This window comes from Polaribacter sp. Hel_I_88 (assembly GCF_000687935.1).
In the GTDB taxonomy this organism is placed as follows: Bacteria; Bacteroidota; Bacteroidia; order Flavobacteriales; family Flavobacteriaceae; genus Polaribacter.
Map to the genome: position 1 here is coordinate 807,400 of NZ_JHZZ01000001.1, position 57,671 is coordinate 865,070.

Below are 57,671 nucleotides of genomic sequence, written 5' to 3' on the forward strand. Positions count from 1 at the left end.
CCCAGCAACAGAAACACCTACAAAAACTGCAAAACCCCAAGCTGTAGTTATTACCATCCAGCCTAAATCGTTTGATTTTGTTTTTTCTAAAACTACATTAGCCACAACACCTGCACCTAAAAGAATTAATAAAAAAGTTCCTATAATTTCTGCTATAAATGGTGTCATTGGTTTTTAGTTGGTTTTATTTCTCGCAAAAACGCGAAGGCGTAAAGTTTTTTACAAGATGTGAGTTATTAAATGTATTTTTTTGATCCTTATTCTCTATGATTTTATTTCTTGTAAAACATAAAAGCACAACGTTTATTTCTCTTTTTTTTATGTATTCCTTAATTGTAAGGTTCTTATAGATAAACTTCTTTAAAACGTTTTTATCTTGTCTCTTGTTTCCTTTTCATCCACAAGTCGTAAGTTATTTAGTCTTTTCTCTTTCACCTTTTCTCACTTATCTATAAAGAAAACTTACACTAAAGTTATTCAGTCCAAAACTCCAAAGCCTTTACAGCTTTATACCAACCTTTTATATTTCTGTTAATTTTTTCTCTTTCTTGTGTTGGTTCAAATTCTTGATCTATTTGCCATATTTCTTGAATTTCTTCTTCGCTCTTCCAAAATCCAACAGCTAAACCAGCTAAAAAAGCAGCACCCATTGCTGTAGTTTCTACAACTTTTGGTCTAATGGTTTTTGTGTTTAAAACATCTGCTTGAAACTGCATTAAGGTATTATTTACAGTGGCTCCACCATCAACTCTTAATTCTTTAATTTTAATTTCAGCATCAGCTTCCATCGCTTTTAAAATATCCATAGATTGGTAAGCAATTGCATCTAAAGTTGCTCTGGCAATATGTGCATCTGTAGAGCCTCTTGTGATTCCAAAAATTGTTCCTTGCGCTTTTTGATTCCAATAAGGAGCACCTAAACCTGCAAATGATGGCACAAAATATACTCCATCTGCATCTTTTACCGAATTTGCTAAAGTTTCTACTTCAGATGAATTTCTGATAATTTTTAAGCCATCTCTTAACCACTGAACTGCTGCACCTGCAATAAAAACACTTCCTTCAAAAGCATACGTTGTTTTATTGTTGATTTTCCAAGCAACCGTAGTTAAAAGATTATTTTTAGATTGTATAGGTTTATCTCCAATATTCATCAACATAAAACAACCTGTTCCATAGGTGTTTTTTACCATGCCTTTTTTGGTACACATTTGCCCAAAAAGAGCAGCTTGTTGGTCTCCAGCAATTCCTGCAATTGGAATATTACAGTCAAAAAAAGTGGATTTTGTGTGTCCGTAAATTTCGCTCGATTGTTTTACTTCTGGCAACATCGATTTTGGAATTGTTAACAAGTCTAACAATTCATCATCCCAAGTCATGGTATTAATATTGAACAATAATGTTCTAGAGGCGTTTGTAACATCTGTAATGTGTTTTTTCTTTTTAGAGAAATTCCAAACTAACCAAGAATCGATGGTTCCTAATAGCAAATCTCCTTTTTCTGCACGTTCTCTTGCGCCATCAACATTGTCTAAAATCCATTTTACTTTGGTTCCCGAAAAATAAGAATCGACAACTAAACCTGTTTTTTTAGTAATCATTTCAGCTTTTCCTGCTGCTTTTAATTCATCACAATACTCAGAAGTTCTTTTATCTTGCCAAACAATAGCATTGTAAACAGGTTTGCCTGTATTTTTATCCCAAACTACCACAGTTTCTCGCTGATTTGTAATCCCGATTGCAGCAATATCTTCCATTTCTAAACCTTTGCTTGCAATGGCTTCTGCAGCAACTCCTGCTTGTGTAGACCAAATTTCTACAGCATCATGCTCTACCCAACCTGGCTGAGGAAAAATTTGTGTAAATTCTTTTTGTGCAACCGATCTTATAGTTCCTTTTTTATCAAAAACGATGGCTCTAGAACTTGTTGTTCCTTGGTCTAATGCTAAAATATATTTGCTCATAATTGTATAGTTTCAAAGTTTTTGGTTTAAAATTTAAAAAATCTTCCTCGTAATTATTTTTTTTGATGAAAAGATGAATACTTAAAAAAATGCCACGAATTCACGAATTAAAAAATCTATTTTACTGAATAAATTGAGAAAAATTACACCAATTTTAAAAAATTCCAAAGGAATTTTACATTTGTGAAATAATTTTTGTTTTCAACAATTAAAATTCGTGAATTCGTGGCTAATTGATTCAAAATGCGAATACAAGTATCGAACATAAAATATTAATATTTCCCATAATTAGTTTCATACCAATTATTGTAAGCAAGTTCTAATTCTTTTACAATTTTTGGATGTTCTTTTGAAACATCAAAACGCTCTCCTGCATCTTTATTAATATTGAATAATTTTAATTCCTTGTTGTCTACAATTGGAGCAATATAATAAGCTGTTGGTTCACTTTTCCAGTGATTTTCTTTGGCATTTGTCAATTTCCAATCTCCTTTTCTAACAGCCCAGTTTTTTTGCCATTTCCAAACTAACAAACGTTCTGAATCAGTTTCAGCAAGTAAATCTTGTCCATCTAAAGTAGCATCATTTAAAGTAATTCCAGCTGCATTTACCAATGTTGGCAAAATATCAGTAGCAGAAACATACGCATCTTGTGTGGAATTTGCTGCTACTTTTCCATCCCAAACCAAAGCCATTGGAACTCGAATTCCACCTTCCCAAAGCGAATATTTACCACCTGTTAATGGGCTATTGTTTGAACCTGTTAAAGGCGAACCTCCATTATCAGAAATAAAAACAATAATAGTTTCTTTGTCTATTTTTTCTTCGGATAAAACATCTAAAACTCGACCAATATTATCATCTAAACAATTTAAATTTGCTAGATAATATTTTCTCAAATCGTCTGAATTTATAGCACCAACTCTAGAATATTTATCATAATAAGCAGCATAAGTTCCTGCTTCTTTTGTTCCATAAGCAATTAAACTATCTGGGTGATAATTAGGAATTTCCTTGACGCCATATTTGTCTAAATATTTCTTTGGTACTTCATGTATTAAATGATGTACAGCACTATAAGAAAGCATTAAAAAAAATGGTTTTTCTTGATTTCTTTTTTTGATGTAATCAATAGCTTCATCAGAAAAAATATCTGTTAGATAGCCTTCTTCGTAGCTTTTTTCTTTGTCATTATGCATTAAAGGCCCTAACAAAGCACTTGTACCAAAAGGATCTGGAGTTATATCTTTAATTTTTTGAGAGTTTAACCAATAGTCATGTGCATGTGCACTGAAACCTAAAAACTCATCAAAACCATGATTTGTTGGGTATTCTCTCACATTATTTTTATGAAAATTTCTACCCAAATCATTCTTCCCAATTTTTGCAGTTGCATAGCCTGCTTGCTTTAAATATTCTGGAAGTGTTTTTACAGAATCTGGCAATCCTGGACCCCAACTTGCAGGTTTATCCCATCTAAATTGATTCTTACCCGTTAAAAAACCCGCTCTTGAAGGACTACAAACTGGTGCAGTAACATAAGCTTGTGTATATACTTTTCCACTTTTGCCCAATCTTGTAATATTGGGTGTAGATACATTTGATTCATTGATATTAAAAGGTGTAAAATCGGAATATCCTTGATCATCAACAACTATAAAAAGAATGTTTGGTTTTTTTGAAGTTTCTACTTTTTGATCTTTTGTACAAGAAACAAAAAAAAGTACTGCAACAATATATAGTAGTTTTTTCATAAAGTAGTTTTTAATCGATTTTCAAATCTATAAATAAAATTGATAAAAACAAGAAATCTGCAAATTATAAATCCTTTTTTTACAGATATATCAATAAAAAGACCATTTGTTTTCTGCCAATTTGTCATTATTTTTTCATTTTTGGTTGTATATTTGCAGTTCATTTTTTTACTATGGAGCAAATCGAAAAAGTAATCGACGAAAAAATTCAAGGAAAAGCGTTGATTACTGAAAATAAAAAGGAAAACACTAAAAAACTATTTATTGAAAGCTATGGCTGTCAAATGAATATGAATGATAGTGAAATAGTTGCTGCAATTTTAGATAAAGAAGGGTATAACACCACAAATATCTTAGAAGAAGCAGATTTAGTATTGGTAAATACGTGTTCAATCAGAGAAAAAGCTGAAACTTCCGTTAGAAAAAGATTACAGAAATACAATGCTGTAAAACAAGTAAACAAAAACATGAAAGTTGGTGTTTTAGGTTGTATGGCTGAACGTTTAAAAGAAAAGTTTTTAGAGGAAGAAAAAATTGTGGATTTGGTTGTTGGTCCAGATGCCTATAAAGATTTACCAAACTTATTAGAAGAAGTTTACGAAGGTAGAGATGCAGTAAATGTAATTTTATCGAAAGAAGAAACGTATGGAGATATTTCTCCAGTTCGTTTAAATAGTAATGGTGTTACTGCGTTTGTATCGATTACAAGAGGTTGTGATAATATGTGTACTTTTTGCGTGGTTCCTTTTACAAGAGGAAGAGAAAGAAGTAGAGATCCAAAAAGTATTTTAGAGGAAATTCAACAAATGGTTGATAAAAACTTTAAAGAAATTACATTGCTTGGCCAAAATGTAGATAGCTTTTTATGGTATGGAGGAGGTTTAAAGAAAGACTTTAAAAAGGCTTCTGAAATGCAACAAGCAACTGCTGTTGGTTTTGCAGAATTGTTAGACATGTGTGCTACAAAATTCCCAAAAACACGTTTTAGGTTTTCAACATCCAATCCTCAAGACATGAGTTTAGATGTAATTCATGTAATGGCGAAACACAAAAATATTTGTAAATATTTACATTTACCTGTTCAAAGTGGCTCTAATGCTATGTTAAAGGCGATGAACAGACAACATACTCGTGAAGAATACATGGAATTGGTGGATAATATTTTTAAGATTATTCCAGAAATGTCTTTATCTCAAGATATGATTGTTGGTTTTTGTGGCGAAACTGAACAAGATCATCAAGATACTTTAGAGTTGATGAAATATGTAAAATACGACTTTGGTTTTATGTTTGCGTATTCTGAAAGACCAGGAACTTTAGCTGGTAATAAAATGGAAGATGATGTACCTTTTGCTACTAAAAAAAGACGTTTACAGGAAATTATCGACTTACAACAAGAACACGCTTTATTTAGAACACAACAACATTTAGGAAAAACTGAAGAGTTTTTAATTGAAGGTACTTCAAAGAAAAATCCTAACGAATGGAAAGGAAGAAACACGCAAAATACAGTGGCTGTTTTTGACAAAGGTGATTATAAATTAGGTGACTTTGTAATGGTAAAAGTTGAAGACTGCACCTCTGCAACTTTAAAAGGAACTGTTGTTGGGTATTCTGATAATAATTAAATCCCATCCTTAATCCTTCCCAAAGGGAAGGAAACTGTTGTGGAAAACATAAAAAGAAGAACAAAATTGAGAACAGAAGAGTGTTTTTCCCCTTTGGGGAATTAAAGGGGATAAAATCCCATCCCTAATCCTTCCCAAAGGGAAGGGAATTCCAATATTATGGATAAAAAAGATAAGGTAATATAATTTAGAAAAAGAAATAACACAAGAGTGTTTTCCCCTTTGGGGAAATTAAAAGGGGCCTTTTTATGGAAAACATACAAGCATTAAAACAACGTTTTGGAATTATTGGAAACGATATTCACTTAAACAGAGCATTAGAAAAAGCAGTAAGAGTTGCTCCTACTGATATTTCTGTTTTGGTAACTGGAGAAAGTGGTGTTGGTAAAGAAAATATTCCGAAAATAGTACATTCACTATCACATAGAAAACATGCAAAATATATTGCTGTAAATTGTGGTGCAATTCCTGAAGGAACAATTGACAGTGAACTTTTTGGTCATGAAAAAGGCGCTTTTACAGGAGCAACTCAAGACAGAAAAGGTTATTTTGAAGTTGCTGATGGTGGAACAATTTTTTTAGATGAAGTTGGTGAATTACCCTTAACAACCCAAGTACGCTTGTTACGTGTTTTAGAAAATGGCGAATTCATAAAAGTAGGTTCCTCTAAAGTACTAAAAACGAATGTTAGAATTGTTGCTGCTACCAATGTAAATATGCAAGAAGCCATTCAAAAGGAAAAATTTAGAGAAGATTTATATTACAGATTAAGTACTGTAGAAATCCATTTGCCAGCTTTAAGAAATAGAAATGAAGATATTCATTTACTGTTTAGAAAATTTGCAGCAGATTTTGCTCAAAAATACAGAATGCCTTCCATTCGTTTAGATGATAATGCTATCACAGTTTTACTAAATTATCGTTTTCCAGGGAACATTCGTCAGCTTAAAAATTTAGCAGAACAAATTTCCGTAATTGAAGAAGAAAGAGTGGTTTCTGCTCAAAAATTACAGCAATATTTACCTAATAACAAAGGTAACTTTCCTGCAGTTGTTGGTGGTAAAAAAGAGAACGATTTTTCTACAGAGCGTGACATTATGTATAAAATTTTGTTTGATATGCGTAATGATATCAACGATTTAAAGAAATTGACGTTAGATTTGATGCGAAATGGAAATATTGAAGAAGTTCAAGAAGAGAATCATCATTTATTAGAAAAAATTTACAGCAATAAAGAATTAAAAGATAGTGATATTGAAGTGATGAATATTCCTCAAAATTCTACTGCTGATAAAGAGTATGATTTTATAGAGACTATTGAAGAAGATGAATCTTTATCTTTACAAGACAAGGAGATTGAAATGATTAAAAAGTCTTTAGAAAAAAACAACAATAAACGTAAATTAGCAGCGAAAGAATTAGGTATTTCAGAAAGAACACTTTACAGAAAAATTAAACAATACGATTTATAGAATTCAATATTTAAAATTTAAAATTCCGAGTTTTCGTTAATACTCGAAACTTTGAACCTTGAACATTGAATCTTAAATCTTGAACCTTGAAGAATTAATTATGAAAAAAATAATTTTATCACTCATTATAGTAGCAACTTTTATAGGTTGTGGTGTGTACGGATTTTCTGGTGTAAACACAGATGCAGAATCAATTCAAATTGATTTTTTCCCAAATCAAGCACAATTAGTAGAACCTGTTTTAACACAGCGTTTTACAAATGATCTGCAAGATTTATACACGCGCCAAACAAATTTAACACTTACAAATAGTAAAGCAGATTTGTATTTAAGTGGCGAAATAACAGGCTATAGAGTAACACCCATGAGTGGAACTGCAGACCAAACTGCTGCTCAAAACCGATTAACAGTAACAGTAAATGTTCGTTTTGCAAACAGATTAAAAGAAAAGGAAGACTTTGAAAAAAGCTTTTCTTTTTATGCTGATTTTCCAGCAAATGCACAGTTAGTTGGTGGGGTTTTAGAAACTGCGTTAGATGAAATTATAGAAAGAATTACACAAGATATTTTTAACGCTACTGTTGCAAAGTGGTAGAGGAAGTTGGAAGTTGGAATAAAAAAGTAAAAAACAAAGTTGAAAAAAGATAGTTTCATCAATATATTAGATAAAAAACAAACTATTCAGCAAGTAGAAACTGCCGAGTTAAAAACTGTTGTAGATGAATTTCCTTATTTTCAAACTGCAAGAGCTCTATATTTAAAAGGTTTACAAAATCAAGATAGTTTTAAATATAATAACGAACTAAAAACAACTGCAGCTCACACTACTGATAGAACTGTTTTGTTCGATTTTATTGTATCGAATAAATTTAATACTCCTAAAAAAGAAATTCATCAACAATTAATCGAAAAGATTGCTGAAGAAAACAAGCCTAAAAGTAGCATCAACATTAAAAGTATTGCTAAAAAAACATCCGTAGAAAAAGTTGAAAAACAATTAAAAGTTGGCAAACCAATTTCTTTTACAAATGATGAAAATTATTCTTTTAATCAATGGTTGCAATTATCTACAAAAAAACCAATTATTAGAGAGGCTTCCGAAGAAAAAAACAGTGATGAAAATCAGGAAATTATAGAAAAATTTATTCAAAATAATCCTAAAATAACACCTCTTTCTAAAGACAAAAGTGTCTCTATTGCTATAGCAAAAAACAAACAAGATTCCTCTTTAATGACGGAAACTTTAGCAAAAGTTTATTTGGAGCAAAAAAAATACGAAAATGCAATACAAGCATATAGAATTTTAATTTTGAAATATCCAGAAAAAAGTGGTTTCTTTGCAGACCAAATTAAAAGAATACAAATTTTACAAAAAAATAAATCATGAATTATACAGTGTTTATAGTATTAATTTTATTTGTAGCCATAGCCTTAATATTAATTGTTATGGTACAAAATCCTAAAGGTGGAGGATTATCTTCTTCTTTTGGAGGTGGAGGAGCACAATCTTTAGGGGGTGTGCAAAACACAAATAATTTTTTAGACAGAACAACTTGGACGTTAGCAATTGCAATGTTTGCTTTAATTTTATTATCGAACATCGCTATTCCTAGAGGTGGAGAAAATGATGTTAATTTAGACAGAACTCTAGAAGGAACAGCTCCTATAGAAAACACAACTTCTGCTCCAGCTACAAACGATACTATCAACTAGTTTTTTAGTGATACAACATAGAAATGCCAACGTAAATGACACGTTGGCATTTTTTTTTGCCTTGATTTTCCTATTAAAAATCATTCAAAGAAAAATTGTCAGTTTTTAGCTGATGGCATAATTTCTGACTATTTATACAATATAAAAAATAATTTTATTAATCAAAATTTATAAAACAATGGGATTAAACATTAAACCTTTAGCAGATAGAGTTCTTGTAGAACCTGCACCAGCAGAAACAAAAACAGCATCTGGATTAATTATACCAGACAACGCAAAAGAAAAGCCTCAAAAAGGAACTGTAGTTGCAGTTGGAAATGGTAAAGTTGATGAGCCTTTAACTGTAAAAGTTGGCGATACTGTTTTATATGGTAAATATGGTGGAACTGATTTAAAATTAGAGGGAACTGATTATTTAATGATGCGTGAATCTGATATTTTGGCGATCATCTAAAAAAGTGTTCAGTTCGCAGTTGCAGTTTTCAGTAGCAACTTTTGAATGAATAAAACTTACATAAACTATTAATTCTGAGTGGAAAACTTTAAACTTTAAACTCGGAACTTTAAACAATTTAAACAATGGCAAAAGATATAAAATTTGATATAGAAGCTAGAGATGGCTTAAAACGTGGAGTTGATGCACTTGCAAACGCAGTAAAAGTAACTTTAGGACCAAAAGGAAGAAATGTAATTATTTCTAAATCTTTTGGAGCACCAACAGTTACTAAAGATGGTGTTTCTGTAGCAAAAGAAATTGAGTTAGAGAATCCTTTAGAAAATATGGGAGCTCAAATGGTAAAAGAAGTAGCTTCTAAAACAAACGATTTAGCTGGTGATGGAACTACAACAGCAACTGTATTAGCTCAGGCAATTGTAAAAGAAGGATTGAAAAACGTTGCTGCAGGCGCAAATCCAATGGATTTAAAACGTGGAATTGATAAAGCTGTTACTGCAATTATTGAAGATTTAGAAAAGCAAGCTCAAAAAGTTGGTAATTCATCAGAAAAAATTAAACAAGTTGCTGCAATTTCTGCAAATAATGATGATGTTATTGGAGATTTAATTGCAACTGCTTTTGCAAAAGTTGGTAAAGAAGGTGTAATTACTGTAGAGGAAGCAAAAGGTATGGAAACATACGTAGATGTTGTGGAAGGTATGCAGTTTGATAGAGGTTATTTATCTCCTTATTTTGTAACTGATGCAGATAAAATGATTGCAGATTTAGAAAATCCATATGTTTTATTGTTTGATAAAAAGATTTCTAACTTACAAGAAATTTTACCAATTTTAGAACCAGTTTCTCAATCAGGAAGACCTTTATTAATTATTGCTGAAGATGTAGATGGACAAGCATTAGCAACTTTAGTAGTAAACAAATTAAGAGGTGGATTAAAAATTGCGGCTGTAAAAGCGCCTGGTTTTGGAGACAGAAGAAAGGCAATGTTAGAGGATATTGCAATTTTAACTGGTGGAACTGTAATTTCTGAAGAAAGAGGATTCTCTTTAGAAAACGCAACCTTAGATTTATTAGGTACTGCAGAAGGTATTACCATTGATAAAGATAATACTACCATTGTAAACGGTTCTGGAGATCCCGAAGCAATTAAAACAAGAGTTGGTCAGATCAAATCTCAAATAGAAACAACTACTTCTGATTATGATAAAGAAAAACTACAAGAACGTTTGGCTAAATTAGCTGGTGGTGTTGCAGTTTTATATGTTGGTGCTGCTTCTGAAGTAGAAATGAAAGAGAAAAAAGACAGAGTTGATGATGCCTTACATGCTACAAGAGCTGCAGTTGAAGAAGGTATTGTTGCTGGTGGTGGAGTTGCATTTGTGCGTGCTAAAAAAGTTTTAGAAAAATTAGCAACCGAAAATTTAGACGAAACTACAGGTGTACAAATTGTAAACAAAGCAATTGAATCGCCTTTAAGAACGATTGTAGAAAATGCTGGTGGTGAAGGTTCTGTGGTAATCAACAAAGTTTTAGAGGGCAAAAAGAACTTTGGTTACGATGCAAAATCTGAACAATATGTAGATATGTTAGAGGCTGGAATTATAGATCCTAAAAAAGTAACTAGAGTTGCTTTAGAAAACGCAGCTTCTGTTGCAGGTATGATCTTAACTACAGAATGTGCTTTAATCGATATTAAAGAAGAAAACGCTGGTGGTGGAATGCCTCCAATGGGTGGTGGAATGCCAGGAATGATGTAGTGGCGAATCGCCAAAGATAATTAATTTACTCTTGCTTAGCGTAAATTAACTTATTTTTATAAATTAAAAATCCGTTAGAATTATTTTTCTAACGGATTTTTTATCCTGCAAGGTTTCAAAAACCTAGTAGGTATAAATTCTAGGTATGAGCGTTTAAAATAAAATTGAAGTTATTTTACAAAAACTCAATAAGCATAAAAACAGCCATTAAAATCATTATAGTGTTTTCTATAAACGTAGCTTTCGTCATTGGTAGGTTTAAAACTGAGCCCAAACACGCACATTTAATTGTTTGTTTAGACATCAAAGATTTCGTTACTCCAATTGTTGTAATTCCTAAAATAATGAAAGTGATAATGATTGCTGCTAATATTTGAAATCGCATTAAAAAGAAAACTCCTAAGGCTAATTCTATAAACGGATACACCAATCCATAATTCGGAATTTTTTTCGCTAAAGGATCATACATTGCAAAACTACCTGCAAAACCTTTTAAATCTAACAACTTAAAAAAGCTAAAAACCACATAAAATAAACCCATAAATGTTAACATAAATTCTGATGTGTTCCAAGGATTTATATTGATTAAAATGGATGCAGTGGTTATAAAACCAAATATTAAAAATAAAGGAAATAATTGCTGCAATTCAGATTTTTCATCTTCCTTAAAATCTACAGCTGGAATTTCTTTTTTAGACTCTTTTTTTTCCGAAATCGTAAATTTTTCTGATAATGCATTTTGTAATTCATCCACAGATAAATGAGATTTCATTTTAATTTCTGCGGATTTGTTTTCTAAATCAACTGAAATATTTTCTACGTTTTCTAGTGCTGAAATAGATTTTTCTACGGAAGACTTACAACCATTGCAAGTCATTCCAGAAATGTTGTAAGTATGTGTCATTTTACTTTTGTTTCTTTACTTTTTTCAATTCTCCTTCATGATCTTTTACAATTTCCTCATCTCTGTATTTGCAACAAGGATGCACAGATTCGTACGCTTCATTTTTAGCGACAATTTTTTTATCATCTTCTAATAAAATATCATGCCCAACTTCTAATATATGATCTTGAATGGTTTTAACATCAGTTTTACGCTCGTCCATTATTACATTTAGTTGATGTGTTGTTGGACTCCAAATTGCAAACTTTACACCTTTTGTTTTTAAAGCTGCAGTTTCTATACGCTTTTTGCACATACCACAAATGCCATCTACTTTCATAGATATTTTTGCGTTTTTATCTTTTTTTACTTCTTGCGCTTGTACTGTAAAACCTGCTAAGATTATTGCTAATGTTATAAATACTTTTTTCATTTTATTGATTTTTATTTAGTTTTAATCCTCAAAGGTTTTGAAACCCTTTGAGGAGTTTGTAATTAATTTTTATTTTTTTTAACTATTTAATTTTAAATCGTAATCCTGCATAGATTGATCTTCCAAAAATTGGCTGATACACAATAGTTGTATCAAAATTTGCACCAAAAGGATCATCACTTCCTAAAATAGGATTTGGTTGTTGCACATTGGTTAAGTTTTCTCCTCCAACATACACTTCAAATTTACTAGAAAATACTTTTGTAATCTGCGAATTTAATAACTGGTAAGATGCAGCATTTTCTGGTAATTGATATTGCACAGGATTTGAACGTGTATTTGGCAAACGCTGTTCTCCAATAGTATTGAAAGTAACATCAAATCGCCATTGAGATTCTTTTGCTGTTAATTCGGTTTCATAAGATAAATTTGCAAAGAAACGTGTTTGTGGCTGGATTGGTTTTTGCAAGTTTCCACTTTTATAATCTGTAGAAATATCAAAATACTTGTAAGCCGTTCTAAAATTGAGGTTTTTAGCCAGCTCATAATTTACTTCTACTTGAAAACTATTAGCAATACTACTTCCATTTAAATCGTAAAATGAAATTTCTTGCGGATTTTCCCAATCTACAATTACTTGGTTTTGAAAGTTGGTTTGATACAAATCAAATGTAATATCGCCATTTTTTTCAAAAATATTGAATCTCTGCATAAAGGAAACTCCATAATTCCATGCAATTTCGGGGTTTAATCCGTAAATATTTCCACCAACATCATCGATGTTAATTTGCCTAGAACTTGCAAACAACTGTTGGTTTTCTGCAAAAATATTTGCGCTTCTTTTTCCTCTTCCAACAGATGCTCTTAAAACTCCTCTATCCCAAGGAACATATCTTAGATGCAAACGTGGCGTAACAAAAGTACCTAGCAAATTGTGTGTATCAACTCGTAAACCCGCAGTTAAACTAAAATCTTCTAAATTATCAAAAGCATATTCAAAAAATGCGCCTAAAGAATTTTCGTTTCTGCTAAAATTTGTAGTATTAACCAATTCATCAAATCGATCATATGTATATGACAATCCTGTTTTAAATTTGTTTCTTGTATCACCAATAATGGAATTGAATATTAAATTAGAATACACACTTTCATGCTGAATATCATACACATTCAATCCAAAATATGAGTCTTGTTGATGGTTGCTATACGCTGTTTGAAACCCAATACTTTGAAAAGGCATTTCTGGAAAAACATACCCAAGTTTTAAAGAAGTATCAAAACGTTTGGTATCTATTTCACTTCCCCATTTATTGGTAGTTCCTCTGTCTAATTCAGGATTAAAATCCAGTTCTCCTGTCTGTTTTTCATCATTTAAAAAACGAACATTTATAAAACTAACCCAACCTTTTTCGGCGTCTGTAAATTGCCATCTGTTCATTACATTGAGTTGATTGGCTAAGGGCATGTCTAAAAAATTATCACCATTATTATCAAATTTCTGACCTGTATAATTTCCATGGATGTATACACCTGTTTGCCATTTATCTGAAATTAGCTCATTAAAATGCGTATTCAATTCAAAACGACCCATTTGAGAACCATAGGCATTTAAGAAAAATTTATTATCAGAAAATGGTTTTACCAATTCTGCATTAATTTGTCCAGAAATACTTTCAAATCCATTCACTACAGAACCTGCACCTTTTGTAATTTGAATACTTTCTACCCAAGTTCCTGGTGTAAATGTGAGTCCAAAAACTTGACTTGCACCTCTAACAGTCGGAATATTTTCTTGTGTAATTAGCAAATACGGACTTTTTAAACCAATCATTTCAATTTGACGAGTTCCTGTTAACGCATCAGAAAAACTTAAATCGATTGATGGATTTGTTTCAAAACTTTCAGCCAAATTACAGCAAGCAGCTTTTAACAATTCTTCTGCATTTACTGTAAACATATTAGTGGTTGATAAAAATGATTTTTGAACCGGATTTCTTTTTGTATTAATCGTGATTTCTTCCAGCTCACCCTCTGGCTTTAAAAAGTAGTGAATTGGTTCTAAATTATTAATAGTGATGGTATCTGTTTTATACCCCAAATAACTAACAACCAGTTTTTTATATTCAAGTTTATAAGCAATTGTAAACCAACCCTTACTATTGGTAATTGCACTTACATTTGTGTTTAGCCAATGTACAGAAACGCCTTCTATCCCTAAATTATCTTTAGGATTGTTTCGTTCCATAATCATGCCTTTATAGGTTGTTTGAGAAAACAGCATGAAAGGCATCAATAGCAAAAAGCTATTTAAAATATATTTTTTCATTTAATATTGATTTTAATTTTATAACAAGACTGTTAATCATCTAAAAAGATGACATTTGAGTGTTAAAAATTAAATCAAATTAAAAAAAGATTGGTAAGAAACCTGATAATCGAAAGCAATATCAGGTGGAGAAAAATCTTTGTAAGATTTTTTTTCAGTAGAAATTTCTACAAATATGTCTTTATAAGAAATAAAAAAAGCTGCTAAAAACTGCTGATTTTCAAAAGTGATGTTCTCAATTTTGTTGTTTTGCAATTCATCTTGTCCTTCAATTTGATGAACCTCATCTTTACAGCAATTTTTCTTTTTTGATACTTTTTCCATATCCATTCCACAAGCATCAGTTTCGCCTGTAAAAGAAATATCAACTAAAAAATCTCCACAATAATGTGTATCAACCGTAAAAGAAAAGGTTGAAAACAACACTAAAAACGCTAGTGTTAAAGACGATATTTTAGTTAAAAAATGTTTCATTATTGTTTTGCAAATTTACAATAAGATTTTGTAAAAATTTGTTAAAAAAGGCTAACTTAAAGTTATCAAGCCAAGAATTCACTAATTATCATTTTTTACAAAAAATCTTATACTTTTTTAAAGATTTTTAAATAATGAAATTTTATAAACTTCCGAAATTCATATGATGGATTGAAATATTTAAGATATCGCTCCTCTGGAGCTTAATTTAGTTGTACCAAGTATATTTATTAATAGTTCATCCCTCTGGGATTTTTAGCTCCTTAGGAGCGAAATATTAATAATAATTAATCAATAATGACGCAAAGCTCCATAGGAGCGAAATTTACGAGTGTACTAATTTTTAAAATAAAATCTTACTTAATTTTAACAAGAAGTAACAATATATCATTTATTTTTGTCGTCAAAATTAAAATTATGAATATCGAAGTTTTATCAAAAGAAATTGATACAATTATAGCTAATAAAGCATCTAAAGAAGAAAAATTACAAGCCATTTGTGATTACTTAGAAAGTGAAATCTCTTACTATGATTGGGTTGGTTTTTATTTTATCAACGGTAATAAAGAAGAATTAAAATTAGCACAATATACAGGTGAAGAAACTGAGCACACGATTATTCCTTTTGGAAAAGGAATTTGTGGACAAGTTGCTGTAAGCAATCAGAATTTTGTGGTACAAGATGTTTCTGAACAAGATAATTACATTTCTTGTGGTTGGAAAGTAAAATCTGAAATTGTGATTCCTATTTTTGTTGATGGAGAAAATATTGGGCAAATTGATATTGATTCTCACACAGCAAATACATTTACAGATAATGACACAATTTTACTAGAATACGTTTGTAAACAAGTTGCTACGTTGTTTTAAGAAATAGCCCCTTTTAATTTCCCCAAAGGGGAAAAAATCTTTGTGGATATAACATTTACTTTTTTTTGAAAAACTCTTTTTTAATTAGATGATTTTCAAATAGTTTAGCTCTCTTTAAAGCGTCTTACATTCATTGATTATACTTCTAGTTTTTTTCAAAATGACAAATTTTGTAGAAATATCTATCAACTGCAAACTGCCACTGAAAACTGAAAACTCATTTTGTTAACTACTCCCCTATTTTGTTACTATCTTTTTATTGTAATTCACTCAATGTTTGTGTAGCTTTGCGTGCTTAACAACAACACAACAAATGAGCACTTCAAAAACAATTAAATCTGCCTTAATTTCGGTATTTCACAAAGATGGTTTAGCACCAATAGTTCAAAAGTTAAATGAGTTAAATGTTACTATTTATTCTACTGGTGGTACAGAAAAATTCATAAAAGAGTTAGGCATTGATGTGGTTCCTGTAGAGGATGTTACCTCTTACCCATCTATTTTAGGAGGAAGAGTAAAAACTTTACATCCAAAAGTTTTTGGAGGAATTTTAAACAGACAAGATCATGAAGGTGATGTTGCTGAGATGCAAGAATACAACATTCCACAATTAGATTTGGTGATTGTAGATTTATATCCGTTTGAAAAAACAGTTGCTTCTGGAGCACCTGAGCAAGATATTGTAGAAAAAATTGATATTGGTGGCATTTCTTTAATTAGAGCATCAGCCAAAAACTTTAAAGACACATTTACGGTTTCTTCCATGGAGCAATATGATGAGTTTTTATCGATCTTATCAGAAAATAATGGAGAAACTTCTATAGAGCAAAGAAAAAAGTTTGCTGCAAAATCTTTTAATGTTTCTTCTCATTATGATACAGCCATCTTTAATTATTTTAATGAAGATGAAGTTGTTTATAAAGCGAGTGAAACTGTTTCTAAAACTTTACGATATGGAGAAAATCCGCATCAAAAAGGGTTTTTCTTTGGAGATTTAGATGCAATGTTCGATAAATTACATGGTAAAGAATTAAGCTACAACAACTTATTAGATGTTGATGCAGCTGTAAATTTAATGAACGAATTTATTGGAGAAGACCCAACATTTGCGGTTTTAAAACATAACAATGCTTGTGGTTTTGCGCAAAGAAGCACTATTAAACAAGCGTATTTAGATGCTTTGGCTGGCGATCCTGTTTCTGCTTTTGGTGGTGTTTTAATAGCCAACAAAGAAATTGATGCAGCAACTGCAGAAGAAATTCATAAATTATTTTGTGAAGTTGTGATTGCTCCAAGTTATGCTGATGAAGCTTTATCAATCTTAAAAGGAAAGAAAAACAGAGTTCTATTAATTCAGAAATCTACAGAATTACCAACTCAAAATGTAAGAACCGCTTTAAATGGTTTGTTGGTGCAAGACAAAGATGCTAAAACAGATACGTTAGCAGATTTAACATACGCTACAAACACAAAACCAACTGAAAGCGAACTAAAAGATTTATTATTTGCTTCTAAAATTTGTAAGCATACAAAATCGAATACCATTGTATTTACCAAAAACAATCAGCTTTTAGCAAGTGGTACAGGCCAAACTAGTAGAGTTGATGCGTTAAGACAAGCTATTGAAAAAGCAACCTCTTTTGGTTTCGATTTACATGGAGCAGTAATGGCTAGTGATGCATTTTTCCCTTTTCCTGATTGTGTAGAAATTGCAGATAAAGCAGGAATTAAAAGCGTTATTCAACCTGGAGGATCTATAAAAGATCAGTTAAGTATCGATTATTGTAATGCCAATAATATATCGATGGTAATGACTGGAACAAGACATTTTAAACATTAATAAAATTAACAGATTTACAAGATTAATTTTAGTAAATTTGTAAGATTATTAGTACTCCAAAACAAGATAAATTTATGGGTTTTTTTGATTTTATGACGGAAGATATTGCGATTGATTTAGGAACCGCAAACACGTTAATAATTCACAATGGAAAAGTGGTTATTGATGCACCTTCCATAGTTGCTAGAAATAGACTGACTGGTAAAATTATTGCAATTGGCGAGGAAGCTAATTTAATGCAAGGAAAAACGCATGAAAACATCAAAACGATTCGTCCTTTAAAAGATGGAGTTATTGCAGATTTCCAGGCATCAGAAGAAATGATCAAGGAATTTGTAAAGCAAATTCCATCTATAAAGAAAAAATTATTTCCACCAGCATTAAGAATGGTTATTTGTATTCCGTCAGGAATTACAGAAGTTGAAAAACGAGCTGTACGTGATTCTGCAAAGCATATGAATGCCAAAGAAATCTACTTAATTTACGAACCAATGGCTGCTGCAATTGGTGTTGGTATTGATATTATGGAACCAAAAGGAAATATGATTATTGATATTGGTGGTGGAACTACAGAAATTGCTGTTATTGCTTTGGGTGGTATTGTTTGTGATCAATCTGTAAAAGTTGCTGGAGATTTGTTTACCAATGATATTATGTATTACATGCGTACGCAACACAATTTACATGTTGGTGAAACTACCGCAGAAAAAATAAAAATTCAAATTGGTGCTGCAACCGAAGATTTAGATACGCCTCCAGATGAAATGTTGGTTCAAGGTAGAGATTTGTTAAGTGGAAAACCAAAACAAGTACAAGTTTCTTTTAGAGAAATTGCAAAGGCTTTGGATAAATCTATCTTAAGAATTGAAGATGCAGTTATGGAAACATTGTCTAAAACTCCACCAGAATTAGCTGCGGATATTTACAATACAGGTATTTATTTAGCAGGTGGTGGTTCTATGTTACGTGGTTTAGACAAGCGTTTATCTCGTAAAACAGATTTACCTGTATATGTTGCAGACGATCCATTAAGAGCCGTTGTTCGTGGAACAGGCATTGCTTTAAAAGAATTAAAAAAATACAAAAACGTATTAATGAACTAGCATTATTAAGGTTTAAGAATGCAACAACTCATCTATTTTTTTCAGAAGTTTAAATATTTCCTGTTCTTTTTATTGCTATCATTTATTTCGCTTACGTTAACGTTTAATAATTTAGATTTCCATAAAAGTAAATTTGTAAACTCTGCAAATTTTATTACTGGTGGGTTTTACTCGCAAACTTCAAATATTGCTGAATATTGGAATTTAAAATCTGAAAACACACTTTTAGCTGAAGAAAACACGCGTTTAAAAAACCTGATAGAAAAATACAACTCCACAAATTTAAGTGTAGATTCAATTATTATTGATTCTACGAAATATCGACAGAAATACATTTTTACCACTGCTAAAATTATCAATAATAATTATGCTAAAGAGTTTAATTTTTTAACAATTGATAAAGGTGAAAATCAAGGCATAAAAAAAGAAATGGCTGTAATTAATAGTAAAGGAATTATAGGAATTACGGATAATTATTCTGCAAACTATGCAAGGGTTCAATCTATTTTAAATAGAAATAGTAAAATTAATGCTCGTTTAAAAAACAGCAACTATTTTGGTTCCTTGAGCTGGAATGGAAAAGATTATAATACTGTTCAACTTTCTGATATACCAAGACAAGCACCTTTAAAAATTGGAGATACTATAGAAACTGGAGGAAAATCTACAATTTTTCCAGAAGGTATTTTGGTGGGGGTTATATCTAAAATTAACAAAGGTAGTACAGCAGATAATAAAGTAGATGTTACTCTTTTTAATGACATGAGTAATTTAGGTTTTGTGCAGGTTGTGAAAAACTTAGACACTATAGAAATAAAACTTTTAGAAGCGCAAGATGAATAATCCATTTAAAATGGTTACGTTATTTTTTTTACTGCTTTTTTTGCAGGTTTTTGTGCTAAATAACATTTTATTTTTAGGGTTTATAAATCCGTATTTATATATTGTTTTTGTTTTTTTGTATCCACTAAAAGAAAATAGATTTCCGTTTTTATTTTACAGTTTTTTATTAGGTCTTTCTGTCGATTTTTTTTCTGACTCAGGAGGAATTCATGCTTTTTCAATTTTATGTATCTCTTACATACGATTATTTTTTATAAGAATTTACTTCAGAAAAATACCAGCAGATTATCCGTTTTTCAAATTAAAATCAGAATCTTTTGGTAAAATTTTTAATTACGTAGTAACTTTAACAATCATTCATCATCTTATCTACTTTTCTTTTGCTAATTTTAGTTTTTATAATTTTTCTAACGTACTTTTAAATACAATTTATTCAAGTATTTTTACGTTATTATTATATTTTTTAGGAACTTACATTTTTACTAAAAGCGAATAATGCAAAAAAGTTTTTTACTCTATTTTCTAATCACCTTTATTGGTCTAGTTTTTATTGGGCGCTTATTTCAATTGCAAATAATTAGAAGCGAAAGTTATGATCCTATTCATAATGCCGCTGTAAAAATAATTTACGACTATCCTGAGCGTGGTTATATATATGATAGAAATGGAAAGTTATTGGTTGCAAACCAACTTTCTTATGATGTAATGGTACAACCAAATCAAGTAAAAGCTTTAGATACTTTAGAGTTCTGTAAACTTTTAAAAATTGATAAAGAAGATTTTTTAAAACGCTTTCAAAAAGCAGAAGATTATGCCCCATATTTAGCATCTGTTTTCTTAAAACAATTAGCCAAAGAAGATTTTGCTTTTTTACAAGAAAAACTACACAAATACACTGGTTTTTTTATTCAAAAAAGAATCATTAGAGATTACCCAATAAAGGCAGCTGCCAATGTTTTAGGATATATTGGAGAGGTAAATGAAGAAAAAGCAAGAAATAGCACGTATTACCAACAAGGTGAATTAGAAGGAAAAGATGGTGTAGAAAGACAATATGAAGAAATTCTAAGAGGTAGTAAAGGAAAAAAATACTTACACAGAAACCGATTTAACAAAGTTACTGGCTCTTATAAAGATGGTATGTATGATACATTGCCAGAAAATGGTAAAGACTTAAGGTTAACCTTAGACATCGAGTTACAATTATATGCACAACAGCTAATGAAAGGAAAACGTGGGGGGATTGTTGCTATTGAACCTTCAACTGGCGAAATTTTAGCATTGGTAACAGCTCCTTCTTATGACCCTAATATGTTAGTGGGTAGAAAACGTTCAAAAAATTCAGTTCTTTTATTTAATGATTCAATTAGTAAACCAAGTTATGACAGGGGTTTATTAGCAGCTTATGCACCTGGAAGTCCTTTTAAAATGATGAATGCCTTAATAGGTTTACAAGAAAATGTTATCAATCAACATACAGCATTTAGATGTTATGGAGGCTTTAGATATGGAAACAGAGCAGGAGAATTTATGGGATGCCACTGTGGAATTTATGGCAGTCCAATTCAATTAAAAACTGCTATTGCAAAATCTTGTAATAGTTATTTTTCTAATACCTATAAAAGAATTGTAGAAAAAGACAACAATCCTACCCAAGGTTTAAATACTTGGCACGATCATGTAGCTAGTTTTGGATTAGGAGATTTTTTAGGCTACGATTTACCTGCAGGACAAAGAGGACTAATTCCTGATGGAAATTACTATGACAATCGTTATAAATATTCATGGAATGGGTCTACCATTATCTCAAACGCAATTGGTCAAGGTGAAATTTTAACAACCCCTATACAACTAGCAAACTTTACTGCTGCTATAGCAAATAGAGGCTATTTTTACACACCACATATTGTAAAAAAAATTGATACTGCTTTCATAGACAATCCAAACTATACAGTTGCTAAAAAAACGACTATAGATAAAAAGCATTTTACACCTGTTATTGAGGCTATGCATGAAGTTTTTAAAACAGGAACAGGTCAATGGGCTCAAGTAAAAGACATCGAAATTTGTGGAAAAACAGGAACCGCAGAAAATTTTATTATTGTTGATGGTGTTAAAGAACAATTAAAAGATCATTCAATTTTAGTAGCATTTGCGCCTAAAGACAATCCTAAAATAGCTTTAGCAGTTTTCGTAGAAAATGGTGGTTATGGATCAACAATTGCTGCTCCCATAACAAGTTTAATGATCGAAAAATATATTAACGGAAAAATCTCTGAAAGAAATAAATACAGAGAATTAAATATGTTAAACATGAGCTTGCAAGAAATTTATGACAAACAAATTCAAAAACCCTTAGAAGAAATTGCGTCAAGAACAAAATAATATATTTGCAGGTATAGATTGGATTTTAGTTTTTATTTACATTGCTTTAGTCGGTTTTGGCTGGGTAAATATTTTTGCAGCCTCAAAATCTGAGGAAGATATTGAACTTATAGGTTTTGCAACAAAATACGGTAAACAATTAATTTTTATTGTTTTAACAATTCCACTAATTATCCTAATTCTTTTTTTTAACTCAAAATTTTATGAAAAGTATGCTAGTATTTTTTATATAATTTCAATATTTTCATTAATCCTTTTATTTCCTTTTGGTAAAGAAATTAATGGAGCAAAATCTTGGTTTAATTTTGGAGTTCTAGGTTTGCAACCCTCTGAATTTATGAAAGCTTTTACAGCACTTGCCATAGCTAAATTATTAAGTGACAGGCAGTATAATTTTAAGTTGGTGAAAAATCAGATAAAGGCATTCATCATTATATTTTTTCCTGCATTTTTAATTACCTTACAACCAGATGCTGGTTCTGCACTTATTTATCTTTCTTTCTTTTTTGTTTTACACAGAGAGGGACTGACTCTCAATTACATTTTATTAGGAATAACTTTTATAACATTATTTATTTTAACCATATTTTTTGGAGCTAATAAAATGTTTATCTCACTTTTCATCATCATCTCCATTATTGTAACCTATATTATTTATAGAGGAGGCAAAAGATTTTTAAGATTCAATTGGCATAAAGTATTAGCTATTTATGCAATTATGGCTTTATTTATTTTCGGAACAGGGTACACTTACAATAATGTATTTAAACAACACCATAGAGATCGTTTTGAAGTATTATTGGGTTTAAAAGTTGATAATAGAAATATTGGATACAACTCATATCAATCTGAATTAACAATTAGTTCTGGTGGTTTGATTGGAAAAGGCTTTTTAAATGGTAATTTAACACAAGGCGATTTTGTTCCTGAACAGCATACAGATTATATTTTTAGCACTGTTGGCGAAGAATGGGGATTTTTAGGAAGCAGTTTTGTAATAATTCTATTTATGCTACTAATGTATAGAATAATATATTTAGCAGAATCGCATACAAATAAGTTTGGTAGGATATATGGCTACAGCTTGGCCTCTATTCTATTTTTCCACGTAATTGTAAATATTGGAATGGTAATAGGGTTGTTACCAACTGTTGGAATTCCTTTGCCATTTTTTAGTTATGGAGGATCTTCTCTTTGGGGCTTTACTATTTTATTATTTATATTCATAAGATTAGATGCTCATAAAAATTATGATTTCTAAAAATAGATTTGCTAAAAATTTATCACAAAAAAAACTCTGAATATAAATTCAGAGTTTTTAAGTTTTATAGAAGTATCAAATATTATAATGCAGCAACCTTTTTTGTCAATTGAGACTTTAAGTTAGCAGCTTTATTTTTATGAATAATATTATTTTTAGCTAATTTATCTAGCATAGAAATAACTTTACCCAATTTAGTTTCTGCTTCAGTTTTATCTTCAATTGCACGTAAATCTCTAACTGCGTTACGAGTTGTTTTGTGCTGATATTTGTTACGTAGCCTTTTAGCGTCGTTACTTCTTATTCTCTTTAATGCTGACTTATGATTTGCCATAATTTCTTTACTTCTTGTTTCTTATTAAAACTTTTGTAGTCCGTACGGGAATCGAACCCGTGTTACATGGATGAAAACCATGCGTCCTAACCCCTAGACGAACGGACCATAACAATTAAGTGTTCCTAATTGCGGGTGCAAATATACAACGTTTTTTAAATTGTGCAATAGTTTTTTAAAAAAAATCACTTTTTTTTTAAATTTATTTTTTTTGCTAATACGCTTTTGCAAATAACACCCTTTTTGAGGACGGTTTTCCCGTTAAAACACAAACACCTGACTCTTCTTTAGCATCATTTGGAATGCATCTAATAGTAGCTTTTGTATATTCCTTTATTCTATCTTCGGTTTCCTCTGTTCCATCCCAATGAGCAGAAACAAAACCTCCTGTATTTTTTATTGCTTGTTTAAATTCCTTAAAATCGTTTACTTCTGTAGTATGTTCTTTTCTAAAACCTATTGCTTTATCGAATAAATTATTTTGAATTTCCTCTAATAGTTTTTCTATGAATGCAACTGTATCATTTTGAGAAATAGTTTGCTTTTCTAACGTATCTCTTCTTGCAATTTCTAACGTTCCGTTTTCAATGTCACGATTTCCAATGGCAATTCTTACAGGAACTCCTTTTAATTCATATTCTGCAAATTTTGCACCTGGTCTAAAAGTATCTCTATCATCAAACTTTACAGAAATACCTTTTTTACGCAGCTCTTTAACTAAAACGTTCACTTTTTCAGAGATTGCTTCTAATTGTTCATCATTTTTATAAATAGGCACAATTACTACTTGAATTGGAGCCAGTTTTGGAGGAAGCACCAAACCTAAATCATCTGAATGCGTCATAATTAAACCACCTATTAAACGAGTAGAAACTCCCCAAGAAGTTGCCCAAACATATTCTTGTTTCCCTTCTTTTGATGTATATTTTACATCGAAAGCTTTGGCAAAATTTTGGCCTAAAAAGTGACTTGTTCCTGCCTGTAAAGCTTTTCCATCTTGCATTAAAGCTTCAATTGTATAGGTATCTTCTGCCCCTGCAAAACGTTCACTATCAGATTTTACTCCTTTAATAACTGGCATTGCCATAAAATTTTCTGCAAATTCTGCATACACATCTTGCATTTGTTTTGCCTCTGTAACTGCTTCGGCTTTTGTTGCATGTGCTGTATGCCCTTCTTGCCACAAAAACTCTGCAGTTCTTAAAAACAATCGAGTACGCATTTCCCAACGAACAACATTTGCCCATTGATTTATCAACAAAGGTAAATCTCTGTAAGATTGCACCCAACCTTTATAGGTGTTCCAAATAATAGCTTCAGATGTTGGTCTAACCACCAACTCTTCTTCTAATTTAGCTTCTGGATCTACTCTTAATTTTCCTGGATTATCAGGATCATTTTGCAAACGGTAATGCGTTACTACAGCACATTCTTTTGCAAATCCTTCCGCATTTTTTTCTTCTGCTTCAAATAAACTTTTAGGTACAAAAAGTGGAAAATAGGCATTTTGATGCCCTGTTTCTTTAAACATTCTATCCAATTCTTTCTGCATGTTTTCCCAAATAGCGAATCCGTAAGGTTTTATAACCATACAGCCTCTAACAGCTGAATTTTCCGCTAAATCAGCTTTCACAACTAATTCATTATACCATTTAGAATAATCTTCCGATCTTTTCGTTAATTTTTTACTCATAACCTATACTTTGGCACAAATTTTGCATTATTTCAAGTGAAAATTTTGTTAAAAGATTCAAATCTTTTTCAAAATCGCTACAAAACTACTATATTTTAGTGTTTTTAAAGCAATAAAACATCAATAAAGAATAATACCTAAAACATATCATTATGAAACTATATTATAAAAATTTAAAGCTACACCAACTTATCTTACTTGTAACTGCTAATTTATTATTAGTTTCTTGCGGTACTTACCAAAGTATTTATAATGATGATGGTATTTATGGTGATGTTACTCTTGGTAACGATGAAAAGAGAGTAATTGTTATGGATGAGCCAGAATACAACAATTATGAAGAAAACTATTTTACGAAAAAACTAAATGAGCTTCAAAATATCGAAGACAATGAAATTTTTGTTGATGTAGATTCTTATAATTCTAATAACAATTATGTTGATGACCAAATAATTGATGAAACCTTATATTATGATGCAAGTCAACCTTGGGGTTATGAAAATAATGATGTTGTTGTAAACATAAACCTAATGAATGACCCTTTTTGGGGTGCAGGCTTCAATAATTGGGGCTGGGGATTTAATAATGGTTGGGGTTTCAATAATTGGGGTTGGGGTTTCAACAATGGCTGGGGAAATCCTTTTTGGGCAGGAAATCGTTTTTGGCATCCATATCATAATAATTGGGGCTGGAATCGTGGTTTTTACGGTTCTCGATGGAATAATAGTTACAATAGACCTTACTTTGATAGAGGTTATACCTATGGAAGAAGAAATAATTCTATAAATTCTAGAAACAGACTTTCTACAAACAGAAGAAATAATTCTATAAATAGCAGAAGAACTGTTGGATTGTCTAATAGAAACAATACAATTTCGAGCAGAAGATCATCTGGAATCGTTAGAAATGGAAGAACTATAAGTCCATCAAGAAGAAGTGCTACCATAAATAGAAGTTCTTCTTCAGTTAGAAGAAGCTCTACACCCTCTAGAAGAAGCTCTACAATAAATAGAAGTAGCAGAACAAATTCTAGAAATAGTAATTCTACATATAGAAGATCTTCATCAAGCACAAATAATAGAGCTTCTAGCTCATCAAGCAGTAGATCTAGATCATCATCAACTAGAAGTAGTGGCTCTTCATCCTCAAGAAGTTCAGGTACAAGCAGTTCTAGCTCTAGCAGAAGATCATCATCATCGTCTTCATCATCTAGAAGAGGAAATTAATATTATACTTAAAAGAAAATTTCAAAAAACATGAAAAAACTTTTTATATCAGCTATTTTTATATTTACTGCATTTGGCTCTTTTTCTCAGTCTTTAAGTTACCAAGATTTAGCCATTTTATTTTCTCAAGATGATAAAAACGGAACAGCTAGATTTACAGCAATGAGTGGAGCTTTTGGAGCTTTGGGTGCAGATATTTCATCTATAAATATAAACCCTGCAGGATTATCTGTATTTAATAATAGTTTATTTTCTGGAACATTTAACTCTAGAAATACAGAAATCAACTCAAATTATTATGGTACTAATTTAGCAAATCAAAATCAGTTTACAAATTTGTCACAGGCTGGAGCTGTTTTAGTTTTTGATAGTGCTTACAAATCAGACTGGAGTAAATTTGCAGTAGGTATCAATTACAGGATTACAAAAGATTTTAACAACAACTTTTTAGCACAAGGTAATAGTGGTGTTGCAACATTTACAGAATATCCTTTAGATTTAAATAACCCTCCCCTAGTTTATGATATTGCCGATGAACAACGCTTTAATAATTTCTTTGCTGGTGAATTAAGCGAAGTAAATTTTGGATTTTCTTCTGTTTACAATCAAAAGCTACATGTAGGATTGGGACTAAATTTTTACGATTTAAATTTTAATCAACAATCTACTTTAACTGAATTTAATAGTGATGTTAATGGAAATGAATTAGATGCCAATTTATATCAAGAAAACTTTACAACAGGAACTGGCTTTTCTGCTAATTTAGGTTTTATCTATAGAGCAAATCAAAGTTTTAGATTTGGTTTGTCTTATCAAACACCAACTTGGTTTTCAGAAGTTATTGAGGATAGTAATATTGTAGATAATGATGGTTTTTTTGGGGATACAGAAATAATAGTAAGTGAAGATAATTTAATTTACGACAATACTGCTAATAATTTTTTCCCTTCACAACAATTATTTTATAGATTAAGAACACCAAGTAAACTAATAGCAAGTACAGCTTTTATATTTGGTAAAAACGGTTTGATAAGTTTAGACTATAGTAATAAAAACTATAAAGGAATTAATCTTTCTGAAGATGATTTTTCTGCAGAAAACCAAGCTTTTCAAAACGATTTTAGAAATACTCACAATTTGAACATTGGTACAGAATGGCGTTTAGATAAATTTAGTGTTAGAGGTGGTTACTCCTATGAACAATCTCCTTATGAAAACAATAATTTTAATAATGGTAGTGCTTTACAATTAGATGATGTTACTGGTTATTCTTTTGGAGCTGGTTATAATTTTGGTAATTTTAAAGTAGATTTTGCTTACAGCAATAGCAACAGAACTGGTGCTTATAATTTTTATTCTGGTTTTAATGTTGATGCATCAAACATCACTTTAGATAACAGATTTTTTACAGGAACAGTTTCGATAAGCTTATAATCAATTTTCTCTATAATAAAGACCTTGTATATACAAATATGCAAGGTCTTTTTTATTGCAAGTCAGTTTTTTCCCTTAATTTTGCAACTTATACTTTAGAACATGCAAGAGACAAAAATTACCATACAAGAAACTACCAACGAAACCATATTAAAATTTAACAGTACACAAGTTTTAATCAATGGTGGTAGTTATGAATTCGCGAATATAGACGAAGCAAAGAACTCTCCTTTAGCACAACAATTATTCTATTTACCTTTTGTAAAAAAAATATTTGTAACGGCTAATTTTATTGCAATTCAACGTTTCGATATTGTAGAATGGCAAGATGTGCAAGACGAAGTTGCTGAACAAATTCAGGCGTATTTAAATGATGGAAATGTGGTTGTAAACGAACAAACCTCATCATCCAAAAAAGAAGCCATTGAAGTATATGCAGAAGTTACGCCAAATCCTGGAGTAATGAAATTTGGTACAAACAAGAATTTAACACAAACAGATGTTGAGTTCAAAAACATAGAAGAAGCAAGTAAATCATCTCCTTTAGCACAAGCCATTTTTAATTTTCCTTTTGTAAAAGAAGTTTTTATTTCTGATAATTATGTTTCTGTAACCAAATATGATATGGTGGAATGGAAAGAGGTTTTTGCAGAAGTAAGAACGTTTATTCGCGAATATTTAGTGGATGGAAAAACCATTATAAAAGAATTACCTACTTTAGATACTGCAACACATAAAGAAACTATAGCACCCGTTATTGAGTTAGAAGGGATTCCTGCTCAAATTTCAGATATTTTAGATGAATATATAAAGCCTGCTGTAGCTGGTGATGGAGGAAATATTGCCTTTAGGTCTTATGATGAAAAAAACAAAGTTGTAAGTGTAGTTTTACAAGGTGCTTGTAGTGGCTGTCCATCTTCTACAGCAACTTTAAAAAATGGAATTGAGGCTTTATTAAAAGATATGATGCCAGGTCAAATTAATGGTGTTGTAGCAATTAACGGTTAGGAGTTAGGAGTTAGGAGTTAGGAGTTAGGAGAAAAATAAAAATATTTAGCTTAAATCAAACATACATGTCAGCAGAAAAAATTAATCCTTACAAAGATTCAGATTTAGGAAAAAAAGAGCAAGTTGCCCAAATGTTTGACACTATTTCTGGCAATTACGATGGTTTAAACAGAGTTATTTCTTTAGGAATTGATGTAAAATGGCGTAAAAAAGTAGTGGAGATTGTTGGTAAAAACAATCCGAAACAAATTTTAGACATTGCCACAGGAACAGGAGATTTAGCCTTAATGATGGCTGCTTTAAAACCAGACAGAATAGTTGGTTTAGATATTTCTGCAGGAATGTTAGACGTTGGGAAACAAAAAATTGCCAAAGCTAAACTTTCTGACAAAATAGAAATGATTGTGGGCGATTCTGAAGAAATGCCTTTTGACGATAACACGTTTGATGCCATTACTGTTTCTTTTGGCGTGCGAAATTTTGCCAACCTTAACAAAGGCTTAACAGAAATTGCTAGAGTATTAAAACCAACTGGAGTTTTAGTTATTTTAGAAACATCAAACCCTGTAAAATTTCCTTTTAAACAAGGTTACAAAATCTACACCAATCTATTTTTGCCAGCAGTTGGTAAATTGCTATCTAAAGACAAGGTTGCCTATTCTTATTTATCTGAATCAGCAAATTCTTTTCCTTTTGGAGAAGCTTTCAACAATATTTTACAAAAAAACGGGTTTACACATACAGAAGCAACTCCTGTAACTTTTGGAGTTGCCACAATTTACACTGCAAGTTTATAAAAATGATTAAAAAAGGGGTTCTTTTTGGTTTTTTCTTGATGATTTCTGCAACATTTTTCGCTCAAAGAGAACGTGTAGAAAATTTACCAACGTTCGATGATAGAAAAATTCATTATGGTTTTTATTTAGGAATCAATCAAAATGACTTTAAATTAAACTTAAGAAATAGCCAAGTTTTTAATGCTGATATTTCTGTAGAACCAACCTATGGTTTTAATGTTGGTTTAATTGCAGAATTACGCTTGCATAAAAACTTAAGTGTACGTTTAGAGCCTGGATTAGTAAGTAATTCAAAAAATATTATTTTCAATCATTTAAATACTTCTAGCAATCCACAAGACAGCATTAGAGAAATTGGCTCTACATATTTGCATTTTCCTGTAGTTTTTAAGTTCAGCACAGATCGCTATAAAAATATTCGTCCGTATGTATTGGGTGGTGTTTCTTTAGATTATAATTTTTCTAGTAATGAAGCCAATCAAGATGATAATTCTGCTGGACAATTTAGAATGCAATCCACCAATTTTATGTACGAAGTTGGTGTAGGAATTGATATTTATTTAGCTTTCTTTAAATTTTCACCTTCTATTCGTGGCGTTTTTGCCATTAATAACGAGATAAAATACGATGACGACCCAAATAGCCAATGGACTGCCCCTATTAACTTTATGGGAACTCGTGGCGTATTTTTGAACTTTGCCTTTGAGTAGGATTTTTATTATATAGAGATTCAAAAAGAGATTTGGACACGGATTACACAGATTATTATATTTTATTATTGTGATAAATTTTCACAAAATCACGAAATGCTATTACACAAAGATTCACAGAGGTTTTTCGCGGAGATTCTCAGAGACAAAATATCTAACTCCTTTAGAATCTAGAATTATTTATTATTATTGTCAGATTAAAACTTTATAAACTCCCAAAACTCTTACTAAATAACCAAATTTTTAATATATCGCCCTTCTAGGGCTAAACTTAATTTTGAAATAATTTTCTATGAATATTTCATCCCTCTAGGATTTTCAGCTCTGTAAGAGCAAAATATTAATAAAAAAATAGCGTAAGAAAAACAAAGCTACATAGAAGCGAAAATTAATCAAAAATATTTTTAAAAACTATATTTGTAAAGGTGCTAAAAATGACTCAAACTTGCTAACTGAAAACTGCAAACTAAAAAACTAACAACTCTAAAAATATGTAAACAATTAAAGACCTACAAGGTTTTTGAAACCTTGCAGGACTAAATACTACGTTTAAACTCGCTTAATAAAATAGCGGTTGCAGTTGCCACATTTAAACTTTCAGTTTCTTGTGTTTCACCAAATCTAGGGATTGATATTTTATTTTTTATCAACGTTTTTAATTCCTCACAAACTCCATTTGCTTCATTTCCCATCACTAAAATCGCTTCTTTTGGTAAGGTTGATGAATACACATTTTCACCATTCATATCAGCAATAAAAGTAGGTAAATTAGTTTCTTGCAAGTAGCTTTCTAATTCGATATATTTGATAGAAATCCTAGTTAAAGAACCCATACTTGCCTGCACAACTTTTTGATTGTAACAATCTACAGTATCTTTTGAGCAGATTAATTGTGTAACTCCAAACCAATCACATAAACGAATAATAGTTCCTAAATTTCCAGGATCATTAATAGCATCTAAAACAACGATCAATCCTTTTTCTTGAAGTGGTTTTTCATCTGGAATTTTAAACAACCCTAAAACTTTGTTGGGCGATTTTAAATTGCTGATTTTCTGCAAATCTTTTTCAGAGATTCTCACTATTTTATCCGAAGAAATTGTTGTTTCAAAATCATCAGTTGCCAATAACATATCAACTTGAAAAGAGGAATTTAAAAACTCATTGACTACTTTTATCCCTTCAGCAATAAATAAACCATTTTTTTGGCGATACTTTTTTTGCGATAAACTAGTTATTAATTTTAGTTGATTTTTTGAGATGCTCATTAATTGGTTGTAAATATAAATATACCGTTGAAAAATACTATTTTTGATATTCTTTGGAGTGCTAAAATAATGAAAAAACTTTCGTTTTATTTTTTATTCATCATCTTTCTAATTTCATGTAATTCTACGGAACATGTAATTGATGGACAGTTTATGCTTTCAAAAACCAATATTTTTATTGATAGCACAAAAACAAATGGAGCCGAAATTCAAAAATATATTTTACAAAAAAGAAATCCGCGATTTTTAGGTTTGCCTTTAGGTTTGTATTTTCATAATTTAGGAAATCATGACAAACCAAAAACACCTATTGAATGGGCTAAAGAAAACAAAAGGTCTTACAATTTTGTAAAGAGAATTTTCTCTGAAAAACAAAGTATCGCGTATGCAAATTCTTTTATAAACTTAAATGAATGGTTTTTAAGTTATGATGAACCTGCAATTATTAGTGAACTAAAAGTTAAAAGAACAGAAGACAATTTATCTGCCTATTATAAAACGCAAGGATATTTTAAATCTTCTGTAACTTCTACCATTAAAAGAGATTCTGCAAGCAAAAAAGCAACTGTAACCTATAACATTCTAAAAGGAAAACCAACAGTACTAGATACTGTAAATATCGATATAAAATCGTCAGTTTTAGATTCTATTTATACAAATTCGGGTATAAAATCCTTATTAATATCAGGAGATCGTTATAAAGATCAAACCTTTAGAAACGAAGCAAGTAAAGTAGTAAAACTTTTTAGAAACAATGGAATTTACAACTTTACTGAATCTGCACTAGGTTTTTATGTAGATTCTACAAGAACAGACTATAAAACAAATGTAGATTTTTTAATATCATCTAACAGGTTAGTAGAAAAAGAGGGTGTTTATATCGAAAAACCTTATAAAATACAAACCATAAAAGAAGTCCATGTAACTACAGATTACTCTTTTACACAAAAGGAAGAAAACATTTCTGACACTGCAACCTATAATAGCATTCAATTTTCTGCTTATGATAAATTGTTATACAATCCTAAATATTTATCACAGTCTATTTTTTTAAAACCTGGCGAAATTTACAGTGACACTTTGACAAATTTAACCAGAACACATTTAAAATCTTTACAGAACTTTAAATCTACAAATATAAAATTTACACCAATTGCTGGTTCTGATAATGAATTAAGGATGGATGTTTTATTATCACCTTTAGAGAAATACACGCTAGGTTTAGAATCGGAATTAACCCACTCAAACATAAGGAACTTAGGGATTTCTGGTAAGTTTTCAATTACAGATAGAAACATTTTTAGAGGGGCAGAATTGTTAAAAATGTCCTTTTTAGGATCTTGGTTCAACTCTAATAATGGTCCTGGTTGGGAAATTGGTGCAGATGCTTCTTTAGAGATTCCTAGATTTATTGCTCCTTTTGGGTTGGGAAAATTTGTACCTAAAGAAATGTCGCCAAGAACATTATTTTCAATTGGTTCTAGTTTTCAGAAAAATATTGGTTTGGATAGGCAAACCTTTACCATTTTAACAGATTACAAATGGCAATACACACCCAAAAAAACCATTCAATTAGAGGTTTTTAATACTCAATACATTCAAAATTTAAATGTGGGAAGTTTTTTTAATATTTATTCATCAGAATTTGATAGTTTAAATAGTGTTGCAGAAATATATGACAATGCCAATAACACAAATAATTTTCCTTTAGAAACGGATATAGATGCACAAGCACAAGATGCGTTACGATTTATGAATGTTGTTGCTACAGATACTAATTTTCAAAATTCAAATCCAGAACAATACAATACTGCTGTTAATATTCTAGATCGATATAATATTATTACGTCCGATTTTTTGATTCCTACTTTGGCATATACCTACACCTATAATGGTCAAACCAACTTTAAGGATAGTAATTTTTCTTTTTTTAGAATCAGGCTTGCCAATTCAGGAAATGTGTTAGGATTGCTATCAGATAAAAGAAATGCGAATGATAAAAAAACCATTTTAAACATTCCTTTGGCTCAATATTTTAAAACAGATATTGAGTTTAAGAAATTTTGGAGTGTTGGTGCTGAGAATTCTGTTTTTGCTTTTAGAACATTTTTAGGCGCCATTGTAACCTATGACAATTCTGATGTTCCGTTTACAAAAAGTTATTTTGCAGGTGGTTCTAATGATATTAGAGCTTGGCAAACGTACGAATTGGGTCCAGGAAGTAGAAAATCTGGCTTAGAATTTAACATTGGTAATTTTAAATTTTTAACCAGTGCAGAATATCGTTTTGATGTTGTTGGCAGATTAAAAGGTGCTTTATTTGTAGATGCTGGTAATATCTGGGACATCTCTGGCTCTGAATTTGTAGAAGAAGATGCTAAGTTTACTGGGCTATCATCCTTAAAAAATATGGCAGTAGGTTCTGGTTTTGGAGCAAGATTAGATTTTAATTTCCTAATCATCCGTTTTGATGTTGGTTTTAAAACCTACGAACCTTATTTAGAAGATAGTAAATGGTTTAAAAATTACAACTTTAATGCTGCAGTTTATAATATCGGAATCAACTATCCATTCTAAAAAAGATAACGTTTTCGTTATTTAAAATAGCTACTTTGTCTTAAAACCTACTATTTTTTGTTATTTTTGATAAAATTTATCAATTAAAACATACATAATATGAGTCATAATATTAAACCTGGTGTAGCAACAGGAAAAGAAGTTCAAGAAATTTTTAACTACGCAAAAGAAAAAGGGTTTGCATTACCAGCAGTTAATGTTGTAGGTTCTAACACAATTAATGGTGTTTTAGAAACTGCAAAAGAATTAAATGCGCCAGTAATCATTCAGTTTTCGAATGGTGGAGCACAGTTTCAAGCAGGTAAAGGATTATCAAACGAAAATGAAAAGGCAGCCATTGCTGGTGGAATTGCAGGAGCAAAACATATACATGCATTAGCAGAAGCTTATGGAGTTACTGTAATTTTACATACAGACCATTGTGCAAAAAAATTATTGCCTTGGATTGATGGATTGCTAGACGCAAGTGAAATCCACTTTAAAGAAACTGGTAAGCCCTTATATAGTTCTCATATGATAGATTTATCTGAAGAACCTTTAGAAGAAAACATCGAAATTTGTAAAGAATACCTTGCTAGAATGAGCAAAATGGGTATGACTTTAGAAATTGAGTTGGGAATAACTGGTGGTGAAGAAGATGGTGTTGACAATTCTGATGTAGATGCATCTAAATTATATACACAACCAGAAGAAGTTGCTTATGCTTATGAGGAATTGTTAAAAGTTTCTCCACAGTTTACAATTGCAGCAGCTTTTGGAAACGTGCATGGAGTTTACAAGCCAGGAAACGTAAAATTAACTCCGAAAATTTTAAAGAATTCTCAAGAATTTGTTACCAAAAGATATGGTGTTGAAGAAAATCACATCGATTTTGTGTTTCATGGTGGTTCTGGTTCTACTTTAGAAGAAATTAGAGAAGCAATTGGGTATGGAGTTATCAAAATGAATATTGATACGGATTTACAATTTGCTTTTACAGAAGGAATTAGAGATTACATGCAAGGAAAAGCAGATTATTTAGCAACCCAAATTGGGAATCCTGATGGAGCTGAGCAACCAAATAAAAAATATTACGATCCTAGAAAATGGTTACGTTTAGGAGAAGAAACTTTTAAAGCACGTTTAAAGCAAGCATTTGCAGATTTAAATAACGTAGATACTTTATAAGATTCTCAACATATTTTATAAAAGCATTTTGAAGAAATTCAAAGTGCTTTTTTTGTTTTTTAAGGTTGCTACAAAAAGAATTAATCAAACCAAATTAAAAGTTCGCAAAAATCTTTTACATTTGTAACTTGCTTTTTATTTTAAAAGCGACTAACATTAAATTAAATAAACTAACATTATGGCTTGGTTTAAAAGAACTGATAAAGGAATACAAACTGCAACAGAGGACAAGAAAGACACGCCTAAAGGACTGTGGTACAAAACTCCAAGTGGAAAAATTATTGACACAGAAGAGTTAAAAAAGAACTTATATGTAAGTCCAGAAGATGGCTATCATGTAAGAATTGGTAGTAAAGAATACTTCGAATTATTTTTTGATGACAACAAGTTTAAAGAATTAAATGAAGGGTTAACCTCTAAAGATCCTTTAAAGTTCGAGGACACTAAAAAATATCCAGACAGATTAAAAGCAGCTCAAGAAAAAACAAAATTAAACGATGCTGTTAGAACTGCTGTAGGAAAATCACTAGGAAAAGATTTGGTAATAGCTGCCATGGATTTTGCCTTTATTGGTGGTTCTATGGGTTCTGTAGTTGGAGAAAAAATTGCACGTGCAATTAATTATTCAATCGAGAATAAGATTCCATTTTTAATGATTTCAAAATCTGGAGGCGCAAGAATGATGGAAGCCTCGCTTTCTTTAATGCAATTGGTAAAAACATCTGCAAAATTAGCGCAACTAGCAGACGTTAAAATTCCATACATTTCTTTATGTACAGATCCAACAACGGGTGGTACAACAGCTTCTTATGCTATGTTGGGTGATATTAATATTGCAGAACCAAATGCATTAATTGCGTTTGCAGGGCCAAGAGTTGTAAAAGACACTACAGGAAAAGAATTACCAGAAGGTTTTCAAAAATCTGAATTTGTGTTAGAACATGGTTTCTTAGATGCTATTTATGAGCGTAAAGACCTTAAAAAACAAGTGAATTTATATATTGATTTGATACAGAATATTCCTGTTAGAAAAGAGGAAGCTGTATAGAAAACCATCCATAATTTATAAACAATTCAAAACCAACAAAAGAACTATTTTTTTGTTGGTTTTCTTCTTAAAAATAACACTATATTTGCACCTTCAATGAAAACATCATTGAACTACATAAAAATCATTTAAATAATATTGGCATGTACTTAACTAAAGAAGTAAAGGAAGGAATCTTCGAAAAACACGGTAAAGGAAAAAACGATACTGGAACTTCAGAAGGTCAAATTGCGTTATTTACGCACAGAATTAACCATTTAACTGGGCACTTAAAAAAGAATCGTAAAGATTATAATACAGAGCGTTCTTTAGTAATGATGGTAGGTAAGCGTAGAAGTTTATTAGATTATTTAAAAAAATCTGATATTACAAGATATCGTGCAATTATCGCAGAATTAGGAATTAGAAAATAATTCTTACAAAAAAGAGGCTCTATAAACGTGCCTCTTTTTTATTGAAAAATGTCTTGAAACTTGTTTCATTTCAAAAATTTGATATTCCTGTAAAACAGGAATTTAAAAGCAAAACTTCTTTAAGAGTAACAAACTTCAAAGAAATAAAAAAATCAGAATTACCAACAATAATTCTGAATTTCCATTGGAAAAACACACAACAGCTATTACTGAACTTGTTTCAGTGCAACACAACAACAACAAAAAATTAGTAATTAAAAATTTAGAATTCATTTTATGATTCCAAAAGTATTTAGAGAGGTTATAGACCTTGGAGATGGAAGAACCATCTCATTAGAAACTGGTAAATTAGCCAAACAAGCTCATGGTTCAGTTGTTGTTCAAATGGGAAAAGCAATGTTGTTATGTACAGTGGTATCTAGCTATAAAGCTGGTACAGTAGACTTTTTACCTTTAACAGTAGATTATAGAGAAAAATTTGCAGCTGCAGGACGTTATCCTGGAGGATTCTTTAAAAGAGAAGCAAGACCAAGTGATGGTGAAGTATTAACAATGCGTTTAGTAGACCGTGTTTTACGTCCACTATTTCCAAAAGATTATCATAGTGAAGTGCAAGTAATGATTCAGTTAATGTCTCATGATGAAGATGTTATGCCAGATGCCTTAGCAGGTTTAGCAGCATCAGCAGCGATTCAATTATCTGATTTCCCTTTTGAGTGCCCAATTTCTGAAGCAAGAGTTGCTAGAGTTAATGGCGAATTCGTGATCAACCCAACAAGAGCACAATTAGCGGAATCTGACATTGATATGATGATTGGAGCTTCTGCGGATTCTGTAATGATGGTAGAGGGTGAAATGGATGAAATTTCTGAAGAAGAAATGGCAGACGCTATTAAGTTTGCTCATGAAGCTATTAAGGTACAATGTGCTGCTCAAGTAAAATTAGCTGAAGCTTTTGGTAAAAAAGAAACAAGAACATACGAAGGAGAAAGAGAAGATGCAGAGTTAGCTTCAAAAATACACGACCTTGTTTACGACAAATGTTATGCAATTGCTAAAAAAGGAACTTCTAAAGTAGAGCGTACAGATGCATTTGAAGAAGTTAAAGAAGAATTAAAAGCTTCTTTTACTGAAGAAGAATTAGAAGATTATGGAGATTTAGTTGGAAAATATTTCAACAAAGCTCAAAAATCTGCAGTTAGAGAATTAACGTTAGCAGAAGGTTTGCGTTTAGATGGACGTAAAACTGATGAAATTAGACCAATTTGGTGTGAGGTAGATTACTTACCATCTGTGCATGGTTCATCAATCTTTACACGTGGAGAAACTCAAGCATTAGCTACAGTAACTTTAGGAACTTCTAGAGATGCAAACAAAATAGATATGCCATCTTATGAAGGTGAAGAAAATTTCTATTTACATTATAACTTCCCTCCTTTTTGTACAGGTGAAGCAAGACCATTAAGAGGAACTTCTAGAAGAGAAGTTGGTCATGGTAACTTGGCTCAACGTGGTTTAAAAGGAATGATTCCTGCAGATTGCCCATATACAGTAAGAGTAGTTTCTGAAGTTTTAGAATCTAATGGTTCTTCTTCTATGGCAACTGTTTGTGCTGGTACCATGGCTTTAATGGATGCAGGTGTACAAATGATAAGACCAGTTTCTGGTATTGCCATGGGATTAATTTCTGATGGAGATCGTTACGCAGTTTTATCGGATATTTTAGGTGATGAAGATCACTTAGGTGATATGGATTTTAAAGTAACTGGTACTTCTGAAGGAATTACAGCTTGCCAAATGGATATTAAAGTAAAAGGACTTTCTTACGAAATTTTAGTGAATGCACTAAAACAAGCAAGAAGTGGTCGTTTACACATTTTAGAGAAATTGACTGACACTATTCCTGCTGCAAATGCAGAAGTAAAAGCACATGCTCCTAAAATGGTTAACAGAAGAATTCCTAATGATATGATTGGTGCCTTTATTGGACCAGGAGGAAAACATATTCAGGAATTACAGAAAGAAACAGGAACAACAATTGTTATTACTGAAGACGCTGTAACTGAAGAAGGAATTATCGAAATTTTAGGAACAGACCCAGCAGGAATTGAGCAGGTAATTGCTAAGATTGAATCGATGTTATTCAAGCCAGAAGTTGGTAGCGCTTACGAAGTAAAAGTAATTAAAATGCTAGATTTTGGAGCTGTTGTAGAGTATGTAGAAGCACCAGGAAACGAAGTGTTATTGCACGTATCAGAATTAGCTTGGGAGCGTACAGAAAACGTAACTGATGTTGTTAACATGGGTGATGTTTTTGATGTGAAGTACTTTGGTTTAGACCCAAGAACTCGTAAAGAAAAAGTTTCTAGAAAAGCTTTATTACCAAAACCAGAAGGCTATTCAGCAAGACCACCAAGAGACGATAAACGTTCTGGAGGAAGAGACAACAGAGGAAGTAGCAATAATCGTGGACGTGATGACAGAAAGCCAAGAGCGCCAAGAGAACCTAGAAAAGAAGACTAAATTTTTTTTTTAACCATACAAGTAAAAACCTGTTTCATATAATGGAACAGGTTTTTTTTTATAAAAAAGGTATTTATAATGAAAACGCATATAATTAATCTAAAGCCCTTCTACCCTCTTTGTAAGTTTTTACACCCGCTTTTAACAAACGCTTCATTTTTTTAGAAGGCTGGTAATTTACATGGTATTTTTTTATGTTTCTTTTTGGAGTTAAATCTTTTTCGGTATTGCTAGCCACACCAGAAAATCCCATTTTAAAACGGCCCATTTCACCAAGGTCTACAATTTTGCCATCGGTAAGAAAATACTCTAGTTTTATTCCAAGCGCAATAAGTACAGCCCTAACATCTACCTCATGTAAACTACACTCCTCACTTATTAGTTTGGCAGCATACTCTAAATCTACAGTACCCGTATTTACAGCCTGTAAAATATACTGTTCTTCATTATTTTTTATGGAATTGTTTCTTTTGGTAATTCTGTAACGTAAAGACATCTTGTATTATTTATTTTTTGTATCTTTAAAAATAGCTTATTTCTGCTAATAAAAATCATCTCTTAGCATTATTCTACTATTTTATAAAAGATATACTACTATATTTATCAATATATACTACAATTTATAATGGAATATACTAGTATATTGTAAAACAACTCCCTTAAGTATGCAAAAACACTTAAGGCAAAGTGCTAAAAACTTCCTTAAGTTTTACACAATTGCACCTATCTTGTTAAAACAAACTTCTATAATTAAGTTTTTACTTGTTTAAGGGGTACTATGTTGGCGTAAGTTTTATGAATACCAACCTTAGGCAATTCAGCAAATATTGCATGTAAGTTGCTACATTTTGTTTATAAAAAAACTAAATGCTTAATATGGCACAACTATTACTTTCAACAAAATAAAAAAGACATTCATAATTTAATTTATTTTTAGTACATTTAAATGCTATTGAAAACCTATGAAAAAATATCCAACCATTTATTTAGAACAGCAAGTGCATCGCAACTCATCTAAACTATTAATTAGGTTTGAGTATCATAATGATCTGATTGCTATCATTAGGGGTATTGGTGACGCTACATGGAGTAAAACTTTAGCAACTTGGTACTTAGAAAATACTAAAGAGAATTATGATAAAATTATTACAGCTTTTAAAGGAGTAACCACTATTAACGCAAGTAAAATTAGCAAAACCAACCCTTTTAAAAGAAAATTAACAAACGAGCAAAAAACGATTTTAAATAATTTTTTCTTGTATTTAAAAGGAAAAAGATACAGCAAAAGTACTATTGATACCTATACCTTTTTTATGGCTGATTTTGTTAATTTTCATTCAAAAACACCTTTAGAAGAACTCACGAACAGAGATGTTGAACTTTTTATTGAAAAAGTATTTATTGAGCGAAACTATTCTGTGAGTACGCAAAGACAATTTATTAGTGCTTTAAAGATTTTTATTGTTTTTTATCCTCAAATAAAAATTAATGACCTCGTATTAGAACGCCCTAAGAAGTCTAGAAAATTACCTAATGTTTTATCATCTGAAGAAGTTATTAAAATAATACAAGTTACTAAGAATTTAAAGCACAGAGCTATCCTAGTTTTACTCTATTCTTCTGGTTTAAGAATTAGTGAGGTAACTCATTTATTATTACGCAATATCGATATCAATAGGAGACAGCTAAAGATTGAACATGGTAAAGGAAGAAAGGACAGGTATGTAAGTTTAGCAGCTACTTTTTTACCATTATTGCAAAATTACTTAGTTACGTATGCTCCTACATTGTTTTTTGTTGAGGGGTTGAAAGGAAAAAAATATTCTGAAAGTAGTATCCGAAAGTTTTTACATAAAAGTGTAGCAAAAGCAGGCATTACTAAAAAAGTAACGCCCCATACGTTACGACATAGTTATGCAACCCATTTGTTAGAAAATGGCGTTGGTTTAAGACATATACAAGAACTTTTAGGCCATGCCAAACCAGAAACTACAATGATTTATACCCATGTAGCAAAAAAAGATTTATTAGAAGTACAGAGTCCATTAGATACAATTTTATTACATTTAAAGAAAAATAATAAACGAGAAGAAAAGTTCCTGTTATCCGGAAATAACAACTTATAAACAGGAAGTTTATTCTTTATATAACGAGTTAGGCACAATTAAAAACCGAAATCCTGAATGACAATAATAAAGGCTACAAATACAAAAACCGACAAACTAAAATGGTTGATTTACATCGTACTCGGAATTTGTCTTTTAACCTACATTATTAAATATTCTGAATGGCATTTTATTTCTAAATTTATCTTTTCATTTCCATTAGTTATAAATCTATTATTCGATATTTATTATCTAAAAAACATAAAACCCGCTATTACGAATATTGAATTTTCTGAATCATTATTAGTTATAAATAGAGGAAATAAAAAAAGCAGGAAAATTAAATTATCCAATTTAAAATACTCTATTAAAAAGCGGAAATTTGACAAACATAAAACCGAGATTGAACTAAAAGAGAAAAAAGGTTTACTTTTTAAAACGGCTGAAAGATTACACATAAAAAACTGGGAGGAAATATTTAAAATTGAGAAAGAACTTGAAAAGAATAAAGTTCCAAGAGTTGAATGGAAACCAAAAACTATTTGGGGAAAATATTGGGGAATTTTTATAGATTTATTTTTTCTAACAGTTGGAGATGGAGATATTGGAATGACTGAATACCAAGAGAAATCAATAAAAGGAAATTCTGAAAATCCGATTAAAGAAAATAAAAGTGCCTAACACCGTATAAAATTTATTGCTGGCTTTTTGCTTACTTGCGAAAGTCCTCACGGACTTTCTTTGTCAGTGATTATTTACTAACTTTACTGCAAAACCAACGCAACAAACCTTATACAACAACGTTGCCCACAATATGAAAAAAATCGTACATCCAATAATATTACTTCTGATTTTGACGACTTTTTCGTGCAAATCACAATCAAATTCCGAAAATAAAATGACTGAATTTCAGAAAGAAACTTTAGAAAAGGAAAATTACGACAGATATATTTTAGTCAGAGGAAGAAATCTAAAGGACGTTGAGCCAAAAATAATAGAATGGGCAGAAATTTTTGGAGCAGGTGAATCTGTGAATATGACTATACAGAAATCTGAACTTGGCGATTGGACTATTCTCAAACTGCCGAAAAACGAAATTTTGACTGCTTACAATTATCACAATTTTGTTTATTGGTTTTTAGGAACACCACCAGAAGACCAAAATTATGCGGACTTTTCAATTGGGATTTCAATTGACAAAAACGGACAATCAACATATCTGATTTACAACGATTATGATTTACGGAGTGAAATCGCAACGGATGACGACGTATTTGGAATATTTAAAAGTAATCAGAAATTCATTTTGAGCATACCGTTTGACGAAATGAAACCGACTGAAAACAAAAATATATTGGATTTCAACAAGTTTTTAAGTAACGAAAATATTGATATTTCCAAAATTCAAACTGACCGATTGGAATGGAAAAATATTGAAATTAAAATATAATAGTAGCGGAAAAATACTGTGGGCAACAACGTATATAGCTCATAGCTAATTAGTTGCTTAATTCAAAGTTAAGGCATATTTGCAAGTCCGCCAAATTTTTTAATTTGGCTTATTGAAAAAAAAAGTAAAAAGAAAATTAAAAAATTTGGCTCGTGCTTAACCGAAAAATAATCGCTAATTTACACGCTACGAGCCATATACAAAACCGTTACCATACATTTGAGAAAAACTATGAAATTCAATTATTCTAAATCACATTTGAAAGGAAATTTAGTTCTTGGAATAGTGCAAATCGGAATGGGAATTGCTAGCTTGGTTACGGATTCAATGGGACTTTTCTTTCAATATGGATGGATTTTAATCGGAACTGTTACTTTGACTCAAAATTACAAAGGAAGAAAAGCACCTTATTTAATTCTTGAAAACGAGACGTTGTTGACCCAATACTTATTTGGATATAAAAAAACTCGGATTTCTGAATTTAATGAAATTGAGAAAAAGAGCAACTCTTTGATTATAAGAAATGACAAAAAGAAAAAGAAAATCTGGATTTGGCAAGCAGAAAAACATACACCTGAATTGCTATACGCTGGAATAAATAAAATTATTAACGAAAGAAAAGAAACCGAATAAAAACGTATGGTAACACCGTGTATAATTAATTGCTTGGTCACTGCCGACTTACGAACATTCCTGCGGAATATTCTATCTGTGATTTATTTGCTAAATTAGTTGCTTAACCACGCAACTAACCATACACAAAACCGTTAGCAAACATTAAAAACGAAAATCAGAATGGAAAGAAAATTACTATTATTTTTAACATTAATCACATCTATTTTAGTCAATAGTCAAGAAATAATTTTTAATGAAAGTAGCGTGAATAATACTTCAGGATTAGCAATATTTGAAAATCAACTTTACATTGCTGGTAGATTTTCAAATAATATTTACAAAGTCAATCTTTCCGCACAAAATGAAAATCCAGTAATAATTTTAGACGGTATAGATGGTCCAAGCGATATTGAAATTAGCGAAGGAATTCTTTATATTTCGTTAAATTCAAATAACTCTAATTTAGATAAAATAATAAAATTAGATTTAAACGAAACTAATCCAAATCCATTGGAAATTGTTTCGATTGCAAATCCAGATGGAATTACAGTTTACAACAACAAAATTTATGTTAGTTCTGGAAATGATATTTATACAATTGATTTATCTCTAAATAATCCCAGTCCAGTATTATTTTTAGAAGATGTGACTTTATCTTCTGCGACAAACGGAATATGTATTTATAATAATACACTATTTGCCACAAACAATGCAATTGGAGAATTGGTTAAATATAACTTAAACTCTGCAACACCTTCAAAGGAAGTTATATTCAATAATTTTAAAGGAAGAGGGCTAACTATTGGTAATAATAAAATATATTCAACAGGAGATTCGCCAACTAAAATATTTGAAATTGACCCAATAAATGAAACATTTACAGAAATAGCACAATCTAATATTCCAACAGGTTGGGACATTGTAACAAACTCTAATTCTATATTTATATCAAATTTAGAAGGCGGAGAAGTTGTCAAATTTAATTTTTCTAATTTAAGTGTTGAAAACTTTATGAATGAAAGATTAAATATTTACCCAAATCCAACTTCTGAATTTATTGAGTTTAGTGAAATTTTTCAAAATTCGGAAATTGTAGTTTATGATTTAAATGGGCGAATAGTAAAAGTAGTTAAACTAAAAAACACTAATAAATTGAATATTTCAGATTTAAAAAATGGAATTTATATTATCCAAAAAGATAGGGAAAGAATTGGGAAAATTATTAAGAATTAAAAAACGTTTGCTAACACCGTGTAAAATTAATTGCTGGTTTTAGCCAATTTACGAAAGTCCTTTGGGACTTTCTTGGTTCGTGTTTTTTCACTAACTTTAGTGCTTAAAACACGCAACTAATCTTACACAACAACGTTGTAGGTAATTTAAGAAAAACTATGAGGAAAATTTTAATATTGATATTTCTAACAAGTTTTTTTGGATATTCTCAAGAAAAAGAGAATTCCGAAAACAAGGAATTTAAAATTCTTGATGGAATTTCTCTAAAGATTAATAAGATAGAAAAAACAACGGACTCTACTTCGACTTTCTTTAATGAAGAAATAGCGGTTGAAAGATTCAAACTTAATAGTGAAATTAATGTACAGGTTGAATGCAATATGGTTGAGGGGAAATTTGAAAAAGCAAGAGCAAATTATCTAATTGAAATCGGAATTGATAAAGATGGTTTAATCAGAAAAAGATTTGCTGATTCTATTTATAAATATTGGACTGAAAAAAGTGAATCATATTTAAGCGGTTATGAATCTTTACCTGCTACGAACCATATTTTCTATAAAAAAGGAGATTATGTAATGTACATTGACCCTCAAAACAATAACATTGGAAAATACTATTTGATTTATTTCAAAAACCGAATTATGAAAGTGACTTTTAAAGGGTTTGACCAAAATGGAGGTTGGGGAGGACTTTCTGCATTTTTATCAGAATTGGTTGAATTTAAATTTGATAAAAGGACAATCAAACCTGAATACAAATCAAAATTTGACCCGAAAAAGTATATTGAACTATACGAAAACAAAGAATTTGAATAAAAACTACCTACAACACCGTATATAATTTATTGCTAGTTCTAGCCTACTTACGAAAATCCTCGCGGATTTTCTATTCGGTTTTTATTTGCTAAATTACGTGCTAAACCACGCAACAAACCATATACAAACACGTTGGCAACAAGCTGAAAAAAAAACCGATGAACTATAAATTTAACGAAGTTGAATTAAATAAAATTTTCGCAAAAGCAGAAAAACAACTGTTTGATTCAAAACGAATTAAATTTAAAAAATGTAAAGATTGGAGAAATGAAAACGTTCCGAATGAAGCCGGAATTTATGCAGTTTTTGAAAATAGAAACGAACTTTTATACATTGGAGAAAGTGGAAATTTAAAAGCAAGAATGAGTGAGATAAACCGAACTGTAAATCATTCTTTTAGAAAACAATTTGGACATTTAAGATATAAGGGAATTAAATCAAGAAAAAAATTCACGGACGATATAGAAATTTTATTGGATGAGTATTTTGAAAAAAATCTATTTGTTTCATTCTTGCCTGTAAATTTGGGAAGATTAGAAATAGAAACTTATTTAATTACAAAATTTCAAGAAAATTTAATAAATTCAATAAAAAAAAGAAAATAATGAATAGCTTATTAATTGGAGGTGCTCAAAGCGTTGGGAAAAGTGAAACAATTTACAAAATTGCGAGTAACCTTGTTGCTAAAGGTTTTGTTGTAATTGCAGGTTCAATTCCACCAGCTTTTAATGATTTTACAGTTGTTTTAAAAGGTTTTGACAAAGACGAACAAAAAGTAACTGTCATAATAAATTCCGCAACTGACACAACCGATATTATTAGGAATTTCAAAAAGTTTTTTGATGAAAACAGAAATTATGATATTCTAATTTCTTCAGTTAGAGATAATGACTTTTATCCAAGAAAACATTTTTTTGATATTATGGGAATAAATCCAAATGACAAAAATTTAGTTGAAATTCCTTTAGCTAAAATAACTCGTAGAGGCGGAAATTTTGCAACTGCGTTAAATTGGTATTCGGAGAAAATTGAAAAATTAATAATGCATACACTAAATAATAATCCATTTAACATTTAAACTGAAAAAAGCCTGATTGCCAACACCGTATATAATTTATTGCTGGCTTCTCGCCTACTTACGAAAGTCCTCGCGGACTTTCTTGGTCGGTTTTTATTTACTAAATTAGTTGCTTGAAACACGCAACAAACCATATACAACAACGTTGCCATTAATTTGAGAAACATAGCAAATGAACATTAAAAATTTAGTAATAATTCTATTTTTATCAATATTTTCAAAGGGAATATCTCAAGAGAAAAGTTATGATATATCCAAAACAACACTTTCCGAATATATTGCTATCGAAAAACAATTTGTTGGAGGAAAAATAAAAGACCAATCTGTTCACTCACTTAAAGAGGATTTAGGAATTGCATCTTACATAAGACAAGACAACAGCGTGCCAAATTTAGATTTAATAGTAAGATATGTTTTTTCTAAAAAAGACTCACTTATTAAAGAAATCAGATACGAACTTGACGTTGCAAACTTTGAAAAAAGTATAGAGAACAAACAAAATAAAGATTTTAGAAAAGCATTAGTAAACTATTATTTATCTGTTGAGAGAGATTTAATCTCAAAGTTAGGAAAAAGTAAAACTGATGGAGAATTAACAGACAAAACTGTTATCGACGAAAAAAACGACTATTGTAAAAAAAATACTTGGACTTTAGGTAACACGAGAATTGTTTTGCTAATAGAAATGTCCAATTCTATTAAAAAGAAAAAATCTATTTATCCAATTCATAAGGTCACTATTACATATAAAACTATTGAAACCATTGCGACTGAATCTATCGGTCGAAAAAATCCGTCTGAATTAATTCAAGAAAATTCATCTGCAATAAAATTCAAAAATAAATCACGAATTCCGTTAATATCTAAATGCAAAAAGAACCATACAGAGGCTTGTCTTCAGAATTCTATAAGTGATTTAATTTTGAGCGAAGCGAATAAAAGAAATTTGACTTTAAAAAATGACACTCTAAAAATTGGTGTTAGAATAAATAAAGATGGCTCGACTTCAATAATGGATAATGAAACTAAAAATTCGGAACTTAAAGAGGTAGTAACAGATGTTTTATCTTCAATGGAGTTAATTGAACCAGCATATATTAAAAGTCTAAAAAGGTATGAAACTGTTTCCTATTCGTGGTATATACTTATTAATAATAATGAAATCACTAACCGATTTAAGAACTGAAAAAATAAAAAACTAATGGCAACAACGTGTATAATTAATGGCTAGTTCGAGCCTACTTACGAAAATCCTCGCGGATTTTCTATTCGGTTTTTATTTGCTAAATTAGGTGCTTAAACACGCCACTAATCATACACAACCACGTTGCCAACCATTTGAAAAAAAATCGAACTAATAATAAAAATATGGAATTATTTAACCAACTAAAAGGACTCGCAGACAAAGTAGAACAGCTGAAAGACCGAATTGAAACAGAAGAAAGTACAAAACACGCTTTCACTTTACCGTTCATAAATATTTTAGGTTATGACGCATTTAATCCGACAGAAGTTGTGCCTGAATTTACTGCCGATTTAGGATTAAAAAAAGGAGAAAAAGTTGATTATGCGATTTTTCAAAATGGTGCACCGATTTTAATTATTGAGTGTAAAAATTGGAAACAGGATTTAAATGTTCATAATTCTCAACTATTTAGATATTTTCACGTTTCAAAGACAAGATTTGCTCTTTTAACAAACGGAATTATTTATAGATTCTACACAGATTTAGAAGAAACCAATAAAATGGATGAAAAACCATTTTTGGAATTTGATATTACAAATCTAAAAGAAAGTACAGTTAAGGAAATTGAGAAATTTCATAAGTCAAAATTTGATGTTTCCAAAATAGTTGATAATGCAAGTAATTTAAAATATACAAGAGAAATCAAAACTTTGATTGACAATGAACTTCAGTCACCTTCTCAAGAATTTGTTCGACTATTTGCAAACAAAGCATATAACGGAAGACTTACTTCAAATGTAATGGACGAATTTACAGAAATTGTAAGTAAAGCTTTTACACAAATAATTAGCGAAAAAGTAAGCGACAGACTAAATTCTGCCTTAAATAAAGAAGTGGAAAAACAGAAAGTGGAAGAAGTTGAGGAAGAACCTAAAAGCAAAGTAGAAACTACAGAAGAAGAATTGGAAGCATTTGCAATTGTAGTTGCAATTTTGAGAAGAAAATTATCGAAAGAAAGAATTGTTTCGAGAGACACTCAATCCTATTTCGGAATTTTATTAGACGATAATAATAGAAAGCCACTTTGCAGACTTCATTTAAACGGAGGAAATAAATACATTAGCATTTTTGACGACAATAAAAAGGAAATTAAAGAACCTATAAATTCAATTGACGAGATTTATAACTTTGAAAAACAATTACTGAAAACAGTCGAAAATTATAATGCAGAATAAAAAACGGTTGGCAACACCGTATATAATTAATGGCTGGTTCTCGCCTACTTACGAAAATCCTCGCGGATTTTCTATTTGGTGTTTATTTGCTAAATTTCGTGCTTAAAACACGCCACTAATCATATACAAAAACGTTATGTACAATGGCGCACACTCTTAAACCAATCACACGTGCTATTGCGCCACAGTACATAACACGTGTTATAGTGCATAGCTTTAGGTTCGCGCTTAATTCAAGAGTTTGTGCGTATCTGCCCATAATTAAATATTTTCTATCACAATATATTTTTTATCATTTATCTCAACATAACCAGCAATTCGGTGTTTACTTTCTTCTAAGTAGATACCAGATTGTTCAGGCTCTACTACGGTACTCATTTGTGGTGTTTCGTTATATCTTAAACAACCTACATTGTTTATAAAATGGTTGGTAGATTTATTGGGTACTTCAATCAGTCTTAATTTTTTCATTTGTAAAATATTTAATTATTAATTCAGTTCTTAATTCAATCATTGTGCATTTCAAGGCTACGCACCATACCACTATTCGTTAGGCAACATTTGAAAACACAACAATATGAAGAGAATTTCAATAATATTTTTAACATCTATTTTACTCATTAACTGCAAAAAGCAACAAGAAATTAATATTGAGTATTTATCGGAAAAATTCAATGAGAGTGTTGAAAAAATTAATATAGTTCAATATGATATTGAAAATATAATGACATTTTCAAATGGAAACGTTTGGGACAATAAAGGTTTTGCTGTTCTTGAAAAAAAACCTTCTGACACAATTTTTGGATTTTCATTTTATGGAATAAGAAATGACATTAATAAATCATCCATTTACAAAGATGGAATTGGATTTCAAATCTCAAATGAAAAAAATAATTTTAGGCAAGAAAGAGGAGGTCTGCATTTTTTAGGAAGTCCAGGTGGACAAATGGTTTATAAAGACTTCTTCAAATTAGAGACTGATTATAAAAACATTCAGATTTCAGAAACAGAAAATAGCTTCATATTGGAATATAAATTTAAAGATGATTTAAAGAACAAAATAACAGATAAGACAAAGAGGCTAGAATTAGATAAAAACACATTTTTACCAAAAAAAGTTACAACTTCTTTACAGCCAGATTTTGGAAGTAAACAATCAACAGTTTTTATTTTTAATAATATAAAAATTAATGAAAATATTCAAAAGAACATTAACGAATATATTCAAGATTTAAATCAATTAGAGCTCATAAAACAGGAAAAAAGTAAACCAAATCCACTTTTAAAAAAGCCCTTGCCCGAAATTTCACTAATTAACTTATTTAACAAAAATGAAACAATTGCAATTAGGAATGGAAAATTAACTTTAATTGACTTTTGGGAAGTTTGGTGCGGTTGGTGTATAAAATCATTTCCTGATGTAGAAAAGCTAAAGAATAAATACGAGAATGATTTAACAGTAATTGGAATCGTTTCTCAAGATATAGAAAATGCGAGAAAATTAGTTGAGAAAAAAGAAACGACATTTTTAAATTTAATTGGAAATAAAGAACTGAATAAAACATTTAGCGTGAATAGTTGGCCAAGATATTTTTTAATTGATAAAAATGGAATAATTCAAAAAGAATATCACGGATTTTCAGACCAAATTGAAAAAGATATTAATGAACTAATTCGAAAATAAAAAACGTTGCCTAACACCGTATATAATTTATTGCTAGTTCTAGCCTACTTTCGAAAGTCCTCGCGGACTTTCTTGGTCAGTAATTATTTACTACATTAGTTACTTAAAACACGCAACAAACCATATACAAACACGTTGGCAACAAGCTGAAAAAAACTGACAATGAAGTACTTCAATCTTTTCGGAAAAACCAAAGGACAGAGCTCAAATCCTGAATCTGAAAAATCGGAATTTGAGCAAATCAAGGTTTTTAAGAGTTTACCAAAAGAACAATGGAAACCAGCTTACAACGAACTGAATAAAATAATCGGTGCGAACCTCAAAGAATACGGATTTAAAAAGAAAGGCAGAAAACATTACCGACTGACAAATGACTTACTCGAAGTTATTGACGTTGACAACCGTGGAAGTTGGTCTGGAGCGAAAGACGATATAGAAATCCGAATTGGATTAGTTCCTTACTGTTGGAAAGGGCTAACGAATGAATATTATTTAGTTGGTTCAAAACCGCTTGAGGAAATAGACAAAACAATTAGAAACCATTTTAGGATTTCAAAAGAATATTTGATTTTGGCAGACTATTTATCGGAACGAATCATAAAAAATGCTCTTCCTTTTTTAGAGAAATATAACTCGACTAAAAAAATAACAAGTCAACCGTATATTTTTCCTTATCACACAAAGTGTGGTGGAAATGACATTAGAAACTCTCATTTTTTAATTCTATTCTCGGAATTAAAGCAACACAAAATTGATAAAGCTATTGAGATATTAGATAATGAAATTGAATTTGGTTCAGACAGCCTGAATCAAGTGACTTGGAAAGAATTAAAAACAATGACTGAAAATAAAGATTGGGAAACGATTGACAGAATATTTGCTGAAAACGAAAAAGCTGAATTAGATAAATTAAAAATAAAGCCAGTTGCCAACAATGTATAACCGCAATTACGGCGGATTCGACTACGTCCGAATCCACTCGGAATTGCTAACGTCTGTGCCAAACCGAAAATTAACGCATATAAACCCGTAACTGACGGTTATACGAGACCGTTGTAGCACATTTGAGAAATGAAAAACGCATTAAAAACTTTCGGAATAATTTTGGTTAGCGGAATTCTATTATTTGTGTTTGACCCAGCATTTAATCGGACTGAAAAGTTTGCGGATTATTCGACTGAATATGAGTGGCGAATTTTTAATAATTTCTATTGCAACTGGAAAACTCACGGACATTGCGCTGATAATAATCTGAATAAATTAAATGCGGAACGAAAACTCTGGAAAACTGTTGCGGAAAATTACAACGGAGAAAAGACTATTAAAGAAAAATTGGAGAATGTAGTTTTAAGTCATTCTCAATTTCATATGGCTTACACCGGACATTTAAAAATTACGGAAATAAATATTGACTCAATTATTAAACATAAAGATTATTTATTTGAACAATTATATATCGACTGAATAAAAAAACGTGCTACAACATTGTATAAAAATAATGCGTAAGTTTATTCCTAAATCAAAAGTTAGTGCTTGTTTGCTTGCATCCGATTTTCCTTCGGAAAATCCTCGCACTCAAACTACGCACTATTCTTATACGTAACCGTTGTACAACATAAAGAATGAAAATAAAATTCGTCATAATATTCATAATTTTAGCTTTTCTAAAGGCTGAATTTTCTCATTCTCAAAATGATACAATAAAAGGAAAAATATTCTCTTCAGTTAATATGAAAAAACCTAAAGGAGAAATTTATGTTTTTGAAAAAGGAACTTCAAATGGAACAATTGCGAATGATTTAGGAGAATTTAATTTAATTACCAAAACTAAAAAAGAAAGTCATTTTTTAGAAATTTCAGTCGGAAATTATCCCAACTTAATTTATGAATACAAAACAATTTGGAATAAAAGGAAAAAACCGAAATCAATTGTTATTAACGGAAAGTGTGAAATAACTAAAGAACAAGCAAGAAAAGATTGGAAAAATGGAACACCAAAACTTTACTTGAATAGTAGAATTGCTCCAATTGAAAATACGAAAAAGGACGAAAAATTTGAAAGAAAATATAATGTTGAATATGTTGAACTTGGTTGCGAAGGAAAAATTTATGAATGCGTAACTGAATATAACTTTTACATTATAAAAATTTTAGATATTCAATATCAAAGAAAATGGAGACAAACAAAAAGGAAAGAAATAGTTGGAATGGAAGATTATAAAAATTCCATAAAAGCTTGTTTGAATTAAAATACGTTGTACAACACCGTACAAAATTAATTGCTTGCTTTTTGCTTACTTACGAAAATCCTCGCGGATTTTCTTTGTCGGTAATTATTTACTAACTTTATAGCTAAACCACGCAACTAACCTTGTACAAACACGTTGGCAACAAGCTAAAGGAACATCCGAACTAACAACAAAATACATCCGAAAAATATACTTTATTGTGAGTTATTAAATTGAGATTTCTAAAAAAACGAATTGAATTAGAAATACGAAACGGATTTATTAACGCAAAAATTAAGACAAAAAAAAGAGCTAAACCTGCGGTTTAGCTCTTTTTAATGTTTTTATCATTTTAGATGTGAACTTTATTTCACAAAATCAGTAATGATTTTATTGATTTCTTCGTTTTTAGCGGTAGTTTCTAAATCAAAAAGTAATTGATACAATCGCTTGTCCTCTACTTTATTTTTTAATTCTAAATCTTGGTTTTTTGCAAAAACGTTGTCCCAATTATTACGAACTAAAGCCCACATTTTCTCATTTTCTTTCCACCAATCTTGTGCGGATTTACATTTAGAATCATCAACTTTAACATAAGTATTTAACCCTTTTTCTTGTGCTAAAACAAAGTCGGCTTCATTATTTTTTCGGATAACTTTGTCATTATCTTGGTCGTGAATCCAGCCATCTTTGGTAATTTCGTGTCTGTTGGTTCTAATCGTAACATCGTAATCTTGTCTTTTTGTGTATTCTCGTCTTGGTAAAGGGGCATCTGTTGTGTTTTCCCAATAGCTTTTTCCATCTACGTGAACCCAACTTGCAGAACCTTCATAACGTGGACTGTCATCAACTTGAAATACTTTTTGTGTCCATTGTCCTTTTACTTCGCTTTTAGGCTTTTGCACAAATTTCCATTTATTATTGGCATCAAACATATAAAAGTCCGTATTTTCAAATAACCAATCTTGTCGCCAATGTTTAATAATACTTTGTTCATTAGGTTTGCCAACAATCAATAAATGCTGTAAAACAATTTTATTGTCTTTATCCTTTACTAATTCTACCCATTCTAAACCTTTGTCGTGCTTCACTTTTGAGGCTTGATAAGTTGAATCTTTTGAATAACTAAAAGTCTCTGCAAAGTTAAATCCCACTTCGTAGCAACCACACATCTCTTTTATGGCTTTTCGGTCTTTTTCTTTTTTGTTTTGTGCATTTGCGCTAAACACACATAACGTAACAAGTACTGTAAATACTACTCTTTTCATAATATTGATTGTTTTTAAAATTTTCTTATTTTTATTTAGTATAAATCTAAATAGTGTTTATATTTGCAGCAAATATATTATTATTTAGAATGATTACAAATAAAATCTGCTTTTTATTTTTACTTTTTTTTACTATTCAAAGTCTTGTAGCACAACAAGAAAAAGAGGTCGCAAAAGATTCGACAAAAGTTGAAGCATTGGAAGAAGTTATTATATCTGCAACAAGAACAATAAGACAATTATCGTCTTTACCATTACCTGCTCAAATTATTTCAAAAAAAGAGATAAAAGCTGTAAACTCAATTCGATTATCAGATATTTTAAACGAACAAACTGGCTTAATAACTGTGCCTGATTTTGGCGGTGGCGAAGGCATTCAATTACAAGGTTTAGACAGTCAATACACACTTATATTAATAGATGGTGTTCCATTAGTTGGAAGAAGTGCGGGAACTTTAGATTTAAATAGAGTTAGCGTTGGTAACATCAAACAAATTGAAATTATAAAAGGTGCTTCTTCAAGTTTATATGGTAATGAAGCTTTAGGTGGTGTTATCAATATAATAACCGAAGACCCAAAAAATGGCTTCAACGGAAACGCAAATTATAGAGGTGGTTCTTTCGGAACGCACGATATAATTACAAACCTAAATTACAAGAAAAATAAATTTGGTATCAACGCTTTTGTAAATAGATTTAGTAGCGATGGTTACGATTTGGTAGAAAACGATGCTGTAAATACGGTTGAACCATTTAGCAATTATACTTTAAATAGTAAAATTACTTATGATTTTTCTGAAAACACCAAACTGTTACTTTCAGGTAGATTTTACCATCAAAACCAAGATAACGTTGCTTCTGAAACTTTAAAAGGCGAGAGTGAAATTAAAGAATGGAATACACTCGCAAAATTAGACCACACATTTAATGAAAAATGGAGCAGTTATTTAGAATTTTATGCTACGCAATATAAAGCCGAAGAATTTTTAAATGATGAAATAGGCAATTCATTTTCTCGAAGTGATTTTAATCAATTATTTGTAAGACCAGAATTAAGAACAACGTATCAATTAAATGAAAAGAATGCTTTTATTGGTGGCGTTGGATTAACTCACGAACGCTTAAAGCGAACCGATTTTTTTGGAGCACCTGTATTTAACTCACCATATATATATGCACAATACGATGGTAATCCAACCGAAAAGATAAACATCATTTTAGGGGCAAGATTTGATGACCATAGTGAATACCATTCACAATTCAGTCCTAAAGGAGCAATTCGATATAAACTAAATGATAAAATTGTTATAAAAAGTTCAGTAGGCTATGGTTTTAAAACACCAGATTTTAGGCAATTATATTTCGATTTTACCAATGCCACAGTTGGTTACACAGTTTTAGGTTATAATGCCGTTAGCACTCGTATTCCTCAGTTAGAGGCTGATGGACAATTATTGAGTATTGTAGTTCCTGTTAGTGAGTTTAACGACAATTTAAAACCCGAAAGTTCTATTGGCTACAATTTTGGAATAGATGTAAATCCTATTTCAAACCTTAAATTAAACATCAATCTTTTTAGAAACAATATTGAAAACTTAATTGATACACGAGTTATTGCAAGAAGAACTAACGGACAAAATGTGTTTAGTTATTTTAATGTAAACAGAGTTTATACACAAGGACTTGAATTTAACGCAAATTATAAACTCAGTGAAAATATAACCATTTTAGGTGGCTATCAACTATTATATGCCAAAGATAAAGAAGTGGAACAGGATTTTGAAAACGGAGAAGTATTCGCAAGAATCACACCAAGTTCACCATCGTTTAGACTTCAAAAAGACGATTATTTTGGATTATTTAACCGTTCTCGCCATATGGCAAACTTCAAAATATTTTATACCATTCCAAAATGGAATTTAGATATCAATTTAAGAAGCACATACAGAAGTAAATTTGGTCTTTTTGACACAAACGGAAATACCTATTTAGATAAATACGATGACTTTGTAAATGGCTACACCATTTGGGATTTTGCAGTAAATAAAACTATTTACAAAAGTTACAAAGTAGGTATAGGAATGGATAATATTTTAGGTTTTAACGACCCACAAAACATTAGTAACATAGCAGGAAGAATAATATACGGAACAATAAACATTAATTTTTAACTATAATAAATACAATTAACAATGAGAACATTTAAAACTTTAACATTAGTTGCCATAGCAATTTTAGGATTTACATCGTGTAGTAATGATGAAGATACAACGCCATTATTAGCAGTAGAATCTGAACAAGTGGCTAATTTACACGCACCACAAACAGGAGGACAAGGGCAACCTATTGGTGGTGAGTTCACCAAATTTGATTTTTCTACTGGCATAACCACAACAAGCGATACCGAATGGGACATAGCCTTTAGAGGCACTACAATTATTGTAAATGGTGGCACTTCTCAAGGCACAAATGATGAGCCTGTTCGTAATGGAGAAGCAGCTGCATATATTGCAACAAATACATTTGAGGGTTTAACTACAGTAGATGTAAATCTTTTAGTTCAAGACTCTGAAACGTCTTTAGCAATACCAACAGGAAGTGATAACGGATGGTATAATTATAATCCTGCAACATTTACCATAACACCATTGGCAGGTAAAATATTAGTTTTTAGAACAAGAGATAACAGGTACGCAAAAGTTGAAATTTTAAGTTATTATCAAGATGCCCCTTCAAATCCAGACCCATTTACTGATGAAGGTCGTTATTATACTTTCAATTATGTATATCAACCAAACGAAAATGTAACTACTTTTTAGTTATGATAAAATCGATTAATATAATATTCATAATATTCCGTATATTTTTAGGCGGATTTATGATTTACGGAGGAGTACAAAAATTTGAAAATCAAAATCCAACACCAATAGAAGTAGTTGATAAAGCCGAAAAGTTTAAATCGCCAGAAAAAGAAAACACTTTACAGAAAATTTTATACATAAGTGGTGCAAAACAAACAGGTTATTTTTGGCAAGTTTTAGGCATTTGCGAATTGCTTTTTGGGTTTTTGCTCATATTACAAGGAACAGGATTTATTGGAGCATTATTTTTACTGCCAATAACACTACACATTTTCTTATTTCACATATTTTTAGAACCTGAAGAAATAAGCGAACTAATACAAACAGGAGCGTTATTCGGAATTAATATCGCTCTCGTACTAAAAGAACGAGAAAAGTGGAAACATTTACTTTGGCTTAAGCCAATATTTTAAAGACAGAATTGTTTTATAGTCATTTGAATTAATCTAAAACAAATGGAATTAATTAAACAAAATGGAACAAAGCCAGTTGCCAACACCGTATATAAAAAATTGCTAGCAAGTGCTTAATTCAAAGGTTATTTCCCTATTT

54 protein-coding genes and 1 tRNA gene (1 of these 55 running past the window's edge) are annotated in these 57,671 nt (G+C 30.7%); 41 read left to right on the plus strand and 14 right to left on the minus strand.

Annotation, left to right across the window (positions count from 1 at the left end; genetic code table 11):
- From P161_RS0103520 to P161_RS0103530, 3 genes are all read right to left on the minus strand, one after another.
- Positions 1-168, minus strand: the beginning of a protein-coding gene (locus tag P161_RS0103520) for an MIP/aquaporin family protein (RefSeq protein ID WP_026775686.1). It extends 573 nt beyond the left edge of the window; only the first 168 of its 741 coding nucleotides appear in the window; the start codon lies at positions 166-168; its stop codon lies off the left edge, out of view.
- A gap of 305 nt (positions 169-473) precedes the next feature.
- The gene (gene glpK / locus P161_RS0103525; protein WP_026775687.1) at positions 474-1,964 is read right to left on the minus strand and encodes a glycerol kinase GlpK; all 1,491 of its coding nucleotides are present in this window, start codon (positions 1,962-1,964) and stop codon (positions 474-476) included.
- A gap of 272 nt (positions 1,965-2,236) precedes the next feature.
- Positions 2,237-3,718, minus strand: coding sequence for a sulfatase (locus P161_RS0103530; RefSeq protein ID WP_026775688.1), 1,482 nt, complete (start codon positions 3,716-3,718; stop codon positions 2,237-2,239).
- Positions 3,719-3,891: 173 nt separating this feature from the next.
- Here P161_RS0103530 and miaB point away from each other — a divergent pair, with 173 nt between their 5' ends.
- From miaB to groL, 7 genes are all read left to right on the plus strand, one after another.
- Positions 3,892-5,346, plus strand: a complete 1,455-nt coding sequence (miaB, locus tag P161_RS0103540; RefSeq protein WP_026775689.1) for a tRNA (N6-isopentenyl adenosine(37)-C2)-methylthiotransferase MiaB — start codon at positions 3,892-3,894, stop codon at positions 5,344-5,346.
- A 248-nt stretch (positions 5,347-5,594) separates the two neighbouring features.
- A complete protein-coding gene (locus P161_RS0103545; RefSeq protein ID WP_026775690.1) occupies positions 5,595-6,818 on the plus strand; it encodes a sigma 54-interacting transcriptional regulator in 1,224 nt (407 codons plus the stop codon).
- Positions 6,819-6,918: 100 nt separating this feature from the next.
- Complete coding sequence (locus P161_RS0103550) at positions 6,919-7,413, plus strand: LptE family protein (RefSeq protein ID WP_026775691.1); 495 nt, start codon at positions 6,919-6,921, stop codon at positions 7,411-7,413.
- A gap of 39 nt (positions 7,414-7,452) precedes the next feature.
- Positions 7,453-8,205, plus strand: a complete 753-nt coding sequence (locus P161_RS0103555; RefSeq protein ID WP_026775692.1) for a tetratricopeptide repeat protein — start codon at positions 7,453-7,455, stop codon at positions 8,203-8,205.
- Positions 8,202-8,531 (plus strand): preprotein translocase subunit SecG, encoded by a 330-nt coding sequence (gene secG, locus P161_RS0103560; protein WP_026775693.1) that lies wholly within the window; start codon positions 8,202-8,204, stop codon positions 8,529-8,531. Before P161_RS0103555 ends, secG begins: the two co-directional genes overlap by 4 nt.
- Before the next feature lie 178 nt (positions 8,532-8,709).
- The gene (gene groES / locus P161_RS0103565; protein ID WP_026775694.1) at positions 8,710-8,985 is read left to right on the plus strand and encodes a co-chaperone GroES; all 276 of its coding nucleotides are present in this window, start codon (positions 8,710-8,712) and stop codon (positions 8,983-8,985) included.
- 125 nt (positions 8,986-9,110) lie between these two features.
- On the plus strand, positions 9,111-10,745 hold the full coding sequence (gene groL, locus P161_RS0103570; protein ID WP_026775695.1) for a chaperonin GroEL: 1,635 nt from the start codon (positions 9,111-9,113) through the stop codon (positions 10,743-10,745).
- A 175-nt stretch (positions 10,746-10,920) separates the two neighbouring features.
- Here groL and P161_RS0103575 read toward each other — a convergent pair whose 3' ends face one another.
- The 4 genes from P161_RS0103575 to P161_RS0103590 all read right to left on the minus strand — a co-directional run bounded on the left by P161_RS0103575 (position 10,921) and on the right by P161_RS0103590 (position 14,861).
- Positions 10,921-11,649 (minus strand): heavy-metal-associated domain-containing protein, encoded by a 729-nt coding sequence (locus tag P161_RS0103575; protein WP_026775696.1) that lies wholly within the window; start codon positions 11,647-11,649, stop codon positions 10,921-10,923.
- Position 11,650: 1 nt separating this feature from the next.
- On the minus strand, positions 11,651-12,061 hold the full coding sequence (locus P161_RS0103580; protein WP_026775697.1) for a heavy-metal-associated domain-containing protein: 411 nt from the start codon (positions 12,059-12,061) through the stop codon (positions 11,651-11,653).
- 82 nt (positions 12,062-12,143) lie between these two features.
- A complete protein-coding gene (locus P161_RS0103585; RefSeq protein ID WP_026775698.1) occupies positions 12,144-14,387 on the minus strand; it encodes a carboxypeptidase-like regulatory domain-containing protein in 2,244 nt (747 codons plus the stop codon).
- 69 nt (positions 14,388-14,456) lie between these two features.
- Complete coding sequence (locus tag P161_RS0103590; RefSeq protein WP_036841208.1) at positions 14,457-14,861, minus strand: hypothetical protein; 405 nt, start codon at positions 14,859-14,861, stop codon at positions 14,457-14,459.
- Positions 14,862-15,278: 417 nt separating this feature from the next.
- Here P161_RS0103590 and P161_RS0103595 point away from each other — a divergent pair, with 417 nt between their 5' ends.
- From P161_RS0103595 to rodA, 7 genes are all read left to right on the plus strand, one after another.
- Positions 15,279-15,731 carry a GAF domain-containing protein gene (locus tag P161_RS0103595; protein WP_026775700.1) on the plus strand — a complete coding sequence of 151 codons (453 nt, stop codon included), beginning with the start codon at positions 15,279-15,281 and terminating at the stop codon, positions 15,729-15,731.
- Between the two features lie 313 nt (positions 15,732-16,044).
- Complete coding sequence (gene purH / locus P161_RS0103600; protein WP_026775701.1) at positions 16,045-17,571, plus strand: bifunctional phosphoribosylaminoimidazolecarboxamide formyltransferase/IMP cyclohydrolase; 1,527 nt, start codon at positions 16,045-16,047, stop codon at positions 17,569-17,571.
- 74 nt (positions 17,572-17,645) lie between these two features.
- A complete protein-coding gene (locus P161_RS0103605) occupies positions 17,646-18,674 on the plus strand; it encodes a rod shape-determining protein (RefSeq protein ID WP_026775702.1) in 1,029 nt (342 codons plus the stop codon).
- 18 nt (positions 18,675-18,692) lie between these two features.
- Positions 18,693-19,517, plus strand: coding sequence for a rod shape-determining protein MreC (gene mreC, locus P161_RS0103610; RefSeq protein WP_026775703.1), 825 nt, complete (start codon positions 18,693-18,695; stop codon positions 19,515-19,517).
- Positions 19,510-20,013: a rod shape-determining protein MreD gene (gene mreD / locus P161_RS0103615; protein ID WP_026775704.1), complete on the plus strand. Its 504-nt coding sequence runs from the start codon at positions 19,510-19,512 to the stop codon at positions 20,011-20,013. The genes mreC and mreD overlap by 8 nt, the downstream gene beginning before the upstream one ends.
- A complete protein-coding gene (gene mrdA / locus P161_RS0103620) occupies positions 20,013-21,902 on the plus strand; it encodes a penicillin-binding protein 2 (RefSeq protein WP_026775705.1) in 1,890 nt (629 codons plus the stop codon). Before mreD ends, mrdA begins: the two co-directional genes overlap by 1 nt.
- Complete coding sequence (gene rodA, locus P161_RS0103625) at positions 21,883-23,163, plus strand: rod shape-determining protein RodA (protein WP_026775706.1); 1,281 nt, start codon at positions 21,883-21,885, stop codon at positions 23,161-23,163. Before mrdA ends, rodA begins: the two co-directional genes overlap by 20 nt.
- Positions 23,164-23,245: 82 nt before the next feature.
- Here rodA and rpsT read toward each other — a convergent pair whose 3' ends face one another.
- From rpsT to proS, 3 genes are all read right to left on the minus strand, one after another.
- Entirely contained in the window at positions 23,246-23,497 is a 252-nt protein-coding gene (rpsT, locus tag P161_RS0103630) for a 30S ribosomal protein S20 (protein WP_026775707.1), read from the minus strand.
- Positions 23,498-23,533: 36 nt separating this feature from the next.
- A tRNA-Glu gene (locus tag P161_RS0103635) sits at positions 23,534-23,605 on the minus strand.
- A 106-nt stretch (positions 23,606-23,711) separates the two neighbouring features.
- Positions 23,712-25,190 carry a proline--tRNA ligase gene (gene proS, locus P161_RS0103640; protein ID WP_026775708.1) on the minus strand — a complete coding sequence of 493 codons (1,479 nt, stop codon included), beginning with the start codon at positions 25,188-25,190 and terminating at the stop codon, positions 23,712-23,714.
- 152 nt (positions 25,191-25,342) lie between these two features.
- On the opposite strand from proS, the gene P161_RS18950 reads away from it, so the two are divergent.
- The 5 genes from P161_RS18950 (at position 25,343) to P161_RS0103675 (ending at position 30,365) form a co-directional block, all read left to right on the plus strand.
- Entirely contained in the window at positions 25,343-26,416 is a 1,074-nt protein-coding gene (locus P161_RS18950) for a hypothetical protein (protein WP_051605654.1), read from the plus strand.
- 30 nt (positions 26,417-26,446) lie between these two features.
- The gene (locus P161_RS0103660; protein ID WP_026775710.1) at positions 26,447-27,850 is read left to right on the plus strand and encodes an OmpP1/FadL family transporter; all 1,404 of its coding nucleotides are present in this window, start codon (positions 26,447-26,449) and stop codon (positions 27,848-27,850) included.
- 102 nt (positions 27,851-27,952) lie between these two features.
- The gene (locus P161_RS0103665) at positions 27,953-28,858 is read left to right on the plus strand and encodes a NifU family protein (protein WP_026775711.1); all 906 of its coding nucleotides are present in this window, start codon (positions 27,953-27,955) and stop codon (positions 28,856-28,858) included.
- A gap of 65 nt (positions 28,859-28,923) precedes the next feature.
- Positions 28,924-29,655 (plus strand): bifunctional demethylmenaquinone methyltransferase/2-methoxy-6-polyprenyl-1,4-benzoquinol methylase UbiE, encoded by a 732-nt coding sequence (gene ubiE, locus P161_RS0103670; protein ID WP_026775712.1) that lies wholly within the window; start codon positions 28,924-28,926, stop codon positions 29,653-29,655.
- A gap of 2 nt (positions 29,656-29,657) precedes the next feature.
- A complete protein-coding gene (locus P161_RS0103675; protein ID WP_026775713.1) occupies positions 29,658-30,365 on the plus strand; it encodes a porin family protein in 708 nt (235 codons plus the stop codon).
- Between the two features lie 536 nt (positions 30,366-30,901).
- Here the strand turns inward: P161_RS0103675 and P161_RS0103680 are convergent.
- Complete coding sequence (locus P161_RS0103680; protein WP_026775714.1) at positions 30,902-31,633, minus strand: RNA methyltransferase; 732 nt, start codon at positions 31,631-31,633, stop codon at positions 30,902-30,904.
- A 69-nt stretch (positions 31,634-31,702) separates the two neighbouring features.
- Between P161_RS0103680 and P161_RS0103685 the strand changes: the two genes are divergently transcribed.
- The 5 genes from P161_RS0103685 to P161_RS0103705 all read left to right on the plus strand — a co-directional run bounded on the left by P161_RS0103685 (position 31,703) and on the right by P161_RS0103705 (position 39,361).
- Positions 31,703-34,210 (plus strand): BamA/TamA family outer membrane protein, encoded by a 2,508-nt coding sequence (locus P161_RS0103685; RefSeq protein ID WP_026775715.1) that lies wholly within the window; start codon positions 31,703-31,705, stop codon positions 34,208-34,210.
- Between the two features lie 99 nt (positions 34,211-34,309).
- The gene (gene fbaA / locus P161_RS0103690; protein WP_026775716.1) at positions 34,310-35,377 is read left to right on the plus strand and encodes a class II fructose-bisphosphate aldolase; all 1,068 of its coding nucleotides are present in this window, start codon (positions 34,310-34,312) and stop codon (positions 35,375-35,377) included.
- Positions 35,378-35,555: 178 nt separating this feature from the next.
- A complete protein-coding gene (gene accD, locus P161_RS0103695) occupies positions 35,556-36,425 on the plus strand; it encodes an acetyl-CoA carboxylase, carboxyltransferase subunit beta (protein ID WP_026775717.1) in 870 nt (289 codons plus the stop codon).
- 143 nt (positions 36,426-36,568) lie between these two features.
- A complete protein-coding gene (gene rpsO / locus P161_RS0103700; protein ID WP_026775718.1) occupies positions 36,569-36,838 on the plus strand; it encodes a 30S ribosomal protein S15 in 270 nt (89 codons plus the stop codon).
- A gap of 276 nt (positions 36,839-37,114) precedes the next feature.
- On the plus strand, positions 37,115-39,361 hold the full coding sequence (locus P161_RS0103705) for a polyribonucleotide nucleotidyltransferase (protein WP_026775719.1): 2,247 nt from the start codon (positions 37,115-37,117) through the stop codon (positions 39,359-39,361).
- A gap of 94 nt (positions 39,362-39,455) precedes the next feature.
- Here the strand turns inward: P161_RS0103705 and P161_RS0103710 are convergent, their stop codons facing one another.
- The gene (locus P161_RS0103710; protein ID WP_026775720.1) at positions 39,456-39,857 is read right to left on the minus strand and encodes a DNA-binding protein; all 402 of its coding nucleotides are present in this window, start codon (positions 39,855-39,857) and stop codon (positions 39,456-39,458) included.
- Between the two features lie 466 nt (positions 39,858-40,323).
- Here P161_RS0103710 and P161_RS0103715 point away from each other — a divergent pair, with 466 nt between their 5' ends.
- From P161_RS0103715 to P161_RS0103760, 10 genes are all read left to right on the plus strand, one after another.
- Positions 40,324-41,487 (plus strand): site-specific integrase, encoded by a 1,164-nt coding sequence (locus tag P161_RS0103715; protein WP_026775721.1) that lies wholly within the window; start codon positions 40,324-40,326, stop codon positions 41,485-41,487.
- 57 nt (positions 41,488-41,544) lie between these two features.
- Positions 41,545-42,147 carry a hypothetical protein gene (locus P161_RS0103720; protein ID WP_026775722.1) on the plus strand — a complete coding sequence of 201 codons (603 nt, stop codon included), beginning with the start codon at positions 41,545-41,547 and terminating at the stop codon, positions 42,145-42,147.
- Between the two features lie 133 nt (positions 42,148-42,280).
- Positions 42,281-42,916: a hypothetical protein gene (locus tag P161_RS0103725; RefSeq protein WP_155810413.1), complete on the plus strand. Its 636-nt coding sequence runs from the start codon at positions 42,281-42,283 to the stop codon at positions 42,914-42,916.
- Positions 42,917-43,147: 231 nt separating this feature from the next.
- Positions 43,148-43,549, plus strand: coding sequence for a hypothetical protein (locus P161_RS0103730; protein ID WP_026775724.1), 402 nt, complete (start codon positions 43,148-43,150; stop codon positions 43,547-43,549).
- 162 nt (positions 43,550-43,711) lie between these two features.
- The gene (locus P161_RS0103735) at positions 43,712-44,764 is read left to right on the plus strand and encodes a T9SS type A sorting domain-containing protein (protein ID WP_026775725.1); all 1,053 of its coding nucleotides are present in this window, start codon (positions 43,712-43,714) and stop codon (positions 44,762-44,764) included.
- A 158-nt stretch (positions 44,765-44,922) separates the two neighbouring features.
- Positions 44,923-45,579, plus strand: coding sequence for a hypothetical protein (locus P161_RS0103740; RefSeq protein ID WP_026775726.1), 657 nt, complete (start codon positions 44,923-44,925; stop codon positions 45,577-45,579).
- Positions 45,580-45,737: 158 nt separating this feature from the next.
- Complete coding sequence (locus P161_RS0103745; RefSeq protein ID WP_026775727.1) at positions 45,738-46,184, plus strand: GIY-YIG nuclease family protein; 447 nt, start codon at positions 45,738-45,740, stop codon at positions 46,182-46,184.
- On the plus strand, positions 46,184-46,657 hold the full coding sequence (locus P161_RS0103750) for a hypothetical protein (protein WP_026775728.1): 474 nt from the start codon (positions 46,184-46,186) through the stop codon (positions 46,655-46,657). Before P161_RS0103745 ends, P161_RS0103750 begins: the two co-directional genes overlap by 1 nt.
- 172 nt (positions 46,658-46,829) lie before the next feature.
- A complete protein-coding gene (locus tag P161_RS0103755) occupies positions 46,830-47,843 on the plus strand; it encodes a hypothetical protein (RefSeq protein WP_026775729.1) in 1,014 nt (337 codons plus the stop codon).
- 182 nt (positions 47,844-48,025) lie between these two features.
- Positions 48,026-49,078, plus strand: a complete 1,053-nt coding sequence (locus P161_RS0103760) for a type I restriction endonuclease (RefSeq protein WP_026775730.1) — start codon at positions 48,026-48,028, stop codon at positions 49,076-49,078.
- Positions 49,079-49,339: 261 nt separating this feature from the next.
- On the opposite strand, the gene P161_RS0103765 is transcribed toward P161_RS0103760, so the two are convergent.
- Complete coding sequence (locus P161_RS0103765; RefSeq protein ID WP_026775731.1) at positions 49,340-49,549, minus strand: hypothetical protein; 210 nt, start codon at positions 49,547-49,549, stop codon at positions 49,340-49,342.
- 106 nt (positions 49,550-49,655) lie between these two features.
- On the opposite strand from P161_RS0103765, the gene P161_RS0103770 reads away from it, so the two are divergent.
- From P161_RS0103770 to P161_RS0103785, 4 genes are all read left to right on the plus strand, one after another.
- Positions 49,656-50,762, plus strand: coding sequence for a TlpA disulfide reductase family protein (locus P161_RS0103770; RefSeq protein WP_026775732.1), 1,107 nt, complete (start codon positions 49,656-49,658; stop codon positions 50,760-50,762).
- A 162-nt stretch (positions 50,763-50,924) separates the two neighbouring features.
- Complete coding sequence (locus P161_RS0103775; RefSeq protein WP_026775733.1) at positions 50,925-51,704, plus strand: DUF4304 domain-containing protein; 780 nt, start codon at positions 50,925-50,927, stop codon at positions 51,702-51,704.
- A gap of 129 nt (positions 51,705-51,833) precedes the next feature.
- Positions 51,834-52,226, plus strand: a complete 393-nt coding sequence (locus tag P161_RS0103780; RefSeq protein WP_026775734.1) for a hypothetical protein — start codon at positions 51,834-51,836, stop codon at positions 52,224-52,226.
- 266 nt (positions 52,227-52,492) lie between these two features.
- Positions 52,493-53,011 carry a hypothetical protein gene (locus P161_RS0103785; RefSeq protein ID WP_155810414.1) on the plus strand — a complete coding sequence of 173 codons (519 nt, stop codon included), beginning with the start codon at positions 52,493-52,495 and terminating at the stop codon, positions 53,009-53,011.
- 344 nt (positions 53,012-53,355) lie between these two features.
- Here the strand turns inward: P161_RS0103785 and P161_RS0103790 are convergent, their stop codons facing one another.
- The gene (locus P161_RS0103790; RefSeq protein WP_026775736.1) at positions 53,356-54,258 is read right to left on the minus strand and encodes a DUF6607 family protein; all 903 of its coding nucleotides are present in this window, start codon (positions 54,256-54,258) and stop codon (positions 53,356-53,358) included.
- Between the two features lie 89 nt (positions 54,259-54,347).
- Between P161_RS0103790 and P161_RS0103795 the strand changes: the two genes are divergently transcribed.
- From P161_RS0103795 to P161_RS0103805, 3 genes are read left to right on the plus strand one after another with little or no spacing between them, the layout of a single operon-like run.
- Positions 54,348-56,429, plus strand: coding sequence for a TonB-dependent siderophore receptor (locus tag P161_RS0103795; RefSeq protein WP_026775737.1), 2,082 nt, complete (start codon positions 54,348-54,350; stop codon positions 56,427-56,429).
- A gap of 21 nt (positions 56,430-56,450) precedes the next feature.
- Positions 56,451-57,077 carry an HmuY family protein gene (locus P161_RS0103800; protein ID WP_026775738.1) on the plus strand — a complete coding sequence of 209 codons (627 nt, stop codon included), beginning with the start codon at positions 56,451-56,453 and terminating at the stop codon, positions 57,075-57,077.
- A gap of 2 nt (positions 57,078-57,079) precedes the next feature.
- The gene (locus P161_RS0103805) at positions 57,080-57,532 is read left to right on the plus strand and encodes a DoxX family membrane protein (RefSeq protein WP_231494697.1); all 453 of its coding nucleotides are present in this window, start codon (positions 57,080-57,082) and stop codon (positions 57,530-57,532) included.
- The last annotated feature ends 139 nt before the right edge of the window (positions 57,533-57,671 follow it).

Excerpts from the sequence above, each read along its gene's own strand:
- glpK (WP_026775687.1), bottom strand. The coding sequence starts at position 1,964 with ATGAGCAAATATATTTTAGCATTAGACCAAGGAACAACAAGTTCTAGA.
- P161_RS0103530 (WP_026775688.1), bottom strand. The coding sequence starts at position 3,718 with ATGAAAAAACTACTATATATTGTTGCAGTACTTTTTTTTGTTTCTTGT.
- miaB (WP_026775689.1), top strand. The coding sequence starts at position 3,892 with ATGGAGCAAATCGAAAAAGTAATCGACGAAAAAATTCAAGGAAAAGCG.
- P161_RS0103545 (WP_026775690.1), top strand. The coding sequence starts at position 5,595 with ATGGAAAACATACAAGCATTAAAACAACGTTTTGGAATTATTGGAAAC.
- P161_RS0103550 (WP_026775691.1), top strand. The coding sequence starts at position 6,919 with ATGAAAAAAATAATTTTATCACTCATTATAGTAGCAACTTTTATAGGT.
- secG (WP_026775693.1), top strand. The coding sequence starts at position 8,202 with ATGAATTATACAGTGTTTATAGTATTAATTTTATTTGTAGCCATAGCC.
- groES (WP_026775694.1), top strand. The coding sequence starts at position 8,710 with ATGGGATTAAACATTAAACCTTTAGCAGATAGAGTTCTTGTAGAACCT.
- groL (WP_026775695.1), top strand. The coding sequence starts at position 9,111 with ATGGCAAAAGATATAAAATTTGATATAGAAGCTAGAGATGGCTTAAAA.
- P161_RS0103575 (WP_026775696.1), bottom strand. The coding sequence starts at position 11,649 with ATGACACATACTTACAACATTTCTGGAATGACTTGCAATGGTTGTAAG.
- P161_RS0103580 (WP_026775697.1), bottom strand. The coding sequence starts at position 12,061 with ATGAAAAAAGTATTTATAACATTAGCAATAATCTTAGCAGGTTTTACA.
- P161_RS0103585 (WP_026775698.1), bottom strand. The coding sequence starts at position 14,387 with ATGAAAAAATATATTTTAAATAGCTTTTTGCTATTGATGCCTTTCATG.
- P161_RS0103590 (WP_036841208.1), bottom strand. The coding sequence starts at position 14,861 with ATGAAACATTTTTTAACTAAAATATCGTCTTTAACACTAGCGTTTTTA.
- P161_RS0103595 (WP_026775700.1), top strand. The coding sequence starts at position 15,279 with ATGAATATCGAAGTTTTATCAAAAGAAATTGATACAATTATAGCTAAT.
- purH (WP_026775701.1), top strand. The coding sequence starts at position 16,045 with ATGAGCACTTCAAAAACAATTAAATCTGCCTTAATTTCGGTATTTCAC.
- P161_RS0103605 (WP_026775702.1), top strand. The coding sequence starts at position 17,646 with ATGGGTTTTTTTGATTTTATGACGGAAGATATTGCGATTGATTTAGGA.
- mreC (WP_026775703.1), top strand. The coding sequence starts at position 18,693 with ATGCAACAACTCATCTATTTTTTTCAGAAGTTTAAATATTTCCTGTTC.
- mreD (WP_026775704.1), top strand. The coding sequence starts at position 19,510 with ATGAATAATCCATTTAAAATGGTTACGTTATTTTTTTTACTGCTTTTT.
- mrdA (WP_026775705.1), top strand. The coding sequence starts at position 20,013 with ATGCAAAAAAGTTTTTTACTCTATTTTCTAATCACCTTTATTGGTCTA.
- rpsT (WP_026775707.1), bottom strand. The coding sequence starts at position 23,497 with ATGGCAAATCATAAGTCAGCATTAAAGAGAATAAGAAGTAACGACGCT.
- proS (WP_026775708.1), bottom strand. The coding sequence starts at position 25,190 with ATGAGTAAAAAATTAACGAAAAGATCGGAAGATTATTCTAAATGGTAT.
- P161_RS18950 (WP_051605654.1), top strand. The coding sequence starts at position 25,343 with ATGAAACTATATTATAAAAATTTAAAGCTACACCAACTTATCTTACTT.
- P161_RS0103660 (WP_026775710.1), top strand. The coding sequence starts at position 26,447 with ATGAAAAAACTTTTTATATCAGCTATTTTTATATTTACTGCATTTGGC.
- P161_RS0103665 (WP_026775711.1), top strand. The coding sequence starts at position 27,953 with ATGCAAGAGACAAAAATTACCATACAAGAAACTACCAACGAAACCATA.
- ubiE (WP_026775712.1), top strand. The coding sequence starts at position 28,924 with ATGTCAGCAGAAAAAATTAATCCTTACAAAGATTCAGATTTAGGAAAA.
- P161_RS0103675 (WP_026775713.1), top strand. The coding sequence starts at position 29,658 with ATGATTAAAAAAGGGGTTCTTTTTGGTTTTTTCTTGATGATTTCTGCA.
- P161_RS0103680 (WP_026775714.1), bottom strand. The coding sequence starts at position 31,633 with ATGAGCATCTCAAAAAATCAACTAAAATTAATAACTAGTTTATCGCAA.
- P161_RS0103685 (WP_026775715.1), top strand. The coding sequence starts at position 31,703 with ATGAAAAAACTTTCGTTTTATTTTTTATTCATCATCTTTCTAATTTCA.
- fbaA (WP_026775716.1), top strand. The coding sequence starts at position 34,310 with ATGAGTCATAATATTAAACCTGGTGTAGCAACAGGAAAAGAAGTTCAA.
- accD (WP_026775717.1), top strand. The coding sequence starts at position 35,556 with ATGGCTTGGTTTAAAAGAACTGATAAAGGAATACAAACTGCAACAGAG.
- rpsO (WP_026775718.1), top strand. The coding sequence starts at position 36,569 with ATGTACTTAACTAAAGAAGTAAAGGAAGGAATCTTCGAAAAACACGGT.
- P161_RS0103705 (WP_026775719.1), top strand. The coding sequence starts at position 37,115 with ATGATTCCAAAAGTATTTAGAGAGGTTATAGACCTTGGAGATGGAAGA.
- P161_RS0103710 (WP_026775720.1), bottom strand. The coding sequence starts at position 39,857 with ATGTCTTTACGTTACAGAATTACCAAAAGAAACAATTCCATAAAAAAT.
- P161_RS0103715 (WP_026775721.1), top strand. The coding sequence starts at position 40,324 with ATGAAAAAATATCCAACCATTTATTTAGAACAGCAAGTGCATCGCAAC.
- P161_RS0103720 (WP_026775722.1), top strand. The coding sequence starts at position 41,545 with ATGACAATAATAAAGGCTACAAATACAAAAACCGACAAACTAAAATGG.
- P161_RS0103725 (WP_155810413.1), top strand. The coding sequence starts at position 42,281 with ATGAAAAAAATCGTACATCCAATAATATTACTTCTGATTTTGACGACT.
- P161_RS0103730 (WP_026775724.1), top strand. The coding sequence starts at position 43,148 with ATGAAATTCAATTATTCTAAATCACATTTGAAAGGAAATTTAGTTCTT.
- P161_RS0103735 (WP_026775725.1), top strand. The coding sequence starts at position 43,712 with ATGGAAAGAAAATTACTATTATTTTTAACATTAATCACATCTATTTTA.
- P161_RS0103740 (WP_026775726.1), top strand. The coding sequence starts at position 44,923 with ATGAGGAAAATTTTAATATTGATATTTCTAACAAGTTTTTTTGGATAT.
- P161_RS0103745 (WP_026775727.1), top strand. The coding sequence starts at position 45,738 with ATGAACTATAAATTTAACGAAGTTGAATTAAATAAAATTTTCGCAAAA.
- P161_RS0103750 (WP_026775728.1), top strand. The coding sequence starts at position 46,184 with ATGAATAGCTTATTAATTGGAGGTGCTCAAAGCGTTGGGAAAAGTGAA.
- P161_RS0103755 (WP_026775729.1), top strand. The coding sequence starts at position 46,830 with ATGAACATTAAAAATTTAGTAATAATTCTATTTTTATCAATATTTTCA.
- P161_RS0103760 (WP_026775730.1), top strand. The coding sequence starts at position 48,026 with ATGGAATTATTTAACCAACTAAAAGGACTCGCAGACAAAGTAGAACAG.
- P161_RS0103765 (WP_026775731.1), bottom strand. The coding sequence starts at position 49,549 with ATGAAAAAATTAAGACTGATTGAAGTACCCAATAAATCTACCAACCAT.
- P161_RS0103770 (WP_026775732.1), top strand. The coding sequence starts at position 49,656 with ATGAAGAGAATTTCAATAATATTTTTAACATCTATTTTACTCATTAAC.
- P161_RS0103775 (WP_026775733.1), top strand. The coding sequence starts at position 50,925 with ATGAAGTACTTCAATCTTTTCGGAAAAACCAAAGGACAGAGCTCAAAT.
- P161_RS0103780 (WP_026775734.1), top strand. The coding sequence starts at position 51,834 with ATGAAAAACGCATTAAAAACTTTCGGAATAATTTTGGTTAGCGGAATT.
- P161_RS0103785 (WP_155810414.1), top strand. The coding sequence starts at position 52,493 with ATGAAAAAACCTAAAGGAGAAATTTATGTTTTTGAAAAAGGAACTTCA.
- P161_RS0103790 (WP_026775736.1), bottom strand. The coding sequence starts at position 54,258 with ATGAAAAGAGTAGTATTTACAGTACTTGTTACGTTATGTGTGTTTAGC.
- P161_RS0103795 (WP_026775737.1), top strand. The coding sequence starts at position 54,348 with ATGATTACAAATAAAATCTGCTTTTTATTTTTACTTTTTTTTACTATT.
- P161_RS0103800 (WP_026775738.1), top strand. The coding sequence starts at position 56,451 with ATGAGAACATTTAAAACTTTAACATTAGTTGCCATAGCAATTTTAGGA.
- P161_RS0103805 (WP_231494697.1), top strand. The coding sequence starts at position 57,080 with ATGATAAAATCGATTAATATAATATTCATAATATTCCGTATATTTTTA.